General features: G+C 35.6%; 41 protein-coding genes (2 of these 41 running past the window's edge). 33 read left to right on the top strand and 8 right to left on the bottom strand.

Annotated features, from left to right (window positions below; genetic code table 11):
* From ICJ84_RS09115 to ICJ84_RS09090, 6 genes are all read left to right on the top strand, one after another.
* Positions 1–735: the 3' portion of a DnaJ C-terminal domain-containing protein gene (locus ICJ84_RS09115; RefSeq protein ID WP_188216087.1), read on the top strand. The gene continues 153 nt to the left of window position 1, outside the view; only the last 735 of its 888 coding nucleotides appear in the window; the start codon falls outside the window, past its left edge; the stop codon is at positions 733–735.
* Positions 735–1,031 carry a chaperone modulator CbpM gene (locus tag ICJ84_RS09110; protein WP_188216086.1) on the top strand — a complete coding sequence of 99 codons (297 nt, stop codon included), beginning with the start codon at positions 735–737 and terminating at the stop codon, positions 1,029–1,031. Before ICJ84_RS09115 ends, ICJ84_RS09110 begins: the two co-directional genes overlap by 1 nt.
* 30 nt (positions 1,032–1,061) lie before the next feature.
* Positions 1,062–1,649 carry a CDP-alcohol phosphatidyltransferase family protein gene (locus tag ICJ84_RS09105; RefSeq protein WP_188216085.1) on the top strand — a complete coding sequence of 196 codons (588 nt, stop codon included), beginning with the start codon at positions 1,062–1,064 and terminating at the stop codon, positions 1,647–1,649.
* A 16-nt stretch (positions 1,650–1,665) separates the two neighbouring features.
* Positions 1,666–2,886, top strand: a complete 1,221-nt coding sequence (locus tag ICJ84_RS09100) for a metallophosphoesterase (protein WP_188216084.1) — start codon at positions 1,666–1,668, stop codon at positions 2,884–2,886.
* A 138-nt stretch (positions 2,887–3,024) separates the two neighbouring features.
* The gene (locus ICJ84_RS09095) at positions 3,025–3,522 is read left to right on the top strand and encodes a nicotinate-nucleotide adenylyltransferase (RefSeq protein WP_188216083.1); all 498 of its coding nucleotides are present in this window, start codon (positions 3,025–3,027) and stop codon (positions 3,520–3,522) included.
* Between the two features lie 57 nt (positions 3,523–3,579).
* Positions 3,580–4,248 (top strand): BON domain-containing protein, encoded by a 669-nt coding sequence (locus ICJ84_RS09090; protein WP_188216082.1) that lies wholly within the window; start codon positions 3,580–3,582, stop codon positions 4,246–4,248.
* 48 nt (positions 4,249–4,296) lie between these two features.
* Here ICJ84_RS09090 and ICJ84_RS09085 read toward each other — a convergent pair whose 3' ends face one another.
* From ICJ84_RS09085 to ICJ84_RS09075, 3 genes are read right to left on the bottom strand one after another with little or no spacing between them, the layout of a single operon-like run.
* Positions 4,297–5,283, bottom strand: a complete 987-nt coding sequence (locus ICJ84_RS09085; protein ID WP_188216081.1) for an MlaD family protein — start codon at positions 5,281–5,283, stop codon at positions 4,297–4,299.
* A gap of 11 nt (positions 5,284–5,294) precedes the next feature.
* Positions 5,295–6,074 (bottom strand): ABC transporter ATP-binding protein, encoded by a 780-nt coding sequence (locus ICJ84_RS09080; RefSeq protein ID WP_188216080.1) that lies wholly within the window; start codon positions 6,072–6,074, stop codon positions 5,295–5,297.
* 3 nt (positions 6,075–6,077) lie between these two features.
* Positions 6,078–6,848, bottom strand: coding sequence for an MlaE family ABC transporter permease (locus ICJ84_RS09075; protein WP_188216079.1), 771 nt, complete (start codon positions 6,846–6,848; stop codon positions 6,078–6,080).
* A gap of 219 nt (positions 6,849–7,067) precedes the next feature.
* Between ICJ84_RS09075 and ICJ84_RS09070 the strand changes: the two genes are divergently transcribed.
* Positions 7,068–7,664, top strand: coding sequence for a hypothetical protein (locus ICJ84_RS09070; protein WP_188216078.1), 597 nt, complete (start codon positions 7,068–7,070; stop codon positions 7,662–7,664).
* Between the two features lie 80 nt (positions 7,665–7,744).
* Here ICJ84_RS09070 and ICJ84_RS09065 read toward each other — a convergent pair whose 3' ends face one another.
* Together ICJ84_RS09065 and ICJ84_RS09060 are read right to left on the bottom strand one after the other, a co-directional pair.
* On the bottom strand, positions 7,745–9,376 hold the full coding sequence (locus tag ICJ84_RS09065) for an ABC1 kinase family protein (RefSeq protein WP_188216077.1): 1,632 nt from the start codon (positions 9,374–9,376) through the stop codon (positions 7,745–7,747).
* A gap of 76 nt (positions 9,377–9,452) precedes the next feature.
* On the bottom strand, positions 9,453–9,821 hold the full coding sequence (locus ICJ84_RS09060; protein WP_188216076.1) for a hypothetical protein: 369 nt from the start codon (positions 9,819–9,821) through the stop codon (positions 9,453–9,455).
* Between the two features lie 200 nt (positions 9,822–10,021).
* Here ICJ84_RS09060 and ICJ84_RS09055 point away from each other — a divergent pair, with 200 nt between their 5' ends.
* Positions 10,022–10,429 carry a CBS domain-containing protein gene (locus ICJ84_RS09055; protein WP_188216075.1) on the top strand — a complete coding sequence of 136 codons (408 nt, stop codon included), beginning with the start codon at positions 10,022–10,024 and terminating at the stop codon, positions 10,427–10,429.
* 24 nt (positions 10,430–10,453) lie between these two features.
* Positions 10,454–11,359 (top strand): L,D-transpeptidase, encoded by a 906-nt coding sequence (locus ICJ84_RS09050; protein ID WP_188216074.1) that lies wholly within the window; start codon positions 10,454–10,456, stop codon positions 11,357–11,359.
* 46 nt (positions 11,360–11,405) lie between these two features.
* Here ICJ84_RS09050 and fucP read toward each other — a convergent pair whose 3' ends face one another.
* Positions 11,406–12,710 carry an L-fucose:H+ symporter permease gene (gene fucP, locus ICJ84_RS09045; protein ID WP_188216073.1) on the bottom strand — a complete coding sequence of 435 codons (1,305 nt, stop codon included), beginning with the start codon at positions 12,708–12,710 and terminating at the stop codon, positions 11,406–11,408.
* A gap of 243 nt (positions 12,711–12,953) precedes the next feature.
* Between fucP and ICJ84_RS09040 the strand changes: the two genes are divergently transcribed.
* Together ICJ84_RS09040 and nagB are read left to right on the top strand one after the other, a co-directional pair.
* Positions 12,954–15,041 carry an alpha-L-fucosidase gene (locus tag ICJ84_RS09040; protein ID WP_188216072.1) on the top strand — a complete coding sequence of 696 codons (2,088 nt, stop codon included), beginning with the start codon at positions 12,954–12,956 and terminating at the stop codon, positions 15,039–15,041.
* A gap of 122 nt (positions 15,042–15,163) precedes the next feature.
* Positions 15,164–17,095 (top strand): glucosamine-6-phosphate deaminase, encoded by a 1,932-nt coding sequence (gene nagB, locus ICJ84_RS09035; protein ID WP_188216071.1) that lies wholly within the window; start codon positions 15,164–15,166, stop codon positions 17,093–17,095.
* A 115-nt stretch (positions 17,096–17,210) separates the two neighbouring features.
* On the opposite strand, the gene ICJ84_RS09030 is transcribed toward nagB, so the two are convergent.
* Positions 17,211–17,924 (bottom strand): LytR/AlgR family response regulator transcription factor, encoded by a 714-nt coding sequence (locus ICJ84_RS09030; RefSeq protein WP_188216070.1) that lies wholly within the window; start codon positions 17,922–17,924, stop codon positions 17,211–17,213.
* 38 nt (positions 17,925–17,962) lie between these two features.
* Positions 17,963–19,021, bottom strand: coding sequence for a sensor histidine kinase (locus ICJ84_RS09025; protein ID WP_188216069.1), 1,059 nt, complete (start codon positions 19,019–19,021; stop codon positions 17,963–17,965).
* Positions 19,022–19,137: 116 nt separating this feature from the next.
* Between ICJ84_RS09025 and ICJ84_RS09020 the strand changes: the two genes are divergently transcribed.
* From ICJ84_RS09020 to ICJ84_RS08915, 22 genes are all read left to right on the top strand, one after another.
* Positions 19,138–21,381 carry a GH92 family glycosyl hydrolase gene (locus ICJ84_RS09020; protein ID WP_188216068.1) on the top strand — a complete coding sequence of 748 codons (2,244 nt, stop codon included), beginning with the start codon at positions 19,138–19,140 and terminating at the stop codon, positions 21,379–21,381.
* A gap of 4 nt (positions 21,382–21,385) precedes the next feature.
* Complete coding sequence (locus ICJ84_RS09015) at positions 21,386–23,260, top strand: sodium:solute symporter family protein (RefSeq protein ID WP_188216067.1); 1,875 nt, start codon at positions 21,386–21,388, stop codon at positions 23,258–23,260.
* 12 nt (positions 23,261–23,272) lie between these two features.
* The gene (locus ICJ84_RS09010) at positions 23,273–24,238 is read left to right on the top strand and encodes a glycoside hydrolase family 130 protein (protein ID WP_188216066.1); all 966 of its coding nucleotides are present in this window, start codon (positions 23,273–23,275) and stop codon (positions 24,236–24,238) included.
* A gap of 1 nt (position 24,239) precedes the next feature.
* On the top strand, positions 24,240–25,319 hold the full coding sequence (locus tag ICJ84_RS09005) for a carbohydrate-binding family 9-like protein (RefSeq protein WP_188216065.1): 1,080 nt from the start codon (positions 24,240–24,242) through the stop codon (positions 25,317–25,319).
* Between the two features lie 58 nt (positions 25,320–25,377).
* Entirely contained in the window at positions 25,378–26,547 is a 1,170-nt protein-coding gene (locus tag ICJ84_RS09000) for a glycoside hydrolase family 18 protein (protein ID WP_188216064.1), read from the top strand.
* 46 nt (positions 26,548–26,593) lie between these two features.
* Complete coding sequence (locus ICJ84_RS08995) at positions 26,594–27,709, top strand: family 10 glycosylhydrolase (RefSeq protein WP_188216063.1); 1,116 nt, start codon at positions 26,594–26,596, stop codon at positions 27,707–27,709.
* Positions 27,710–27,718: 9 nt separating this feature from the next.
* Positions 27,719–29,959, top strand: a complete 2,241-nt coding sequence (locus ICJ84_RS08990) for a GH92 family glycosyl hydrolase (protein WP_188216062.1) — start codon at positions 27,719–27,721, stop codon at positions 29,957–29,959.
* A 10-nt stretch (positions 29,960–29,969) separates the two neighbouring features.
* Complete coding sequence (locus tag ICJ84_RS08985) at positions 29,970–30,986, top strand: isoaspartyl peptidase/L-asparaginase family protein (RefSeq protein WP_188216061.1); 1,017 nt, start codon at positions 29,970–29,972, stop codon at positions 30,984–30,986.
* 19 nt (positions 30,987–31,005) lie between these two features.
* Positions 31,006–33,333 (top strand): glycoside hydrolase family 20 protein, encoded by a 2,328-nt coding sequence (locus ICJ84_RS08980; RefSeq protein WP_241748729.1) that lies wholly within the window; start codon positions 31,006–31,008, stop codon positions 33,331–33,333.
* Positions 33,334–33,360: 27 nt separating this feature from the next.
* The gene (locus ICJ84_RS08975; protein ID WP_188216060.1) at positions 33,361–34,689 is read left to right on the top strand and encodes an alpha-L-fucosidase; all 1,329 of its coding nucleotides are present in this window, start codon (positions 33,361–33,363) and stop codon (positions 34,687–34,689) included.
* 13 nt (positions 34,690–34,702) lie between these two features.
* Positions 34,703–37,054 (top strand): PSD1 and planctomycete cytochrome C domain-containing protein, encoded by a 2,352-nt coding sequence (locus ICJ84_RS08970; RefSeq protein WP_188216059.1) that lies wholly within the window; start codon positions 34,703–34,705, stop codon positions 37,052–37,054.
* A gap of 4 nt (positions 37,055–37,058) precedes the next feature.
* On the top strand, positions 37,059–38,516 hold the full coding sequence (locus tag ICJ84_RS08965) for a DUF1501 domain-containing protein (protein WP_188216058.1): 1,458 nt from the start codon (positions 37,059–37,061) through the stop codon (positions 38,514–38,516).
* 9 nt (positions 38,517–38,525) lie between these two features.
* Entirely contained in the window at positions 38,526–39,569 is a 1,044-nt protein-coding gene (locus ICJ84_RS08960; protein WP_188216057.1) for an NHL repeat-containing protein, read from the top strand.
* The gene (locus ICJ84_RS08955; RefSeq protein ID WP_188216056.1) at positions 39,566–40,354 is read left to right on the top strand and encodes a chitobiase/beta-hexosaminidase C-terminal domain-containing protein; all 789 of its coding nucleotides are present in this window, start codon (positions 39,566–39,568) and stop codon (positions 40,352–40,354) included. The genes ICJ84_RS08960 and ICJ84_RS08955 overlap by 4 nt, the downstream gene beginning before the upstream one ends.
* 5 nt (positions 40,355–40,359) lie before the next feature.
* Positions 40,360–42,495, top strand: coding sequence for a c-type cytochrome domain-containing protein (locus tag ICJ84_RS08950; protein ID WP_188216055.1), 2,136 nt, complete (start codon positions 40,360–40,362; stop codon positions 42,493–42,495).
* Positions 42,496–42,533: 38 nt separating this feature from the next.
* Entirely contained in the window at positions 42,534–44,864 is a 2,331-nt protein-coding gene (locus tag ICJ84_RS08945) for a GH92 family glycosyl hydrolase (protein WP_188216054.1), read from the top strand.
* Positions 44,865–44,969: 105 nt separating this feature from the next.
* Positions 44,970–46,448 (top strand): alpha-L-fucosidase, encoded by a 1,479-nt coding sequence (locus ICJ84_RS08940; protein ID WP_188216053.1) that lies wholly within the window; start codon positions 44,970–44,972, stop codon positions 46,446–46,448.
* Between the two features lie 236 nt (positions 46,449–46,684).
* A complete protein-coding gene (locus tag ICJ84_RS08935) occupies positions 46,685–49,108 on the top strand; it encodes a glycoside hydrolase family 3 N-terminal domain-containing protein (protein WP_188216052.1) in 2,424 nt (807 codons plus the stop codon).
* 11 nt (positions 49,109–49,119) lie between these two features.
* On the top strand, positions 49,120–51,381 hold the full coding sequence (locus ICJ84_RS08930; protein WP_188216051.1) for a GH92 family glycosyl hydrolase: 2,262 nt from the start codon (positions 49,120–49,122) through the stop codon (positions 51,379–51,381).
* 217 nt (positions 51,382–51,598) lie between these two features.
* The gene (locus ICJ84_RS08925) at positions 51,599–54,907 is read left to right on the top strand and encodes a SusC/RagA family TonB-linked outer membrane protein (protein ID WP_188216050.1); all 3,309 of its coding nucleotides are present in this window, start codon (positions 51,599–51,601) and stop codon (positions 54,905–54,907) included.
* Positions 54,908–54,944: 37 nt separating this feature from the next.
* On the top strand, positions 54,945–56,519 hold the full coding sequence (locus ICJ84_RS08920; RefSeq protein WP_188216049.1) for a SusD/RagB family nutrient-binding outer membrane lipoprotein: 1,575 nt from the start codon (positions 54,945–54,947) through the stop codon (positions 56,517–56,519).
* A gap of 541 nt (positions 56,520–57,060) precedes the next feature.
* Positions 57,061–57,671, top strand: the 5' end (the start) of a protein-coding gene (locus tag ICJ84_RS08915; protein WP_188216048.1) for a DUF748 domain-containing protein. Its footprint extends 1,507 nt past the window's final position; only the first 611 of its 2,118 coding nucleotides appear in the window; its start codon is at positions 57,061–57,063; its stop codon lies off the right edge, out of view.

Raw genomic sequence — 57,671 nt, 5'->3', positions numbered from 1 at the left:
GAGGCTAATGAAGTGCTGAGCGATGCTGATAATCGGAAAAAATACGATCAGTATGGCGAGCATTGGCAACATGCAGAGGAATACGAAAAAGCAAAACAGCAGGAGCAATACCATAGACAATACCAGGGTGATAGCGAACGCTATTCGGAAGAAGATTTTTCAGAGTTTTTTGAAAATATGTTTGGGGGAGCATCAGCAGGAAGTCATGGTAGGCAAGTAAAATTTAGGGGGCAGGATTTTAATGCCACATTACAACTCAATTTAAATGACGTTTACACCACGCATAAGCGCACCTTAACGGTAAACAATAAAAATATTAGAATTACTATTCCGGCAGGTGTAGAAAACGGACAAATTATAAAAATTAAAGGTCACGGTGGTCAAGGTATCAATGGTGGCCCCAATGGCGATTTATATATTCAGTTTGTTATTGAAAATCATTCTAAATTCAAAAGAGATAAAGATGATTTATATGTTACAGTAGACCTCGATTTGTATAAAGCCTTATTGGGGGGAGAGCTTATGGTAGATACCTTTAACGGTAAAGTGAAGCTGAATATTAAACCCGAGACACAAAGTGGAACAAAAGTGAAACTGAAAGGTAAAGGGTTTCCTAAATACAGAAAAGAAGGACAGTTTGGTGATTTGATTATTACGTATCAGATTAAATTACCAACCAAATTATCAGAAAAAGAAAAAGCATTATTAAACCAGTTACAAAACTTAAGAGCCTAATGGAAACAACCGATTTAATAGAGGTACACGTGGTTTGCAAACATTATAAAATTCCGGAAACGTTTATAAATACCCTAAAGGAATTTGAACTGATAGAATTAACAGTTCTGAAGAATGAATTTTTTATTCATAGAACAGAATTACAAAAGGTTGAAAAAATAGCGCGGTTGCATTATGATTTAGAAATAAACATGGAAGGAATCGATGCTATTTATAATTTATTAGAACAAGTCAATACCCTAAAAAAGGAAATTACCAATTTGAATAACAGATTGCGTTTATATGAAGATTTATAGAAGATAGAACCCTTATAAAAAAAAGAACCCATGCTCACTTTTAAAAACTTCAATATTGCTGATTGGCTGTCGTTTTACCGAATTGCAGCAGCTCCGTTTTTATTGGTGTTGATCGCATTGGATGTGCGCCAGATTTTTACCTGGTTATTATTGATAAGTTATTTAACCGATGCGCTGGATGGCTATTTGGCTCGAAAACTTCAAATTACCAGTCCCAGAGGCTCACAGCTAGATTCATTTGGAGATCAAATGACCTTAATTGTTGGACTGATTGGCTTGTTTTATTTTGAAACACGTTTTATCAAAACCAACTTAGTTATTATCCTTCTGGCTTTTATTCCGTATATCGCTCAAATGCTTATCGCGTATTTCAAATATGGTAAAGCAACGGCGTTTCATACTTATTTGGCTAAGCTTTCTGCCATACTTCAAAGCATATTCATTTTGTTTTCCTTGTTTTTTTATCCGGAAAGCATTTTGTTTTATGTTATGATTATTATCGGTGTTTTAGAAACGATTGAAGAAATAGCACTCATTTTTATGTATGATAACTGGGCCTCGGACGTCAAAGGCATATACTGGGCGTTAAGAGATAAACGCAGGCTGAAAACCGAATGATTTAAACCTAAAAGCTATGCGTAGCTATTCGTTATTCACCATATTGTTGTTGTGTCTGGCTATTTTATTGGTAGATGTATTGTCGTTCTACTGGCTTCAGAATATCACAACATTAATTACCTCTTCATTTTTAAAAAACAGTATTTTTATATTGTTCTGGTGTTTTACTATTGGTTTAGTAACTTCAATTATTATACTTAAAGTCACTTTAGATGATATCAACCCAAGACGAAAACAGCTTTTGGTGTCTAGACTTTATGGCCTTACGGTATTATCATTTATTCCTAAAATAGTATTCGTCATCATGATATCCGTTCTGTATTTCGGAAAGGTGATTTTAACAGAACAAGAGTCTTTAATTATGGTACCTATAGTAGGATTGTTATCCGGAATATTGCCATTTTTAGCTATCGTTTATGCCATTTTTAAGGCTGTGTATCATTTTAAAGTGTATAAACACAAGCTATACTTCAAGCAGTTGCCCGAGGCTTTTGCAGGACTCACCATTGTGCAGATTTCCGATTTGCATCTTGGTGGATTTAACAAACGCTACAAGGTGTTAGATAAGGCGGTTGTACTCATTAATAATTTACATCCCGATTATATTTTTTTTACTGGCGATTTGGTGAATAATTACGCCTGGGAACTTGTAGGTTGGGATACCATATTTAATAAATTACTGGCTAAACAAGGGAAGTATGCCGTTTTAGGAAATCACGATTATGGTGATTATTCAAAATGGAATTCAAAAGCTGAAAAGCAGGATAACGTTAATAAAATCAAGCAATTTTATAAAGATGTTGGTTTTAAATTGTTATGCAATACATCTGATATCATTCATAAAGATTATGAACAGCTTGCCATTGTAGGTGTGGAAAACTGGGGAGCACCTCCGTTTAAGCAATATGGAAATTTAGAGGAAGCCTTAAAAGCGTCAAGTCATATTCCTTTTAAGATATTATTGTCCCACGACCCCAGCCATTGGGAGCAGGAGGTCATCACTAAAACCAATATCGCCTTAACTTTATCTGGACATACACATGGTATGCAATTGGGATTAAAATACAAAAACAAGACCTGGAGTCCCATAAAATACAAATATAAACATTGGGCAGGATTGTACAGTAGTGGAGACCAATACCTTTATGTGAACAGGGGGTTGGGATGGATTGGTTTTCCGGGCAGATTAGGTATGCGTCCTGAAATCACCTATATCGAACTTCACTCAACTTTATAGCCTAATAAATCCTTTAATTCTTATGGTATAACATCTTTAAAATCAGTTTTAAAAAATCATTTAAAACTGATGAGCGTCATTTTACATTTAGGTTTATATGAATAGATTTAATTGTATTAATCCATAAAGATTAAAGTCATGAAAAATATTATTATTGGTTTGTTTATACTGGGATTAACCACCTCAATTTACGCCCAAGTCCCCATTCAATTACCAGAAGTTGTTATCGTGCATAACTACAAATATTTGGATGCTACGGGCTCAAGAGATTTAGCTATAGATGTTGAGAAATTAGAATTAAAAGTCAGCGATTTTAATGTTAAAGATTTAGACATTTATTCTGAAGATAACGAGTATTACGAAGTGTTTTTTATTATTCCGAAAGGAAAAATATTAGCCACTTACGATCATGAAAGTACCCTGTTAAGAACTGCCGAAAGATTCAAAAATATTGATTTACCTGAAGATGTAAAACAAGCTGTAGCTGAAAGATTTCCACAATGGAAGTTGTCTAAAAACGTATATCTGGTAAATTATTACGAGCCCGATAACATTAAAAAATTATACAAAATCACTTTAGAAAACGGAGATAAACACATTAGAGTAAAAATAGATGATCATGGTGATTTTATGTAAAAACAACCGTGGTTTTAAAATACGTTTGTTCATTTAAAAACTTAAAATATTATAATTATGAAAACAGATTCTCAAATAAAACAAGATGTGCTGGACGAATTAGCCTGGCAATCTAACATAGACGAAACTCAAATAGGGGTTATCGTTAAAAATGGCGTGGTAACGCTTAATGGCGTGGTTGATACTTATGCTAAAAAAATTGCTGCAGAGCGTGCTGCTAAAAGTGTGTTTGGTGTTAAGGCAGTTGCAGAAGATATTGAAGTTGATTTTAAAATGGGTCAGGGAAAATCGGACACCGACATAGCGACAGCAGTGGTTAACGTTTTAAAATGGAACGCTTCGCTTCCAGAAGATAAAATTCAGATAAAGGTTGAAAATGCCTGGGTATATTTAACTGGGGAAGTGGAATGGTCTTTTCAAAAAAATGCGGCTAAAATTGCTGTTGAAAATCTGCATGGTGTTAAAGGTGTTGTAAATAACATCGTTATTAAACAACGTGTTGAGCCGGTAGAAGTTAAAGACAGAATAACCAAGGCATTTGAAAGATCAGCTGACCTCGAAGCGAAAAATATTAAGATAGAGGTTGATGGAGGTGTGGTAACCCTAAGTGGAACCGTGCATTCTATTACAGAAAAAGAAGAGGCGCGTAGAGCAACGTTTTTTGCACCAGGTGTAACTAAGGTTATTAATAATTTGAAAGTTAAATTCTATCCAGAATACGCCTAAGTTTAATGAAAGCAACCAGAAGCATGATTTTATTTTAAGGTCATGCTTCTAGTTGCTTTGTTGCTCGGCTTTCTTCTGTTGGCGTTCTAATTTTCTAAAATAGCCTCTTGTTAGAAAATTATGTTTCAGAGCTTCCATATTCTGGTTAAAATTATCGGTGCCTTCATTAATGTTTTTTATAGACTGCTCCAGATTTTTCACAAATTCTTCATCATTAAAAAGATAATTAATTGCACCATTACTGGTTTTGTAGTCGGTAATGGTCTCGTTTAGGTTGTTAATAACGGCTTTAATATCTTCGGTAGAGGTTTCTAAATTGGTGAGTACGGCACTTACTTTCTGAGCTTCAACAGAATCACCAAGCAATTTACCAGCGACACTTTCATCAAAATTTACCGAATTTATAATGGAACTGAGCGCTTTCATACTGTTATTGGCTTCCAAACTCATAATGCGCAACTCATTAACGGTCTGCTTAAGGTTTGAGGCTACAAGTGTGTCGTTAATTAACATACCTAAAGTGCCTTTACTGCTTGAAATATCATTGGCTATATTTAGTAATTTAACTGTTAATAATGCAGCATTTTCATTAGTGACATTCAAGGTGTTCAGCATTTCACTGGTGCCGATTTTAGTATAGGTTTCTATCACATCTCCCGAAGAAATCATATCAGCATCACCTTTACCGGGAATGATATTTACAATCATATTTCCCACTAAACCATCGGTGCCTATGGTGGCTATGGCATCTTTTTTAATGTGTTGTACCATTTTTTCATCAATCGCCATATTGACGTTAATCGTGGAATCGTTTATCATGAAAATGGTTTTTACAGTACCTATATTAATGCCGGAATATCGCACGTTATTGCCTTGCATCAATCCGTTTACATTGGTGAAATTCGCACTAATGGTAAAGGTTTTTACAAACATATTTTGTCGGTTACCAATTAAATACACTGCGATAACAAACAGTAGTAAACCGAGGATAACGAAGATGCCCAGCCTTAGTTTTTCATTATTGGTCTTTCTCATGGCTTTAAAATTTATTTAAAGAATGCTTTTACATTTTTATCTGTAGAGGCTTTTAAAGCCTCAAAAGTACCTTCGGCATAATTAACACCGTCTACCAGAAGTATCATCCGTTCTGATACCACTCGAGCGCAATCCACATCATGTGTTATGATAAGTGATGATGTTTTATATTGCTGTTGTACCCGACGCATAAGTTCAATAATCTCTTTCGAGGTAATCGGGTCGAGTCCACTCGTAGGTTCATCGTATAAAATAATTTTTGGTTTTAATATTAATGCCCTTGCTAAAGCGACACGCCGCTGCATGCCTCCTGATAGTTCCGAAGGCATTAAATCTATGGTGTTCTCTAATCCCACACTTTTCAAAGCTTCTAAAACCAAGGGTTCGGTATCAGTAATGTTTCCAAATTTGTGTTTGTGGCGTCGTAGCGGAAACTCTAAATTTTCGCGTACCGTCATAGAGTCGTAAAGCGCACTTCCTTGAAACAGAAACCCTATTTCTGTTCGTAGTTTGTCTAAATCCATGCGATTAAGTGCATTAATATCCTGACCCATTACGGTAATACTGCCAGAATCTGGTAACATTAACCCTACAAGACATTTTACCATAACCGACTTTCCTGCGCCTGATTTACCCATAATCACCAGATTTTCGCCTTCAAATAGTTTTAGATTGAACCCGTTCAGAACCGCTTTATTTCCGAAGGATTTTTTTAAATTCTTTATTTCCAGAATAGGCGTTCTGGTACTTAGGTTAATTGTTGTGTCTGATATATTTAGAGGTTCATTCATAATTTAAATTTCAAAAAAGATATCGGTAATAAACACGGCTACAAAGTCAATGATGAAGAGTAGCATAGATGAAAATACAACGGCAGAATTGGCAGCCAAACCAACACCAACCGTGCCTTTTTCACAATAATAGCCTTTAAAGCATCCAACCAGTCCAATGGCAAAACCGAAAAAAAAGGTTTTAATCGTTGCAGGAATCAAATCTCCAAAAGCTAAGGCATCGAAGACTTTATTGAAATATAGCAGGAAGGAGACATCGCCTTTTAAATTTTCAATAATATAAGAGCCGTAGAGCGCAATGGTATCGCCTAAAATAACTAAAATGGGTAACATGAGGGTTGAGGCGAGTACTCGGGTGACCACCAGAAATTTAAAGGGATTCGTGCCTGAAACTTCCATGGCATCAATCTGCTCGGTTACTCGCATGGAGCCTAATTCGGCACCAATGCCAGAAGCTATGCGTCCTGCAAAGGTTAAAGCTATAATAACCGGACCGATTTCTCGAATAATGGAAATACTAACCATAGAAGGCATCCAGGATTCAGCTCCAAATTCTTCGAGGGTAGGTCGGGTTTGTAAGGTGATTACCAATCCAATAATAAAACCGGTAACACCAACTAATAATAACGAGCGATTTCCGATATTATAGCATTGTTTTAGTAACTCATTAAACTCAAACGGTTTGTTAAACAGTTCTTTAAAAAACCTTTTGGTGAAATAAGTGAGTTCACCAATTTCAAGGAAAAACGCTTTTATTTTATTTGGCTTTTGCATAACCCGTTTTTATATACTTAAAGTTATAATAGCATTAACAATTATAAAATGATTAAAATCATGTAGTTAATTTGATTAAGTTACTAAAATTAAGTGTAAAATAAATAGTACATGGTTTAAAATTAAATCTTTTGTGTTGGCTTTATCAAAACTGATATTCCTCATTGTATGCCTCTTCTTTTGTTTCGATATTTAATTAGGATAATAAATTACAAGATCATGAAAAACAAGGATATTCATTTTGTCGATAAGGTTATTGAAGCGCTTAGAAAATCGGCTACAGAACTTGAGGAATGTCAGGTACAGGCTGCTTTAGGAAAAGCAGAAGCTCAAGATAAATATGAAGCGGTTAAAAAGAAATTTAATCAGTTTATTCACGATAACGAATTCAGAATTCAGGATGTAAAAGGTAAAATAGAAGAATTACATACTAAATTCGATGAACTTCGGGTGCAATTGGCATTAGGGAAAGCCGAAACCAAAGATGCTTTTAAAAAACAAAAAAAGCAATTGCTTAGCATTATACACGAGATTGAAACGAAAATTAAAACCAATGAGACTTTAAATAGGATGTATGCTTTAACCCTTATTGAAATTGAGCAATTTAAAATTCAGCTGGAGATTTTAGAACAAAAATTTAATAGTAAAAAGCCAGAAGCCAAAACGGCGTTTGAGCAAGGTAAAAAAGAGTTCAATTCATTTATAGATAGGTTTAAAGGTAAATATGCAAAGAAGGAAGAAACCAAAATGGAGCATTTTCAAAACGAAATTTCAGAAGCCTTTAATCATTTTAAAAAGGCGTTTTCCATGTCTTAAACTATAATGGAATTTGAACAAACAAAGCACGACTAAAATCGTGCTTTGTTTGTTTTAAATAATTAATGTTTTTGATAAAGTTAATAGTCGTAATCACCTTTTTTTATGTTAGTTATCATTCCAAATCCTAATATAATAGCTAAAAGAAAACAGATAATACCCAAAACAGAAAGGCCATGATAGAGCGGAATAATTTTAAAGGCAATAAACAACGATGCACCAACAATTAACGCCAGCATAATAAAGGCTGTAATTAACTGTTTGGTTATTCTTTGAAGGGTGTGTACCACAGGATCAATTCCTTTATGGGTTATGTCTACTTTTATTTGACCAGAGTTTATTTTTCTAATGGCATTTTTTAAATCCATCGGAAAATCTTCCATATAATCGGCAAGTTCAACGACAGCATTTAGTACTTTTTTTCCCATTTTTATAGGGTTGTATTTTTTGGTTGCGCTGGCTTTTAAATAAGGCTTTACAATTTCAAATTGTTCTAAGTTAGGATCTAATTTTTCAATAACCCCTTCAATCGTAACCAAAGAACGCGCGAAGAGGAAGAAGTAGGTTGGGACTTTTAATCCGTGAGCTATAATAATATCTTTCAGTTCTAAGAGTACGGTGCTCATTTCGTTATCATGAATATCTCTGACATAATATTTTTCGACAAATTCATTAATATCAAATTCTAAATCTCTTTGGTTTAAAATAGGCGCATTATTAGAAAGCATTTGTAATGCTTTAATTATTTTTTTTACATCTTTATCGGTAATGGCTATAAATAATTTTCCGAAGATACTTATGTCTCTGGGTAGCATACTGCCCATCATGCCAAAGTCCAGATAACAAATATGATTATTAGGAAGGACTAGTAAATTACCAGGGTGCGGATCGGCGTGAAAGAAGCCATACTCAAAAATTTGTTTAAAGTAGCTGATACTTAAGCGTCGGGCAATGATTTTAGTGTCTATATTTTTAGATTTTAACTTGGCTATTCGGTCTATTTTAATACCAGATACGAATTCTAAAGCTAATACTTTAGAGGTTGTAAATTCCTGATATACTTTGGGCGCTTTGGCAAACTGTTCTAGAGAATGATCGCTTTTTAGATTATTATAGAAGCGTTGCACGTTGATGGATTCATGAATAAAATCGAGTTCTTTTAGAATAGATGCTTCAAAATTTTTAACCAGTCCAACGGGATCGAAACTTTTTAAAGAAGGAATTCTGTGCTCCAAAACCCTTGCTATTTTGTACATCACTTTAATGTCTTCAATAATTACATCGTAAATACCGGCACGCTGAATTTTTAAAGCAATACGCTGTCCGGAGTGTAAAGTTACTTTATGCACCTGCGCCATAGATGCCGATGCAAAAGGCGTAGGTTCAAACCAGGCAAACAGGTGTTCAACTGAATTTTTAAGTTCTGTTTCTACAACGCTTTTAGCGACGTTTTCATGCATAGGAGGGACGTTATCCTGTAGCTTTTCAAGCTCGAAGGTGAGTTCTAAAGGCACTAAATCGGGGCGATTACTTAAAATCTGACCAAATTTTACAAAAGTGGGGCCGAGTTCTTCGCATACCAAGCGCATTTTAGCCCATTTACTGTATTGAGCCACATGTTTTTTTGTACTGTTTGGAATGAATTTTTGAATGAAGGTATAATGTCTGTTTTCTTCCAGATATTGCACCAAATCTTCAAAACCATATTTCATCAAGACTTTTAGTATCTGATTATATCTGGAAAAGGATTTAATTCGTTTTACTATGTCAATTACAAACCCCATGGTGTTAAGCTTCCATTTTGTTAAGTCTGGCTTCTAGAAGTGCTATGGCTTGATCTAGCTTTTCAATCTTTTCGTTTAAAGCTTTAATTTCATCTAAATGCGCCACATTGATTTTTTTATAAAACTTAGCTACCAATTCTTCAATTTTGGCATCTAGTTTGTTTTTAAGTTCGTGAGTTTTCAAGAAGATTTTATCCATAAACTCCAATTCGTTGCCGTTTTCATCTAAAGCCGATTCTGCCATGACTTTGTTGATGTTGTCTTTTCCTTTTTCAGAATACTCATTTAACTTTTCTAAAAATTTAGTATCACGTGCCAAAACATAAATACTGGAACTTAAAGTGAGTAGTTCTATTATGGTTTTAGTTTTCATGTTTAATTGTTTTGTATCGTAATTTGAAGTATTTAATGGTTATTTCAATATGCTTTAAAAGCTTGTAAATGGCGATTATATATAGCTTGTCCCGATATTAAATGTATTAACAATTTCCCGTATTTAACATGATATATATCATGTTGAAATTGTGCTTAAAACGTTAATTTTAAGTGTTTGACGCATTAAATATTTACGCCATGAAAACCAATTCAATAGTATTAGTAATGACAAAAGATGTGGTTACGGTGTCACCTAATCAAGATCTTTTAGATGTGAAGCATATTTATGAAAAAGATAAATGGCATCATCATATTCCCGTGGTAGAGCATGATGAATTAGTTGGGATGGTAAGTTTGGTAGATTTCATGTACAACATCGTTGGTGCCGGAATAAATGACAATCATGAGGTGTACAAAAACCTTAAGGTTAAAGATATTATGACAGCAAAACCATTCTACTTAACCACCAGTGACAGTGTCGAAGATGTCGCCAAAGTATTATCTACAGAGTATTACCATGCAGTGCCTGTTTTAGAGGGTAATAAATTGGTGGGGATTGTTTCCACCGCCGATGTTATTAATTATTACTTAAAGAAAGCAGTGTAGTTCGGTAGGAAAAATGTTTGTGTTATGAATTTCTTTAAACGATGGCTTCGGTTTACTCTCATTTTTATTTTGGTAACTTCTGTATTTAGTCAGAAAAAGGATGATTTAAATGTTGTTGATAAGGTGAAGTCTTATCCAAAGGAAATTATATTAAATCATAACATTCTCGTTGAGGGTTATTTTCAATTTATAGATTCATTAGTTCTGAAGTATGATTCCATAACGCCTTATATATTAACCGAACATCTTTTGGTACGACATAACCCTTGGATTCTCGATACCTTACAAAACACCGATTATTATCGAATGAAAGCAAGAGATTCCTTCGTATATAATCAAAAAAAGATGATTGTTTTACCCCAAGGAAATACGATAAAGTTTCCCGATTCTAAAACTGCAGAAAGCCTCCAAAAAGTATTTAACAAAACAACCGTCGATATAAATATCCCTGAGTTTAAACTTCGAATTTATCAGGATTCCGTTAAGTTATTTGAGTGCCTTGTTCGTGTCGGGAGAAATGAGAAAAAATATCTTGAAATGTCTGGTCGTGAAGAAGATTTACGAACCAGAACAGGAGCTGGAATGATTGTTGGCTATAATAAAAATCCCAGATACGCCAATCCGGCTAATAATCACAATTACAAAGTGACAAGGCGAGATGATGACAAAGTGACTTTAGTACCACAAATTCCATTTATTGAAACAGAACTGAACGGGATACGTTACGGACAATTAATTCATCCAACTACCAATCCAGAGACTTTAGGTAAGGCGTATTCTAATGGCTGCATTGGCATCAAAGAAGCCGATGCTTGGGTAATTTATTATTATGCGCCTATAAAGACTAAAATAAATATCCGATATGATTTAAAGGTTATTGATGCGAATGGAGAAGTTAAAATTCTAAAAGATATTTATGGGTATCAGTGAAAAAAGCCCGATAATTTGTTATCGGGCTCTCTTAAATTTTGTTTTTTTATTCATGCTTTTTATACACGTGATTGCCATACCAGGCTATGAAGCAAAAGCAGATTAAAGGTAATGCGAATGAAAAGTTAATTTCTGAAACACCTAAAACGGTGGTATCGGCTACACCATGCCCGCCAAGGTCAATAATGTCTCCCTGAAGTTTAGGTAATAAAGCGCCGCCAACAATAGCCATAACTAATCCTGCAGAGCCTATTTTTGATTCTTCCTCAGTCAAATCTCCCAAAGCAATACCGTAAATGGTAGGGAACATTAAAGACATGAAAAAGGAAACCATGATTAGGAAATATAGCCCAATTACGCCATGGGTAACAATGGTCCCTAATACACAAACCATAGCACTTACGGCAAAAATCATGAGTAGTTTTCCGGAGCTGTAAAATCGCAGCATTACGGTACCAACAGCACGACCAATAGTAAATAAAATAAACGCTCCCATTTGATAAAAACCTGCAGTTACACTGTCTATGTTTGAACCTTCAGCATATTGGTAAATGTAAGTCCAGCACATAATTTGTGCTCCCACATATAAAATCTGAGCTAAAACCCCTAAAATATATTTTCTATTCTTAGCGAGAACAGCAAAGGTTTCACCTATTTTAGGTGTAGCGCCTTCATCTTTAGATTGTGGCATTTTGCTCACTAAAAACAGTACAAAAACACCAGTAATTACTAAACCTAGAACAACATAAGGGTTTCGAATCACCATTAAATCGGAAGTTTTGATCAGGACTTTAGAAGCTTCATCTAAAAGACTAAAATCCGTAATATCGTCCGATTGCAAATTCTTCAACACAAACTGCTGGGCGACAACTAAGCCCACAATCAATCCAACAGGATTAAATGCCTGAGCTAAATTTAATCGTTGAGTTGCGGTTTCTTTGGGTCCCATAGCAAGTGCATATGGGTTGGCTGCCGTTTCTAAAAACGCTAAACCAAAAGTTAAAATATATAAACCTAGACAGAAGAACCAGAATTTTTCGGTGATGGCAGCAGGATAAAATAATAATGCTCCGGTCGCATAAAGCGCTAATCCAATTAAAATCCCGACTTTATAAGAGTATTTTCTCATAAAAATAGCAGCAGGTAAGGCCATGCAAAAATAGCCCCCATAAAAAGCCATTTGTACCCAGGCGGCCTGGGAGTTTGACAATTCTAATACTTTTTTGAAAGCCTGAACCATAGGGTCGGTTACGGCATTAGCGAAACCCCATAAGGCAAAAAGGGAAGTAACCAACACAAAAGGAACTAACATATTCTTGGGTACAACCGGCACTTGTTTAATATCACTCATATCTAATTAATAATTTAGTTTTATAAAAATGAAAAGTAGCTTTTCGACTGCAATAATATGTATTTTTTCGACGATTGCAGGATTTGTTGAACTAAATGAACAATTTTATTTCTTCTAAATTAGATTTTAAATCATCTTTAGATAATATAATTTGTTATTTGTCGAAATAATAAAATGATAATACATTTACTTGTATAGATTTGTTAATAAACTTATTTGATTTATTTTTTAAAGGCTATTGTGATGAGAGTTAAAGAATTATTTGTTGCATATTTTTTTATTAGTGTACTTGGTTGTAAAGAAGTGGTTGCACCGCCTGAAAAGTTTGGGCTAACACCTTCAGAAAAGCAATTGAATTGGCACAATATGGAGTATTATGCCTTTGTTCATTTTTCTTTAAATACGTTTACAAATAAAGAATGGGGATACGGTGATGAATCTCCGGAATTATTCAATCCAACAGAATTGGATACTAGACAATGGGCTCGGGTAGTAAAAGAAGCTGGCATGAAGGGCATTATTTTAACCGCTAAACATCATGATGGGTTTTGCTTGTGGCCATCGCAATACACAGAGCGTTCAGTGAAAAATTCACCATGGAAAGATGGTAAAGGCGATGTGGTTAAGGAATTAGCTGAAGCCTGTAAAGAATATGGATTAAAATTAGGTATTTATTTATCCCCTTGGGATAGAAATCATCCCGGTTATGGAAAACCTGAATACATTACTTATTTTAGAAATCAACTGAAAGAATTATTAACGAATTATGGCGACGTATTTGAAATGTGGTTCGATGGTGCTAACGGGGGTGATGGCTATTATGGAGGTGCTAATGAAATTAGAAAAATTAATACGTTGGAGTATTACGATTGGGATGAAACTTATAAAATGATTTATAACATTTCTCCAAATACTTTGGTCTGGGGTATTGGTCCATCGGAAGCGCGATGGATTGGAAATGAGAGAGGAAGGGCTGGGAAAACCAATTGGTGTTTGCTGAGGCAGAAAGATGAATTGGCAGGTAAAGTGCATTACTCCGAATTTATGAATGGTCATGAAGATGGTGAAAAGTGGGTACCAGGTGAAGCCGATGTATCTATTCGTCCTGGGTGGTTTTATCATGAATCGGAAGATAGTAAAGTAAGACCGCTGAAGGAGATGGTTGATATTTATTATGAATCGATTGGAAGAAATGCGAACCTCTTGTTAAATCTTCCGGTAGATAAACGTGGTCTGGTGAATGAAAATGATATTGCGCGTTTGAAAGAACTAACGGCAGTAATTCAAGCCGATTTTAAAGATGAATTATTGATTAGTGCAAAAGTATCTGCAAATCATATTCGAGGAAATAGCAATGCTTATGGAGCAGAAAACCTCACTGATAACAATAAAGAAACCTATTGGGCTACCAATGACAGTATAAACACAGGCTCAGTATTATTTGAATTTGAAAAACCAACAACGCTTAACCGAATTGAATTACAGGAGTATATTGCTTTAGGGCAACGGGTAAAAGCATTTAATGTTGAAGCTTATGTAGACGAGCAATGGCAAACCATAGCAAATGAAACTACTATTGGGTATAAACGAATTTTAAGAACACCAAGAGTAACTACAAAAGCGCTGAGAATTAATTTTACTGACGCTAAATCAAGTTTGGTTATTTCTGCTATAAAAGCATATAATGCTCCAATACTTGTAGGGATGCCAAATATTCGTCGTAATAAAAATGGAGTTATAACTATGGAAGCTGAAAAAGGACATTTAATTTATTACACGACAGATGGTACTGAGCCAAACCAAAACAGTCAGTTGTTTAAAGATGCTATTAATCTACCTCAAGCGGTTACGATTAAAGCCTTGGCTTATAATCCTGAAGAGCATGTAAGTAGTAAAGTAAAAACTATAAATTACGGGAAATCTAAAGCTAAATGGAAGGTGATTTCTACTCATTCAGCTGAAAGTATTATAGATGGTGATAGAACAACAACGTGGACTTTTAGAGGTATTAACTCACAATTGCAACAGGAAATTATTGTAGACATGGGAGAACTTTCTCTTATTAACGGATTTTCCTACTTCCCAAAACAGACTGGACACAATTTATATTTAATTTCTAAATACGCTTTTTACACTAGCACAGATAAGATGCATTGGATTGAACAGTCTCAGGGCGAGTTTTCAAATATTGAAAATAACCCTGTAGAACAAATAAAAATGTTTGAAAAGGTTAATGCACGTTACCTGAAATTTATAATTAAGCAAGGTGTTAAAAACGAATCCGTCTTTTCAATTGCCGAACTGGATGTTATTGATGCTGCCGTAGATTAAACAATGCTGTTACATCTTTAAAATTAGTTCCTTTGGAGTAGTTCCAACGCTATTAGTCGAAATAATAAAATAAAAACCAGTTGAAATAGGTAATTTGGAGTGAGTAATCTATTTGGTTTTTTATGGTTAATACGGTAATAAACAAGGCTAAGGAATTAAGTTATAGAGAAGCAGGCAAATTTGAAGAGACACGTTTTGAGAAAATTCATAACGTTATTTTTGAATCATCATTAGAAGCTTCCGTTTTAGTAGCTCACGAAATAGCAAATCTAATTCGACGAAAAGAAGAATTAAATGAAGTTTGTGTTTTAGGCTTAGCGACAGGATCTTCACCGGTAAAGGTTTATGAGGAATTAGTGCGTATGCACCGAGAAGAAGGGTTGAGCTTTAAAAATGTGGTAACCTTTAATCTTGATGAATATTATCCTATAGATGTAGATAACATTCAAAGTTATTATTATTTCATGCATGATCATTTGTTTAATCATGTCGATATTTTACATGAAAATATAAATATCCCTGATGGAACGGTTAGCGATCAGGATTTGCACCAATATTGTATAGATTATGAAATGAAAATACAGTCTTATGGTGGTATCGATTTTCAATTGCTGGGTATCGGTAGAACAGGACATATTGGATTTAATGAACCTGGTTCTCATATTAATTCCGGAACCAGAGCAATTACATTAGATTACATTACTCGGGTGGATGCATCTCAAGCTTTTTTAGGTTTAAAAAATGTTCCCAGAAAAGCTATTACTATGGGTGTAGGAACGGTTAGAAAAGCCAAACGCATAATGTTGTTAGCTTGGGGAATAAATAAAGCAGATATCATTAAGCAGGCTATTGAAGGAGAAATGTCGTCGCAAGTTCCGGCTACTTACTTACAGGAACACGAGAACACAACCTTTGTTTTAGATGTTGAAGCTTCGTCAGAATTAACGAGAGTTAAGACGCCTTGGTTGGTGAAATCTTGTCGATGGGATGATGAATTAAAACGAAGAGCTGTTATATGGTTAAGTGAAATAACCAATAAACCGTTTTTAAAATTAACCGATAAAGATTATAACGATAATGGTATGTCCGGCATATTAAATGAAGAAGGTACTGCTTACGATTTAAACATAAAAATGTTTAATAAGATGCAACATACTATTACGGGGTGGCCTGGAGGAAAGCGTGATGTAGATGACAGTTGCCGGCCGGAACGATCTGAACCAGCTAAAAAGCGTGTGATTATTTTTAGTCCGCATCCTGATGACGATGTTATCTCTATGGGAGGAACCTTTGCGCGATTGGTAGAACAAGGGCATGAGGTTCATGTAGCTTATCAAACTTCAGGAAATATTGCCGTAAGTAATGAAGAGGCTTTGAAGTTTTTAGAAGTTTCTAAAGTTCTAAATTCTAATTCAACTGAAGTCGATGGTATTATTCATTTTTTAAAGCACAAATCCAAAAATGACATAGATACGCTCGAAGTTAGGAAATTAAAAACCAGTATCAGAAAAAGTGAATCTTTAGCAGCAACAAGATATGTAGGACTATCAGATGAAAATGTCCATTTTTTAGAGCTTCCGTTTTATGAAACAGGAACTGTAAAAAAAGGAAAACTCACAGAAATTGATATAGAAATCATGTGTAATTTAATAGAAGATATTAAGCCACATCAAATCTATGCAGCAGGCGATTTAGCAGATCCTCACGGAACTCATAAAGTGTGTTTAGATGTGTTGTTTGAAGCTTTGAAACTTTTGAAATTTAAAAGTTATATGAAGAATTGCTGGGTTTGGTTGTATCGCGGTGCATGGCACGAATGGGAACCTTATCAAATTGATATGGCCGTGCCGATGAGTCCAGATCAGGTACTTAAAAAGCGTCAGGCTATATTCTATCATCAGTCACAGAAAGATGGTGTTATGTTTCAGGGTGACGACAACAGAGAGTTTTGGGTTCGAGCGGAAGATCGAAACCGTGCAACAGCAAAAAAATATAAAGACCTTGGCCTGGCAGACTATGAGGCTATAGAAGCGTTTAAACGCTTCTATTTTTAAAAACTTAGAACGAACTCATATTAGTTTTTTATTGTTTAGTTTATGTTATTTGAGTTTGGTTAATAAGATGGTTGTTTCGAATTTAAAAGAAATAGCCATCTTTGTTTGTTATAAACTAAACTGAGGCATCTAATATCTTTTGCTTTACTTCATCAATGTACGAGCGCCCAATAACATACCGTAAACCTTCAATTTCAACACTATTACCTTCTACAGCATCAATTTTGTCAATAGCTACGGTATAAGATCTGTGAATTCTTATAAAATCGCCTGGAGGAAGCAAGTTGGTAAAGTCCTTTAAAGTGTAATGTACAATGTAAGAGCCTGAAAAAGTTTTAATTTTTAGATAGTCTTTTAAGCTCTCAATGATTAAAATTTCATTGAGAAATATTTTTTTCATTTTCTTTTTGTCAATCTTAATGAAAATGAAAGGAGTTTCTTTAGAAGTACTTGCAGGAATCCTATTATTGCTTTCCAATCGCTTGGTTATTTTATTCAAGGTTTTCATAAACCTTGGCATTTCAATAGGTTTAACCAAATAGTCAAGAACGTCTAATTCGTAAGTTTCTAAAGCGTATTCATCGTAAGCACTGGTAATAATAATTAATGGAGTTTTTTCTAAACTTTTAATAAAATTTATACCGTCAAGAACAGGCATATTTATATCTAAGAAAATAACATCAACATGGTTGTTTTTTAGAAAATTTAATCCATCAATGGCATTGTTAAATGTATTTACGATTTCGTAATTATCTATTTGTTCCAGATAATTTTTTATCACATTAACAGCTAATGGTTCATCATCAATAATCAGGCATTTAATTTTCATGGTATAGTTATGGTACTTGTTTAGTTTGTTTTAGACGTTTAAGTGACTTTTATTTTTAGTTTAACAACAAATTTGTTCTTTTTTTCCTTAATCGAAAGCTTATAATCATTTTTATTATAGCCTAATTCCAGTCTTTTTTTTGCGTTTACCAAACCAATTCCTCCGGCTTTTTTATTACGCTTTTGGTGTTCGTTCACCTGCGGTAGTGGATTGGTGACGGTAAAGTAAAGAAAATTTTCAACAATCTTAAAGTTGATATTTATTTTTACGCGACCAATATTCTTGTCAGCGCCGTGTTTAAAGGCGTTTTCTATAAAAGTGAGCAATAAAATGGGTGCGATTTCTTTGTCGTGAATGTCGCCGGATATGTACATGTTAACTTCCAAATTTTCATCATATCGAACACGTTCTAAATCAATATAATTTTGAATGTATAGAATTTCCTTTTCTAAAGTCTGACGGCGTTCTCGTGTTTCATAAAGTAAATAGCGCATCAACTCAGAAAGTTTTAAAATCATTTTTGGCGTTTTGTTCGATTTTTCAACCGATAAGGAATAGATGTTATTTAAAGTGTTAAAAAAGAAGTGAGGTGATACCTGTGTTTTTAAAAAACGGAGCTCGGTTTCTAATTGCGTTTTTTCTAGAAGCGCAACACGTTTGTGTTCTTGAAGATAATCCAGAGTGATTTTTATAGCGGTAACAAATGTGATTACATAAAGTTCTCCAATCATCATATCAACGGTATAGTTAAAATTTAATTGATCAATGGCTTCTGGACCTTCAGGCCATACATTATGGCTAACCAGCCAGTAAGTTAAATTATACTTTACCAATACCATTATAAATATAGCTCCTAAGACTGAAACAACATATAGTACATACTTTTTATTGTAAACCAGATAGGGCATAAGAATAAAAATATTCAGGTAACACAAAATCATATGGATAGGGAATCCGATAAGATTGGTTTTTAAAGAATATCCGTAATCATCAAAATAACTTCCCCATCGAAAGGTGTTAAATAAAAAATAAATTGACCAAAAAACAATATGGTAGAGTAATGGTATTTTAAATAGTTTGTTTTGATTTACGTCCATGTTGTAAAACAATTTTATTTTGTGGTGTTCAGGTCTTAAAATGTGTTATCCGTCTAAAATAATTTCAAAGTTTAGAAAAAACTAGAAACTTTAGACTTCAATATTAAAAATATTATATGAAAAACGTATCGGTAATTGTTTTATTAGTTGGGCTTTTTGTGAGCTGTGGGGACAATGTTACTAATAAAACCATGACTAACAAAATTTTAAGTGATAAAGTAGATCCTTTTATAGGAACAGGAGGACATGGGCATACATACCCTGGCGCAACAGTACCTTTTGGAATGTTGCAAGTGAGTCCAATTAATGGTATAAGTAAGTGGGACTGGTGTTCTGGATATCATTATTCTGACTCTATTGCTGTTGGATTTAGTCACTTGAGTTTAAGCGGGACAGGTATTGGCGATTTGGCCGATATTCTATTCATGCCAATAAACAAGGAGGTAGACTTATCGGCGTATCCAAAATCAAGAGACAGTATTACTTACAAATCAAAATATAGTCATTCTAACGAAACGTCGAAACCAGGATATTACCAATTGTTTTTAGAAGATCACGATGTTAATGTAGAACTTACTACGACAAAACACACGGCATATCATAAATACACCTTTAAGGCAGGTGACGAGCAGTCTGTCGTTATCGATTTAGGATTCACTTTAAATTGGGATAGAACAATTGAAACCATATTAACTGTTGAAGATGAATATACCATTTCTGGCTACCGTTACAGCAAAGGTTGGGCGCCAAATCAAAAAGTGTTTTTTGTAGCGAAATTTTCAAAACCAATCAACAATCAAAATGTATTTGCAGATGGTTTAAAAACGGAAGGAAATCATGCTGAGGGCGAAAAAGTAGCCATGCAATTATTTTTTGATGCTTCAGATTCTAACGAATTATTAGCGAAAGTAGCCTTGTCTTCAGTGAGTATTGAAAACGCTAAAGGGAATCTTAATGATGGTGGTTTTGAGTTTGAAACTATTAAATCTGAAGCTGATAAAACTTGGAATAAAGCTTTAAAAACCATTGAGGTTGAAAGTAAAGTAGATTCTTTAGAAACTATATTTTATACCGCTATGTATCATGCTCAGGTAGCACCCGTAACGTTTAGTGATACGAATGGTGAATTCAGAATGGAAAATGACAGTATTGCTACAGCTAAAGATTATACCGCGTATTCTACCTTATCCCTTTGGGATACGTTTAGAGCAGAACAACCACTACTGACGTTGATTGCACCGCAAAATGTTTCAGATATTATCAATTCCATGCTGGCGTATTATGAAACCAAAAAAATATTACCGGTGTGGACGCTTTATGCGAATGAAACGAATACCATGACGGGGTATCATTCTATTCCTGTAATTGTTGAAGCCTACTTAAAAGGTATTAGGGGTTTTGATGCGGAGAAGGCATTTGAAGCCATGAAAAACACCATGATGCAGGATGAACGTGGTTTAAAATACTATAAAGAATTTGGTTATATTCCTTATACTTCAATTGACGAATCGGTAACCATAACATTAGAATATGCTTACGATGACTGGTGTGTGGCGCAAATGGCTAAAGCATTAGGTAAAACTGAAGATTACGAATTTTTCATGAAACGTTCAAAAGCATTTGAATATGTGTTTGATAATGAAACTGGGTTTATGCGTGGGAAGTCTGAAGATGGAAAGTCTTGGAATGAACCTTTCGATCCTAAATATTCCAACCACAGAGTTCAAACCGATTATACTGAAGGGAATGCCTGGCAACACAGTTGGTTTGTGCCTCATGCAGTAAAAGAATTAGCAGAGTTACATGGCGGAGAAGATATTTTTACATCGCGTTTAGAACAATTATTTACCGAAAGTTCTGAGATTACAGGAACGCACACCTCTGCAGATATTTCGGGGTTAATTGGTCAGTATGCGCATGGAAATGAGCCAAGTCACCATATTGCTTATATGTTTAATCAGGCAAACAAACCTTGGAGAACACAGTATTGGGTGCGTCATATTTTAGATACCCAATACAACACCACACCAAATGGATTGAGTGGAAATGAAGATTGCGGACAAATGTCGGCGTGGTATGTGTTGAGTTCTATTGGGCTTTATCCAATGAATCCTGCTTCAGCTGAGTACGAAATTGGAAGTCCGATTTTCGATAAAACAACCTTGAATTTAGCGAATGAGAAAACATTCACAATTGAAGCGGAGAATGTTTCAGATAAAAATATTTACATACAATCGGCGACTTTAAATGGTGAGACTTTCAATCAAACATCGATAGCACATAAAACCATATTAGAAGGAGGAACACTTCATTTTGTAATGGGACCAAACCCTAATAAAGATTGGGGAATTAAAGAATAGTAGGATGGATATAATTGATATAGGTATTATTATTTCCTACGTTTTAATAACTGTAGGGGTAGGGGTTTGGATTTCAAAAAAGGCATCGCAAGGCTTAGATCATTATTTTCTTGGCGGAAAATCAATCAAATGGTATTATTTAGGCTTAAGTAATGGTTCCGGGATGTTTGACGTTTCGGGGACTGCCTGGATGGTTGGTATTTTGTTTTTGTATGGTATAAAAAGTTTCATGTTTATGTGGCTTTGGCCAATCTGGAATCAAATTTTTGTCATGATGTTTCTGGCGGTCTGGATTCGTCGTTCTAAAGTAATGACCGGTTCCGAATGGATTTTAACACGCTTCGGAAACGATCGCGCAGGAAAGGCTTCTCATATTATTGTGGCGATTTTTGCAATTGTTTCAGCGATTGGTTTTATTGCTTATTTTTTTGAAGGTGTCGGCAAGTTTTTAACCATTATTTTACCTTGGGATTTAACAGCACAAATTGGAGAATTGGTATTGTTTAATTCAGAACAATCATATGCACTAATTATAATTTTATTAACTACAATCTACACGATTAAAGGCGGGATGTTTTCCGTGGTAGCCACCGAAGTTTTACAGTATGTTATTATGGTTGTGGCTGGTGTTTTAGTGGCGGGTTATACGTTGATTATGTTTACAGACGTTCAAATCACTTCAGTTATTTCAGAGGAGTGGAAAAATATTTTCTTTGGATGGGAATTAGGTCCGCAATGGAGTGATAAGTATACGGCGTTCAATAATTTAATAGATTCCGAAGGCTATAAAATGTTTGGAGCTTTTATAGGCATGTCCTTGTTTAAAGGCTTTTTTGCCAGTATTGCGGGTCCGACACCGAGCTACGATTTGCAGCGTATTCTGTCTACTAAAAATGTAAAAGAGGCAGCTTATATGTCTGGGTTTACCAACTTAATTTTATTCATTCCACGATACTTATTAATTGGAGGTATTGTGGTGATTGCTCTTATTGTGTTAGCTCCTGAGATGAATAATTCGGCATTAACTGGTGGCGATCTTGAAGTAATTCTACCGAAAGTGATTAATTTTCATGTTCCCGTAGGAATTAAAGGGTTGTTATTAGCAGGCTTGTTGGCAGCCTTTATGTCTACGTTTTCAGCTTTCGTTAATGCTGGTCCGGCTTATATTGTAAACGATATTTATAAGAAATATTTTAAACCGGAGGCAGAAAGTAGTCATTACATAAAAGTGAGTCATTTGGCATCTTTAGTAATTGTGCTATTAGGTGTACTTATGGGATTTTTTGCCGATTCAATTAACTCATTAACCTTATGGATAACCAGTTCGTTATTCGGGGGTTATGTGGCGGCTAATTTCCTAAAATGGGTATGGTGGCGTTTCAATGGTTGGGGCTATTTCTGGGGCATGCTTGCAGGCCTTATTATTGCATCTTTTCAGTTTGTTTTAGATCAGAATAAAGTGAATTTCGATGTTAATGGTATCTGGTATCAATTATCAACCTTACCATCCATTTACTTATTTCCAATTATTTTTGGGTTTTCTTTACTAGGAAGTTTGTTAGGAACTTGGTTAACAAAACCTACGGACGAAGCTATTTTAAAGTCGTTTTACACCAATGTAAGACCATGGGGATGGTGGAAACCGGTTTATGAAAAATTAAAAGCAGAAGATCATACTGTTCAAAAGAACAATGACTTCTTGGGTGATATGCTAAACTGTGTTATTGGTATCATCTGGCAATCGAGCATGATTGTTTTACCAATTTATCTTTTAATAAGAGATTATCCGAAAACAATAATAGCTTTGGTGATATTTTTAGCAACAACATGGATTTTAAAATACACCTGGTTAAATAAAGTAAATAAAATAACAGATTAAATTATATAAAAAGTGGCAAATATACCTTGGCAAGACAGACCGGAGAATTGTAATGATGTAATGTGGAGATATTCACAAAACCCGATTATTGATCGTTACGCAATTCCATCATCAAACAGTATTTTTAATAGTGCTGTAGTTCCTTTTAAAGATGGTTTCGCTGGTGTGTTCAGATGTGATAATAAGGCGGTGCAGATGAATATTTTTGCAGGCTTTAGTAAAGATGGTATTAACTGGGATATTAATCACGAACCTATTGTGATGCAGGCTGGAAATACCGAAATGATCGATTCAGATTATAAATATGATCCGCGTGTGGTATTTATTGAAGATCGATACTGGATTACCTGGTGTAACGGGTATCATGGACCAACCATTGGAATCGCGTATACCTTCGATTTTGTTGAGTTTTTTCAATGTGAAAATGCCTTTTTGCCCTTCAATAGAAATGGCGTGCTATTTCCGAAGAAAATCAACGGAAAATACGCCATGTTAAGTCGTCCGAGTGATAATGGACATACGCCTTTTGGTGATATCTATATCAGTTACAGTCCCGATATGAAATACTGGGGCGAACACCGTTGTGTGATGAAAGTGGCACCGTTTCAGGATAGTGCTTGGCAGTGTACCAAAATAGGTGCAGGTCCCATACCGATTTTAACCGACGAAGGTTGGTTGATGCTCTATCATGGTGTAATTAATACCTGTAACGGATTCCGTTATGCTATGGGGGCAGCTATTTTAGATGAAAATCAGCCCGATAAAGTGAAATACAGAACCCAACCTTATTTGCTGGGCCCTGCCGAAATGTATGAGCTGGCAGGTGATGTACCTAATGTGGTGTTCCCGTGTGCTGCGTTACATGATTACGAAGAAGATAAATTAGCCGTCTATTACGGTGCGGCAGATACCGTTGTGGCTTTAGCCTTTGGTAAATTGAGTGAAGTGGTTGAATTCACTAAAAACAATAGTTTATAATTTGAAAGAACAAATAAGAATAAAGGTTTTATCTGCTGTTTTGGGTTGTTTAGGGGCATTAAGTTGCGCGCAGCCGAAGCAGGATATTGAACCTAGACAATATGTCGCTTATAAGACTTCAGAATCCATATCCATTGATGGAGTGGGTTCTGAGGCTTCTTGGAATAACGCAGAATGGACCAATTTGTTTATCGATATTGAAGGCGATAAAAGCCCAAAATACGATACCAAAGTTAAAATGCTTTGGGATGATCAGTATTATTACATTCTGGCAAAAATGGAAGAACCTCACGTTTGGGCCGATTTAAAACAGAGAGATACCATTATTTTTTACAATAACGATTTTGAAGTTTTCATTGATCCGGATAGTGATTCATACAATTATTATGAGTTGGAAATAAATGCCTTAAACACGGTTTGGGATTTGTTTTTAACAAAGCCGTATCGTGATAACCCAGTAATTTTAAATGATTGGGATATAAACGGATTAAAGTCCGCTGTAACAGTTCAGGGAACATTAAATAATCCGAAGGATACTGATCAAGGTTGGACCTTAGAAATTGCCATTCCGTTTGCTGCTTACAAGACCTCGTACTTTCATAAAAATGTACCGGTAGATAGTTTTTGGCGCGTTAATTTTTCGCGTGTTAACTGGCGGCATACTATAAATAACGGAAAATACAGCCGCAAAAAAGGTGAAGACGGCAAGTTTTTGCCAGAATACAATTGGGTATGGTCACCTATGGGCGTCATTAATATGCATGAGCCTGAAAAATGGGGCTATGTATATTTTTCGTCCCAAGAGATTGGTGGTAAAGATTCATTTACTATACCACAAGATGAAAAAATTAAATGGGCTATGTTTGGGTTATATCGTGCTCAAAAAAGTTATCACAATAAAAATAAAGTTTGGGCTTCAAAAATTTCTGACCTTGTCGATAAAGACCTTGTTGTTGATGGGATAGTTGTAAAGCCTGCTTTAGAGAGTCATTCAACAGGATATAATATTTCAGTAAAAAGTCCATTTTCAAATAAAACATTGATAATTAAAGAGAACGGAGAATTTTCAGAAATAAATTAAAAAATACAGCAGGGTTCTGATAAAATCAGACGTATCATTATAGACAAATACGTACTACATGTTACAATTTAGCTTAGTAAATACAAAAATTAAATTCTTAAATGTCGGAGTGTATCTTTTGATTTACTCTGTGTTTTTAGGATGTGAAAACAAGGTCGAAAAAGAAGAGAAGAACGCTATTCCGGTTGAAAATCTAAAGTTGATAGGTTATGTAGCAGGATACGAAGATTTCGACCCGGCTAAAGTTGAGGCCGCTAAACTCACACATATTAACTATGCCTTTGCTAATATTGTAGATGGTAAAGCAAAGTTTGAATTAGAGGTTGATTCTTCTAAAATAGCGAGTTTAACAGCACTCAAATCTAAAAATCCGGATTTAAAAGTATTGTACTCCGTTGGCGGCTGGGTGTGGTCTGATAAGTTTTCCCACATAGCAGCGACGGTATCTGCTAGAAATACCTTTGCTGAAAGTTGTGTAACTCTAATGAAAAAACATGGTTTTGATGGCGTAGATTTAGATTGGGAATATCCCGGACAGCGAGGCGAAGACAATGCCTTTCGTCCGGCAGATAAAGAAAATTTTACCTTGCTGCTAAAAGCGATTCGTGAACTTTTGGAAATTGAAGGAAAAAGAGATAATACACATTATTTATTATCTATTGCCAGTGGAGCAGACCAGTCCTATATCGATCACACCGATTTAGGGAAAGCACAGGAATATTTAGATTTTATTAATGTAATGTGTTACGATTTTTATCATGGATGGTTTTATCAAACGGGTCATCACGCCAATATATATCCTTCAGATGGTGAAAAATTTGATGGCAATAGCGGTCAGCAAGCAATAAAAAGACATTTAGAAGCAGGCGTACCTGCGAATAAACTGGTCATGGGAGTTCCATTTTATGGCAGAATGTGGGAAAAAGTGAATCCTGAAAACAATGGGTTGTACCAATCAGCGATGTCTACAGGAATGATTGTTCCTTACTGGGATATTATTGATAAAATGGCATCAGGAGACTACAAAGAGTTTTATGACGAATCTGCAAAAGCCTCGTATTTATGGAATGTAAAAGATAGCATTTTCATTTCATGGGAAACACCCAAAGATATTGATACTAAAGTTCAATTCATAAAGAAAAACGGACTTGGAGGCGCTATGTTTTGGGAATATAGTTTAGATAAAGATCAGGAATTATTAAATACACTGTTTAAGAAGATGAAATAGCATTGTAAGTTCAGAAGCACATAAAACACAACAGAAACAACAACTTATGAATACAAAATATTTACTGATAGCAGCTTTGGTTTTACTTTTTATTTCCTGTGGACAGCAAAAAAAAGATAAAAATCTATCTGAAGTTACCCCTTCAGAATCTGCAAAAGAAGCTTTTGAATTTGGTGTTTGGACGACAGCAAACGAGGAAAAGTCTGATGAAGAATACCTACAGGAGTTCGGAAAATACAGTAATGCCGGTATAGATGAAGTATTAATCAACACCGGAACCGATCCCAAACTATTATCACGATTAGTGCCACTAGCCAAAGAAAAAGGGTTGAGGGTTCACGCATGGATTATGGCTATGAACCGTCCTGGAGATACTATTGCTTTAAAACACCCAGAATGGTATCAGGTAAGTAAAGAAGGGAAATCATGTTTTGATACGCGTCCGTATGTAGGGTATTATCAGTGGTTATGCCCAACCAGAAAAGAATCTCGTAATCATGTCTTAGGATTAGTTGAAGATTTGGCAAAAGTTGAAGGAATAGAAAGTGTGCATTTAGATTATATTCGTTTTCCTGATATCTTTTTACCAATAGGTCTACTGCCTAAATACAATTTGGTTCAGGATGAAGAATTACCTGAATACGATTTTTGTTATTGTGATGTTTGTATTCGTGAATTTGAAAAAATACACCATAAAAACCCTCTGGAAAGTAAAAATACAGCAATTGATATGGAGTGGAAAAACTTTAGATTAAACGCTATAAAATCGGTGGTAGATGATGCTTATAAAATTGTTCACGATAACAATAAAATATTAACGGCAGCTGTATTTCCTTATCCTGAAATGGCAGACCATATGGTGCGTCAGAGATGGGATAAATGGGATATTGATGAAGTTTATCCAATGATTTATCATGGGTTTTACAACGAAGAAGTAGACTGGATTGGATATGCGACTAAGCAAGGTGTAACCGATACTGAAAGCGAAGGGATTTCATTGAACACAGGAATTTACATCCCCGATTTTAAAACCACTGAAGATTTAAAGCAAGCTATAATATATGCTAAAGAAAACGGAGCAAAAGGGGTTTCATTCTTCGATGGTAATGCGATTTCAGACGAGTTTTTTGAAACTATAAAAACGACAAAAGCTAATTTATAATCATACAAAATGAAGTTTGAAGTTTACATATTTTCAGTTTGTGCAATGCTTTTAGTGACTTGCAAACACTCTGATGATGTAATTCATAAAAAACTCACTCAGTATGTGAACCCGTTCATAGGTACAGATGGTCCTGGTAATACGTATCCAGGAGCCACTGTGCCTTTTGGCATGGTACAATTAAGTCCTGATATAGGCATACCTGGCTGGGACAGAATTGCTGGCTATTTTTATCAGGATTCTATTATTTCCGGCTTTTCACACACGCATTTATCAGGAACAGGGGCAGGAGATTTGTGTGATATTTTAGTAATGCCTACCAATAGCCGTTTTAAAAATAGAATAGAGGCAAATAATTACAAACCGTATTCAAGTTATAATCATGAGCAGGAATCGGCTGCACCAGGATATTATCATGTCGATTTATTAGATTATGGAATCAAGGCAGAGTTAACAGTTACTCAAAGAACAGGAATTCATAAATATATTTTTCCTAAAGATACATTGTCGCAAATTCATATCGATTTGGGGTATGCTCTTAATTGGGATGCACCTACAGATACCTATATAAAAGTTTTAAACGATAGTACACTTCAAGGCTATCGAAAATCTACAGGATGGGCTAAAGATCAGCGAGTTTATTTTGAAATTCAGGTGTCTAAACCGTTCCCGTCCTATCAGTTATTTTCAAACGATTCTTTAGTTGAAAGAGAGGCTTTAGGAAAGAATACAAAAATCATTCTGAATTATAACACTGAGGAGAATGATAACATCATTTTAAAAACAGGATTATCAACAGCAAGTCTAGATGGTGCTCATAAATCTTTGGAGAACGAAGCGCCTCATTTCAATTTTGAGGATTATAAAAATCAAGCCGAAGCCGTTTGGGAACAACAATTCGAAAAAATTGAAGTATTCACTACCGATGAAACAAAGAAACATATTTTTTACACGATGCTCTATCAATCTATGTTGGCGCCAACTTTATTAAGTGATTATAATAACGAATACAAAGGTGCTAATGATAGTGTTATGACAACCTCAGGATTTAATCGTTACGATACTTTTTCGTTGTGGGACACCTATCGCGCGGCACATCCGTTGTATACCATTATACATCCGGATAGAGTATCAGATATGATAAATTCATTGTTAGCGCATTATAAAGAGACAGGATTACTACCTGTTTGGTCGATGCAGGGTAATGAAACCAATATGATGATTGGTAATCATGCCATTCCAGTTATTGTTGATGCGTATTTTAAGAAGGTAGAAGGATTTGATGTTGAGTTGGCTTATGAGGCGTGCAGAACAAGTTCTATAGCCAATACTCGTCAGTTAGATTTGTATAAAAATTTAGGATTTATTCCTATAGATGAACATCACGAAAACTGGTCGGTTTCCAAAACCTTGGAATATGCATACAACGATTGGTGCGTTGCTCAGTTTGCGAAAGCATTGTATAAAACAGATGATTATGAGTATTTCTTGAATCGTTCTGAAAACTGGAGGAATTTATATGATACTAAAAGTACCTTTTTTCGACCCAAAACAAAAAACGGTCGTTTTATAGAAAACTTTATTCCTAAAGAATACACCCCTTATTATTGCGAAAGTAATGCATGGCAATACATGTGGTCAGTACCCCAAAACATTGAAGATTTAATTAAAGAAGTTGGTAGAGAGCAATTTGAAAAAAAATTGGATTCAATGTTTAGTTTTCATCCGTTGTCTACCGACAAATTACCTATTTTTAGCACAGGTATGATAGGGCAATACGCCCACGGTAATGAACCAAGTCATCATGTTGGATACTTGTATAATTACATTGGTAGGCCTGATAAAACACAAGAAATTATTAGAGAAATTCTAGAAACGCAATATAAAAATACCCCGAACGGACATTGTGGAAATGAGGATTGCGGACAAATGTCCTCATGGTATGTGTTTAGTTCACTTGGGTTTTATCCGGTAAATCCCGCGCAAGGTATTTATGCATTCGGTTCACCAATGTTTGATAAGGTGATCATTCACCTAGAATCGGGGAAAAAATTTATGATTGAAGCAGAAAACAATTCTTCTGAAAATAAATACATTCAATATGTAACTCTAAATGATCAGAAACTTTCAGGAAGTTATATAAAACATAAGGAAATTATGAACGGAGGGACCTTACGATTCGTCATGGGACCAAAACCAAATAAAAATCAAACATATACCATGGCTTTATCGTCTCAGGTATATCAATAACACAAAGAATATGGGAGATAGAAGACATTTTATTAAAAATGCAGCATTAGGAACCTTGGGGGTTAGTACGCTTTTAAGCTGTAAAAGGGAAACAAAATCTGTGGTTTCTACTGCCGTTTCTGGCGATAAGAAAGGAACTAAACCTTTAATTATTTCCACTTGGAATCATGGTTTACCAGCCAATGAAGAAGCGTGGAATCAGCTTAAAGCAGGAAAATCTGGGTTAGATGCTATTGTTGCAGGTGTCGGTATTCCCGAAGCCGATCCAAAGGTGAGAAGTGTAGGGTATGGTGGTTATCCTGACCGTGAAGGGAAAGTGACTTTAGATGCCTGCATCATGGACTCTAACAGCGATTGTGGTGCAGTATCATTTTTGCAAAATATAAAACACCCGATTGCTGTAGCTCAGAAGGTGTTGGAAAATACACCTCATGTAATGCTAACAGGATCTGGAGCATTACAGTTTGCTAAAGAACAAGGATTCAAAGAAGAAAATTTATTAACAGAAGCTTCTGAAAAAGACTGGAAAAACTGGTTGGAAAAATCGAAATATCAACCGGTAATCAATATTGAAAATCATGATACGATTAGCATGTTGGTCATTGATGAAAACGGAGATATAACAGGAGGTTGTACCACCAGTGGAGCTGCTTGGAAAATGCATGGTCGCGTGGGAGATTCTCCTATTATCGGTGCAGGTTTATTTTTAGATAACGAAGTAGGAGCGGCAGCAGCGACTGGACTTGGTGAAGCGGTGATTAGAACGGCAGGGAGTGCTATGGTTGTTGAACTTATGCGTCAGGGCAAATCCCCTGATGAAGCCTGTAAAGAGATTGTTGAGCGCATCTATAATAAGCATAAAAACCATAAAGATATGGAGTATTTACAAGTAGGTTTTATAGCTGTAAATAAGACAGGTGAATATGGTGGCTATAGTTTAAGATCTGGCTTTAATTACGCGGTTTACGATGAGGAAAATGGTAACCGTATGGAAGACTCAAAATTTAAAATGACCTGGGATAATTAAGAAAAACATATTAATAAACATGATTAAACTCAGTTATTCAAAAACATTGCTTTTAGGATTAGGTTTAATGTTGGCTTCATGTCAATCTAAACCAGTAAAGTTTACAGAAGCAGATATTCAAATCATCCCGAAACCTTTAGCTTTGCAGGTGAATCAGGGTGGATTTCAATTCAACAGTAACACCCAGTTTGTTGTTGAAGATGAAAGTCAGAAAGCAGCTTTAGAGGACTTAATTAATAAATTCAAAACCGCTGCGGGATTTACTTCTGAAATTGTAAATGAAACGCCTTCAAAAAATTATGTTCAATTCGTAACAGATGCTAACCTGAAACAGGAAGCTTATAATTTAGAAGTTAATTCAAATGGAATAACTATTAAATCTAACGGAACGGCGGGGTTTGTTTACGGGGTAGAAACATTAAGACAGTTATTGCCAACTTCAATCGAAAGCAACACTATAGCTAATAATGAAGAATGGGTAATCCCAAATGTGTCAATAAAAGACGAGCCACGTTTTAAATACAGAGGATTAATGCTGGATTTATCTCGTCATTTTTTCGATAGTGAGTATATCAAGCAAACCATTGATCGTTTGGCGATGCACAAGATGAATGTCCTGCATTTGCACTTGGTTGATGATCAGGGGTGGAGAATAGAAATAAAACAATACCCGAAATTGACTGAAATCGGAGCTTGGCGTGTAGATCAGGAAGATAAATTCTGGCACAACCGAGATAAAAATCCACATGGTGTTAAAGGAACTTACGGCGGTTTTCTAACCCAGGAAGAATTAAAAGACATAGTGGCTTACGCAGCTTCTAAAAACATCGAGGTGATTCCTGAAATTGAAATGCCGGCTCACGTATCGAGTGCTATTGCGTCTTACCCGGAATTAGCGTGTTTTAATCAGGAAATTGGCGTGCCTTCTGGTGGACTTTGGCCAATCACAGACATTTATTGCGCAGGAAAGGATAGTACGTTTGAATTTTTAGAAAATGTCTTGGATGAAGTGATGACCATTTTCCCTTCAAAATACATTCATATTGGCGGTGATGAAGCCACTAAAACCAATTGGAAAATTTGTCCACACTGTAAGAAACGTGTTAAAGAAGAAGGTTTAAAGGATGTTGATGAATTACAAAGCTATTTCGTAAAACGTATGGAGAAATACATTAACTCCAAAGGAAAACAATTAATTGGGTGGGATGAAATTATTGAAGGCGGTTTAGCCCCCGAAGCTACGGTTATGAGTTGGCGAGGTGTTAAACCTGGTATAGAAGCGGCTAAGCAAGGGCACGATGTCATTATGACTCCAACATCTCATTGTTATTTTGATTATTATCAAGGGCCACAGGAATATGAACCAACAGCTTTTACTGCTTATACACCATTAAGTAAAGTCTATCAGTTTGATCCTATTGCAGATGAAATGACACCAGAGGATGCAAAACATGTGTTAGGAGGTCAGGCCAATTTATGGGCAGAATATTTACCAACAAACGATCAATCAGAGTACATGATTTTTCCAAGATTGGCTGCGATGTCCGAAGCATTATGGAGTCCTAAAGACTCTCGTAATTGGGAAGATTTTTCGCGCCGACTGGAAATGATGTTTGAGCGTTACGAAGATTTAGATATCAACTATGCGAAAAGTGCTTATATTTTAAGACCTGCATATTCTTTTGATTCAATCAATAAAGCCGTTAATTTATCCCTTAAAAATGAATTCCCAAATCCGGATATTCGCTATGTATTAGGTGATGTGGATTTGAATCAACACGCGCAAAAATATACCGGTACCTTCCAGGTTAAAGAAACTACAATTTTAAAAGCATCTTTATTTAAAGATGAAAAACCTGTAGGGATGACATATGTAGATACCATTAAGTTTCATAAAGCCTTAGGTAAGCTAGTAACGTATAATACAGAATATAGCAGTGCTTACAAGGGCACTGGTGCAGCTACCTTAGATAATGCATTACGAGGTTCGCAAAATTTCCATGACGGACAATGGCAAGGGTGGTTAACCGATATGGAAGTGGTTATCGATTTAGAGAATCAAACAGATATTAGTAATGTCGCTGTGGGTACTTTAGAGAGTCAGAAGGCAGGTATTTATTTTCCAGTTGCCGTTGAAGTATCTGTATCTAATGATGGAAAAACATTTGAAAAAATAGGAGAAGTTACAAGGCCATATGCTCAAGCTTCTAAAGTAACTAAAAAAGATTTTGTCGTAGAATTCTCTGAACAATCGGCAAGATTCGTGAAAGTGAAAGCAATAGCACTGGAAAAGAATCCAAGAGGTGGCGGTGTTTGGTTATTTGTTGATGAAATACTTGTAAACTAATTATAGATTTTAAACGATAAACATAAAATGAAAAAACGTTATATAGCTTTGGCCTTACTGATGTCTTTAATCAGTTTTCAAACTAGAGCACAGGAATCAGTGCAAAGCAAGGAAGAACGCATGGCTTGGTTTAAAGATGCTAAACTGGGTATATTTATTCATTGGGGTATTTATGCTGTAAACGGCATTGACGAATCCTGGTCATTTCATAACGGATATATCTCTTATGAGGATTATATGAAACAATTAAACGGGTTTACGGCAAAAAAATACGATCCTGAATATTGGGCCAAGCTTATTAAAAAAAGTGGTGCAAAATATACGGTAATTACTACGAAGCATCACGATGGTGTGGCGCTTTGGAATACCAAACAAGGTGATCTAAATGTAGTGGATAAAACACCAGCCAAGCGTGATTTAATTACGCCGTTTGCTAAAGCGGTTCGAGAGGAAGGTTTGAAACTGGGCTTATATTATTCACTTTTAGATTGGTCTTACCCAGATTACCCGAACTTTTTAAGAAATCAAAAACGTTATGAGGAAGATGAAAAACGTTGGGATAAATTCAATAAATTTAATTTTGGTCAGTTAAAAGAATTAACTGCTTACAATCCAGATTTATACTGGTTTGATGGTGACTGGGAACAAAAGGCTGAAAAATGGAAAGCTAAAGAAATTCGTGAGCTTTTATTTAAGGAAACGCCAACAACCATCATAAATTCAAGATTACAAGGCTATGGCGACTATGCTACACCAGAACAAGGTGTACCTGTTAATAAACCAAAAGATAAGTATTGGGAATTATGTATGACCATGAATAACTCATGGGGATATCAGCCAAACGATACGAAATACAAAAGTCTAAATCAAGTCATTCGCATTTTTGTAGATTGTATTAGTATGGGAGGAAACTTGCTGTTAGACATCGGTCCTAAAGCTGATGGAACGATTCCGGAAGAGCAGGTAGATATTTTAAAAGGTCTTGGGAAATGGACTAACAAACATGCTGCCGCTATTTACGGTACGCGTGCAGGAATTCCTTTTGGCCATTTTAATGGGTATACGGCCTTATCGAAAGATAAAACTATTTTATACCTATATGTAGATAACAAACCAAACGGACCTTTGTTAATTAAAGGACTTAAAAATAAAGTTAACCGTGCCTGGGTAGTTGGTAACGGAACCAAATTAAAAACCGATGTCGTTGGGAAATTATACTGGAGCAAAGTTCCTGGTTTACTATATATTGATTTACCAGAGCATGTTCAGGATGAAAACGTAACGGTTATTGCACTTCAGTTAGATGGTGAGGTTGATTTATATAGTGAAGCTGGTCAGGTGATAGAAAGCAATTAAAAAGAATTAAAAAATGAGAAAGCGAGACAATAAAAAAAGGTGGTTATTAATTGGATATTTTATAATACCCTTCATCATTGTTTTGCTTTTTAAATATGTCGTATTTAAGTCGAATGACACCTATCAGGATATAAGAGATGAGTCTTTGTCCAAGGATAAGCATCATTCGAAAAATCAATTAAAACTTCCGGACACGGTAGATTTTATTTTTCATGTAAAACCAATTTTATCAGACCGTTGTTATTTGTGTCATGGACCCGATGAAGGAACCAGAGAAGGAGGTTTAAGACTGGATACCAAGGAAGGTGCCTTTGCTGCTATTGGTGAACATTTAGATAAATACGCTATTGTTCCAGGAGATACGAAATCCAGTCTGCTCTTAAGTCGAATTCACAGTATGAATCCGGAACAACTCATGCCTCCCGTTGACTCCAATTTGAGACTATCTGAATATGAAAAACAACTGCTAACGAAATGGATAGAACAAGGTGCTGTTTGGAAAGATCACTGGGCGTTTGTTCTACCAAAGAAAAAATCAATACCAAGTATAGTAAATCCGGAATGGGCATCAAATGAAATTGACTTTTTCATAGCCAAACGCCTGGAACGTGAAGGATTGAAACCATCTCAACCTGCTTCAAAAGAAAAATTAATAAGAAAATTATATTTCGACTTAACTGGTTTACCTCCCTCTATTGAAGACATTGATGCCTTTTTAAATGATACAGATGCCAATGCTTACGAGAAAGTTGTAGATAAGGTTTTAGCCTCACTAGCTTATGGCGAACGAATGGCGACTAATTGGCTAGATGTAGCGAGATATGCCGATACTCACGGTTACCAGGATGATATGCCTCGTATAATGTGGCCTTGGCGCGATTGGGTAATCAGTGCCTTCAATAGAAATATTCCATACGATGATTTTATAAAATGGCAGTTGGCAGGTGATTTACTGCCGGACAGCAATTTGGAGCAGGTTTTAGCGACAGGTTTTAATAGAAACCATAAAATAACTCAGGAAGGAGGGGTTATAGATGAAGAGTATCGTGTTGAGTATGTAAAAGACCGAACAAATACTACAGCCAAAGCACTTTTAGGATTAACGCTGGAGTGCGCGCAATGTCACGACCATAAATACGATCCGATTTCACAAAATGAATATTACGGATTTTACGCATTTTTCAATAAACTGGATGAAAAAGGACGTATTGATTATAACGAATTTCCAAAGCCAAATATAAAAATTACGTCACAGGAAGTGGAAGACGTTTTGTCCTTTGTGAAACTTCCAGATTCAATTAAAGAGGTAAATCTAATGGTAATGAAGGATGATGCACCGGAAAGGAAAACCTATCTTTTAAAACGCGGTCAATATGACGCTCCCGGAGATGAAGTTCCATTACGAACTCCAGAAGTGGTTTTAAAATTTTCAGATTCATTACCTAAAAACAGATTAGGACTGGCAGAATGGCTGTTTAGTAAAGAAAATGCCTTAACAGCAAGAGTGGCAGTAAACCGTATGTGGCAGCAAATTTTTGGTGTTGGTATTGTTTCTACCTCCGACGACTTTGGAAATCAAGGTTCTTTACCTTCACATCCCGATTTATTAGATTGGCTTGCAGTAAGCTTCAGAGAAGAAGGTTGGGACATGAAGCGCATGTATAAACGTATGGTGATGTCTAGTACCTATAAACAAACGTCGAAGGCAACCCCCAAATTACTTGAAGCAGACCCGAATAATATGCTTTTAGCGCGCAGTTCCAGAGATAAACTTTCTGCGGAAATGATTCGTGATAATGCGTTAGCTGTAAGCGGACTTTTAGTCAAGAAGATAGGAGGTCCAAGTGTAAAACCTTATCAGCCACCAGGTTTGTGGGCAGAAACCACCTCCGGGCAGGGATTAACAAAATACATTCCTGATACGGGAGAAGGCTTACACCGACGCAGTTTATATACTTTCTGGAAGCGTACTTTACCTCCACCATCTATGTTAACTTTTGATGCACCAACCCGCGATTTTTGTGAAGTTAAGCGACAAAAAACAAGTACGCCATTACAGGCGCTGGTTATGCTTAACGATCCGCAGATTATGGAGGCCTCAAAGTATTTAGCGACGCATATTCTGGAAGAAGGGCATAATTCAGATAAAGACAATATAAAAGTTATTTTCAGAAAGATAACCTCGCGTTTTCCGGATCAAAGTGAAGTTGAAGATTTACTTGAATATTTAAATTTCACGAAAGAAAATTATGAACCAACTAACAGCGAAACAGCACAAAAGGAAGGATTTTCTAAAGAGGTTTATGCGTACACCATTTTAACGAGTTTAATTTTTAACTTAGACGAAGCTGTTATAAAAGGATAAGACCATGGAAGAACTATCTAAACATTTTTTAAATAATAACAGAAGACATTTCATAAAGAAATTAGGGTTAGGAATTGGTGGCTTGGCAGCTGCTTCATTAATCGATCCGTTTAGTTCTGTTTCAGCAGGCACAATGGCCGATGATTTAACCTTAAAACTGCCTCATTTTGCGCCAAAAGCTAAACGCGTTATTTATTTGTTTCAAAGTGGAGGTCCTTCACAGCTGGAATTGTTCGACTACAAACCGCTATTGGATAAATTAAGAGGACAGGATTTACCAGATTCTGTTAGAAACGGACAGCGACTAACAGGAATGACTTCAGGTCAGGATAGTTTTCCTTTAGTGGGTAGTAAATTTAAATTTGATCAGTATGGTGAATCGCGTGCCTGGGTAAGTAATTTAATGCCGTATACGGCAAAAGTTGTGGATGAATTATGTTTTATAAAATCCATGTATACTGAAGCCATTAATCACGACCCGGCAATTACCTTTTTTCAGACCGGATCTCAACAATCCGGACGTCCGAGCATGGGTTCTTGGATGAGTTATGGTTTAGGAAGTTTAAACGAAAATTTACCAACGTTTACTGTGCTTTTATCTAGAGGTACTGGAAGACCTAATGGTCAACCTTTATATTCTAGACTTTGGGGTAACGGCTTTTTAAGTTCATTACATCAGGGTGTTCAATTCCGTGCTGGAAAGGATCCGGTTCTATACCTTAAAGATCCAGAGGGAATGTCGCGATTAGAACGTCGCAAAATGCTGGATTATCTCAGTGAGTTAAATCATATTCAGGAAGCCGAGTTTGGTGACCCTGAAATCAATAGCAGAATAGCTCAGTATGAAATGGCTTACCGTATGCAGACGTCTGTTCCTGATACTATGAATATTGAAGATGAACCAGAACACATTATTCAAATGTACGGAACCGATGCCCTTACTCCGGGAACTTATGCTGCTAACTGCTTGCTGGCAAGACGATTGGTAGAGCGTGATGTGCGGTTTGTGCAATTATATCATATGGGCTGGGATCAACACAATAATTTACCTACCCAAATTGAGAAGCAGGCAAAAGATGTCGACCAGGCTACAGGTGCACTCATCATGGATTTAAAACAACGTGGTTTACTGGAAGATACCTTAGTAGTCTGGGGAGGCGAATTCGGCAGAACAAATTACAGTCAGGGTGTATTAACCGAATCCAATTATGGTCGCGACCACCATCCAAAATGTTTTACCATGTTTATGGCCGGTGGAGGCGTTAAACCCGGCTTCACTTATGGAGAAACCGATGATTTCGGGTATAATATTGTTAAAGATCCGGTGCATGTGCACGATTTACAGGCTACCATTATGCATCTTATGGGGGTTGATCATACAAAATTCACTTATAAGCATCAGGGGCGTCGTTTCAGACTTACAGATGTGTCAGGACATGTAGTTAACGATTTAATAGCATAATTATCAGACATGAGTCGCAGATCCTTTTTAAAACAATCGTCATTAGTATCATTAGGAATTTTAACCAGTCCTCTATATAGTAGTGCTTTTTCATTCAATAGAAGTAAAGATGTTATTGTGGGACATAATTCTCATAGATATAAGGTAGATATGAACTGGGGGAATTTAAACCCTTCAGTAACCCCTGTTAAAGATTGTCATGAGATGATTCAGGATTCTAAAGGCAGAATTTTGCTTCTAACAAATCACACGAAAAACAACGTTATTATTTATGATAAATCGGGGAAATTCATTTCCAGTTGGGGCACCGAATTTCCCGGAGGTCACGGATTAACTTTAGTTAAAGAAAACGGGGAGGATTTTCTTTTAATTACCGATTATGAGCGGCATCAGATTGTAAAAACAACCGTTGACGGCAAGAAGGTTTTTGAAATTGATTTTCCTTCTGAAACTGGGAAATATAATAACAAAGAAGAGTTTAAACCTACGGAAACAACGGTTTTACCTAATGGCGATTTCTATGTGGCTGATGGTTATGGAAATCAGTATATCATGCATTACAATCATAAAGGAGAACTTCAGAATGTTTTTGGAGGAAAAGGTAAAGAAAATGGCCAGTTTTTAAATGCGCATGGTATATGTTATGATGGCAGGGATAAAAATAATCCATCGTTATTAATTTCCGCGAGATCGATGAATATTTTAAAACGTTTTGATTTAAGCGGGAGTTACATAGAATCTATTCCTGTTCCCGGGGCATTAATTTGCAGACCGGTAATTCACGATAAAGATATTTATTTTGCAGTTTTAAAATCGAAAAATGCTCCAAATAACGATTCCGGATTTTTATTAATTATGAATGAAAATAATGAGGTAGTTTCATGTCCAGGAGCAACGGCACCTTCATATAATAATGGAAACTTAGACGAATTGTATCAAACGGTGAGACTATTTCAGCACCCGCATGATGTTTGCATTGATGATGATGAAAATATGTATGTAGCGCAATGGAATTCTGGAAATACGTATCCTGTAAAATTAACGCGCATATGAGGTTAGTTTTAACTGTGATTTGCTTGATGTTAATGAATTGTGCAACAAAGCAATCGGGACACTATTTGCAGTCTAATCAGTTACGATTGGTGAAACCACGGGTGGAAACTAATAGTAGTTTAATCGATTCATTTGTTACCATTACAGCGGATTTAAAATTGGAAAATGTTTCTATTTACTATACTTCGAATGGGGAAGAACCCAGCGAATCTTCCGCGAAGTATGAGCGGCCTTTCAAAGCCTATAAACCGGAGATTTATAAATTTAAAGCCTTTCATCCGGATTGGAAATCAAGTGAAGTTGCAGAGCTTAAACTTTATAAAAAAGGGGTAAAGCCCGATCATATTATTTGGCATTCTAAAGCCAGCGATAAATATAAAGGAAAGGGAGACAATACATTAATTAACCAGTCTAAAGCCAATCTGAATTATGATGATCCCCAATGGGTTGGATTTATTTCTGAAGCATCGGCAACCCTGAAATTTAAAAATAAGCCCTTTTTAAGGACCATGACAATAAGTTTTTTAAACGATGCTTCATCATGGATATTTCCTCCTGAGCAAATAACCGTTGAAATAAATGGTGATATAGCAACTAAAAAAACAATTGTTTTAAATGAAATAAAAGATTCAAAAACTAGTGCGATAGAAACGATTGTAATTTCTTTGGGTACTGATACAGAATCTTTAAAAATAGATATAAAAAATGTTCAATCCATGCCGGAATGGCATGAGGGCAAAGGCTCCAAAGCCTGGTTATTCATGGACGAATGGATGTTTAATTAAAAGGTATGAAGCAAGAAGTTTTGAGACATAGAAAAACCATGATTCTTATGATGTTTCTGATATTCATAAGCGAATACGCCAGTGCTTTAAATGGAAAAGATGTACCGCGATTTGTATTGGCCTTAGGGCGTTTTCATCCGTTAATTTTGCATTTACCTATTGGTGCATTATTGTTGACGTTTTTTCTTGATGTGTCGGGAAGAATTCGGAAAAATCACCCAAAGCAAACTATAAAATGTGCCCTAGGATTTTCAGCATTATTTTCAATAGTTGCCTGCGTTTTTGGTTATTTTTTATCACTCGAAGATGGGTATTCAGGAACAACACTTGAAATTCATTTCTGGACAGGTATATCAACGGCAGTCTTAATCTCAATTTTGTTTCTCATTTCAGATAAGGAACATACCACATTAAAACGATTAGTGTTTCCACTATTTCTTTTAACAATTACGACAATGAGTGTTGCAGGGCATTTTGGTAGTGTGTTAACTCATGGAGACGATTTTATTACGGAATATATTAAGAAACCTGAACATGAACAAATAATAGTAAATATTGATAGTCTTAATATGTACGACAACGTAGTACTTAAGGTTTTTGAAGATAAATGTATTCAGTGTCATAATGAAACCAAAAGAAAAGGAGGTTTGTCTTTAATCTCAAAACAAGATATCTTGAACGGAGGAGATTCTGGGACTACTATTAAATTGGGATTATCGGAAGAAAGTTTGCTTTATAAGCATACCATACTTCCTATTTCAGATGAAAACCATATGCCTCCGGAGGGTAAACCGCAGTTGTCGAGAGATGAGTTATGGCTTATAAAATATTGGCTGGATTATAGTGATAAGGTAGACCAAAAAGTTGTTTCCCTGGCTAAAAACGACACCTTAAATCGATTATTAAAAAACTATCTGGTTTTTGAAGAAAAACATATTGCAGAAGCGTCTTTGGAAGATTTTCAAAAGGCAGAAGATCATGGATTTACAATTAGAAAATTAGTTCCTTCCAAAGCTGAGCTTTGGGTGAAATTCAATAAAGACACGATTTCAAAAGAGGATATTAAGTCTCTGGCTGGATTAAGAGAACAAATTACAGAATTGGATTTAAGTGTTTCATCTTTAACAGATGACATGACTGGTGGTTTAAAGAAGCTTGAGAATATGGAGAAACTGGAATTAAAGCACACACAGATTACCGATAAAACATTAAATCATCTGAAAGATTTGAATCATTTAAAAGTTTTAAATCTTGTTGGGTCGAATGGCTTTTCGGTTAATGGATTAAAAAGTTTATTGTCTGTCTTAAAACTGGAACATGTTTATGTCTGGAATACAGAGATTGACCAGTCTTTAGCCGATAGCTTAAGTCTTGAATTTCAGGTAAATATTAATGCCGGTACGTTTGGATATGCTGCCATGGCACAGTTAGGCATCCCGAAATTAATTGCCAGCAAAGATGTGTTTACCGATACGTTACATGTGGCTATAGATACTAAAGTAAAAAATACCCACATATTTTACACTTTGAATCAGGATGAGCCGGACAGCACTGCAATTGGATATAATCAGCCTGTGGTATTGGATTCAAGTGTTACATTTTCATATAAAGCTTATAAAAAGGGTTGGTTACCAAGTGATATAGCTAACAAATCATTTTATAAGGTAAATTATCAGGTTGCCGACTTTAGTCTGGTTGACCAACCCGATGAAAAGTATCCGGGTGCTAATAAATTGTTCGATTTTGAACTGGGGACTTTTAATTTTAAAGATGAAAAATGGGCAGGTTTTCTAGGGAAGGATGTTAACGCAACTGTTGATTTGGGTACCAGAGCCAGATTACATAGGGTATCGGTGAATTGTTTGGCGTTACCGCGAGACTGGATTATATTTCCAACTGAAATTTCAGTTTACGCCTCAGATAATAAAACATCTGGTTTCCGAAGCCTTGGAACAAAGCAAATACATGAAGAACTTACATACGACAATGATGTTCTGATAAAAAATTTCAGTATAGATATACCTGAAACCGAAGCACGTTATTTTAAAGTCATTGTGAAAAACCCCAAAGTTCTACCAAAATGGCATGAAGGTGCAGGAAACGCACCATGGAATTTCGTTAGTGAAATTATGTTTTGGTAAACCAGTAGACAACTAATAAGACGAATTAAGATTACGATATGATTAAATTAAAGTTAAAATATTTTGCTCTATCCATAGTTTTTCTTGGACTTTCCTGTAAAAATGAAGTGGAACATATTATAACCACAACTCCTTCACCACAGGATTTGGTAGATTTGGTAAATCCATTAATGGGAACGGACTCCGATTATAGTTTATCTAACGGAAATACTTATCCCGCCATAGCCACACCTTGGGCGATGAATTTCTGGACACCACAAACCGCTAAAATGGGTGATGGGTGGACTTATGCCTATGATGCCAAGAAAATACGTGGCATTAAACAAACCCATCAGCCAAGCCCTTGGATTAACGATTATGCGGCGTTTTCTATAATGGCAGTAACGGGCGATTTAAGATTTCAGGAAGAGGAACGAGCCTCTTGGTTTTCGCATAAAGCGGAAACAGTAAAACCGTACTATTATTCGGTGTATTTGGCAGATTATGATGTAAAAGCTGAAGTGGCACCTACTGAACGAGCAGCACATTTTAAATTTACATTTCCCGAAGCAGAACTGTCGTATATTTTATTGGACGCCTTTTTTAAGGGGTCGATGGTGAAGATTATTCCAGAAGAACGCAAAATTATTGGGTATTGCCGAAATAACAGTGGCGGAGTTCCTGAGAATTTTCATAATTATTTTGTTGTCAAATTTGATACCGATTTTGAGGTTACAAATACCTGGGCAGATAACTGGACTTTACAGGAAGGGAGCACATCCAGCGAAGGTAATCATGTTGGTGCAATTATAGGATTTAAAACAAAACGTGGTGATGTCGTTCATGTAAAAGTGGCATCCTCTTTTATAAGTCCAGAACAAGCCGAATTAAACCTGGATAGAGAGATAGGTTTGGATTCTTTTGAAAAAACTAAAGAAAAAGCAAAACAGGCTTGGAATAAGGAGTTAAACAGAATCGAAATAGAAGATGATAACATCGATCATATTCGAACATTTTATTCCTGTTTATACCGTGTTTTGCTGTTTCCAAGAAAGTTTTATGAATTCAATGAAGCTAATGATATTGTGCATTACAGTCCCTATAATGGAAAAGTGTTGCCGGGATATATGTTTACCGATAACGGATTTTGGGATACCTTTAGAGCTGTTTTTCCTTTTTTTAATATGATGTATCCGGAGTTGAATAGTCACATTATGGAAGGTCTTGCAAATACCTATAAAGAATCGGGGTGGTTACCGGAATGGGCTAGCCCCGGGCATCGCGATTGTATGATTGGCTCTAATTCAGCACCAATAATTGTAGATGCCTTTCTTAAAGGGAATGTAAAAGATAAGGATGTTGATGTGCTGTTTGAGGCGATTTTGAAAAATGCCAGTGTTGAAGAAGGACGACCGGTGAATTCTGTGGGACGAGCTGGATTAGACTATTATAATACCCTGGGATATGTGCCTTATAATGTTGATATCAAAGAAAACGTCGCGCGAACTCTGGAATATGCGTATGCAGATTTTACAATTTCTGAAATGGCTAAAAAACTGGATAAAGAGGCTGTCTCTGAAAAATTTGAAAAGCAGTCTTTAAATTACAAGTATGTATTTGATCCTTCAACAGGTTTAATGCGTGGTAAAAATGAAGATGGTTCGTTTCAATCACCATTTAATCCTCTAAAATGGGGGGACGCTTTTACTGAAGGCAATAGTTTGCATTACACTTGGTCGGTTTTTCATGATGTACAAGGCTTAATTAATTTAATGGGTGGAAATGAAGCCTTTATTTCAAAATTAGATAATGTTTTTACCATGCCGCCAAAATTTGACGACTCCTATTATGGGCAAACAATTCATGAAATTAGAGAAATGCAAGTTGTGAATATGGGGAATTATGCTCATGGTAATCAGCCAATTCAGCACATGATTTACTTGTACAATTATGCCGGAGTGCCTTATAAGACACAAGAACATATTCGTGAGGTTTTAACAAAATTATATTCTGCTACACCAGATGGTTATTGTGGAGATGAGGATAACGGACAAACCTCGGCTTGGTATGTATTCAGTTCATTAGGGTTTTATCCGTTAACACCAGGAGTCAATCAGTATGTAATGGGAAGTCCGTTATTTAAAAAGGCAACGCTGCATTTAGAAAACGGAAACACCTTTGAAATACATTCAGAAAACAATTCTAAAGAAAACGTTTATATTCAGTCAGTAAATCTTAATAAGGCTGTTTATAATAATACCTTTTTGAATTTTGAAACCATCCAGAACGGAGGGGTCTTAGAATTCAATCTTACAAACAAAGCAAATAAAGAGTGGGGTAGTAAAACAGAAAACACACCCTATTCACTAAATAAATCAATTGAAAACTAATTAAAGTATGAAATGCTCATTAATAATTTGTTGCAAACAACAATAATAATAATAATATAAAGGGCATTCCATCTAACCTTTTAAAAACAATAAATAACAAAAACTATGAAAAAGACGCTTATTGCCATTACAGCATTGCTTTCCTTGCAATCGTTTTCGCAGGCCATTTATGAAGATGAACGCTATGTACCCGAAACTGATCCTTTGGTGTTAGAAAAGTTGGACCAATGGCAGGATCTAAAGTTCGGTTTACTAATGCACTGGGGAACCTATAGTCAATGGGGAATTGTAGAATCGTGGTCACTATCGCCAGAGGAATACGGATGGTGTGAACGTAAAAAAGGAAGTAATCCTGATGATTATTTCGCTTATAAAAAAGAATACGAAGCGCTTCAAACCACATTTAACCCGGTAAAGTTCGATCCGGATAAATGGGCCAAAGCCGCAAAAAACGCAGGGATGAAATACGTGGTATTCACAACAAAACATCATGATGGGTTCAGTATGTTCGATTCTAAATATACAGACTATAAAATTACATCGCCTAAAACACCATTCTCATCAAATCCTAAAGCAAATATTACTAAAGAAATCTTTAATTCATTTAGAAATGAAGGACTTTGGGCTGGGGCATATTTTTCAAAACCAGACTGGAATGTAGATAGTTACTGGTGGCCAAAATACCCTCCAAAAGATAGAAACGTAAACTATTCACCATTAGAAAATCCTGAAAAATGGCAGGAGTATGTCGATTTTACGCATAATCAAATTATGGAATTGTTAACGGATTACGGTAAAATTGATATTCTATGGTTAGATGGAGGCTGGGTGGCTAAAACACCGAAAGCTGAAATTACAGAATGGTATAAACACACGCTTGATAATGCTGAAGACGGGTATTTAAAACACCGTATTATCAATCAGGATATTAAAATGGATGAGTTAGTGGTTAAAGCACGTAAACAACAACCAGGTTTAATTGTGGTGGATCGTGCTGTTCACGGAAAAAATCAAAACTATTTAACACCTGAAAATCGCGTACCAGAGAAAACTTTACCGTATCCTTGGGAATCTTGTATCATTGCGGGAGGCGGTTGGTCTTATACGCCAAATGCAAAATACATGAGCCCGCGTGAAGGTATTCACACGCTTATTGATGTAGTTGCTAAAGGGGGGAATTTATTGTTAAACATCGCTCCAAGTCCTGAAGGAGAATGGCAACAAGGAGCATACGATTTGTTACAGGCTTACGGCGATTGGATGGATGTAAATAGCACAGCTATTTACGCAACAAAACCTATTGCGCCATATAAAGAAAATAACATTTGTATGACACAGAATGAAAAAGGAAATGTGTTTTTATTCTATATGGCCGAAGAAAATGAAGATAAAATTCCTGCTGAAGTTATAGTGAAATCAATCACGCCTAAAAAAGGAGCTAAAATGACCATGCTTGGATCAAAAACCCGTCTGAAATGGGAGAAGCAAGCTGAAGGTTTTAAAGTAATTATTCCTGAAAATTTAAGAAATAGCTTACCTTCAAAATATGCCTGGACATTAAAAATTGATGCTGTAAATCAATAATTCTTAGGTCTGTAAAATGGATAGGTGCTTTCTTAATTTTTAATTATGTAAGTACCTATTTTTTATTTAGTTATATATTGAAATTTGATTTTTAACTTTAATAGGCATAAAATCGAATAACGAACTTAAAAAGAAGAACTTCCTTTTGAAATGCCTATTGGCAATTAGTTTCAAACTAACTGATAGGCTTATAAAGGCATTCCATCTGATAATTAAAAGTAACAAAATAGTAACGGATGAAATTAAAACAGTTAATTCCAATATTAACGATAAGCATAGTGTCTTTTAATACTGTGTCTGCTCAGGAATTTATTTCAAAGAAAAAGAAAGCTAAAATATATCACGATACTTGGATTGATTTCAATAAAAACAAGAAAAAGGATATTTACGAAGATTCAAATCAACCTCTTGACACTAGAATTAACAATTTGATAAGTCAGATGTCTTTAGACGAGAAAACCTGTCAAATGGCTACGTTATATGGCTTTGGTCGCGTTCTTAAAGATGAATTACCTGGTGAAGATTGGAATAATCGCGTTTATAAAGATGGTATTGGCAATATCGATGAGCATTTAAACGGCTTGGCATATCATAAAAGTGCTGAAACCCAATATTCATGGCCTCCATCTAATCATGCGAAAGCCATAAATGAGGTTCAGCGTTTTTTTGTTGAAGATACACGTTTAGGTATTCCGGTAGATTTTACAAATGAAGGTATTCGTGGATTGTGTCACGATGGAGCAACGAGTTTCCCGGCGCAAATTGGTATTGGAAGTACCTGGGATAAAGACTTGGTTTCAGAAATTGGAGCGATTACAGGAAAAGAAGCCCGAGTTTTAGGATATACCAATGTATATTCCCCGATTTTAGATTTAGCAAGAGATCCAAGATGGGGTAGAACGGTGGAGTGTTATGGCGAAGATCCGTATCTGGTATCTCAGTTAGGTGTAGAAATGGTGAAAGCTTTACAGGTTCAAAATGTGGTATCTACAGCAAAACATTTTGCGGTTTATAGTGCTCCAAAAGGCGGACGAGACGGCGATGCAAGAACCGATCCGCACATAACAGAGCGCGAAATGCATGAGATTTATCTGGAGCCTTTCCGCACGGTAGTTCAGGAAGGTGGTTTAAAAGGAATCATGTCGTCCTACAACGATTATAATGGTATTCCCGTTACAGGAAGTCATTATTTTTTAACCGAAGTATTGAGAGATCAGTGGGGATTTAAAGGTTATGTCGTTTCAGACAGTTGGGCTGTAGGTGGTTTAAAAGGACGTCACCATATCGCTGAAGATTTCAAAGAAACGGTCTATTTATCGGTTATGGCTGGACTGAATGTTAGAACCAATTTTTCACCAGCCGAAGATTTTATTTTGCCCTTAAGAGAATTAGTAAACGAAGGCAGAATTCCTGTAGAAACCATTAATGCCCGTGTTAGAGATGTTTTAAGAGTTAAATTTGAATTAGGTTTATTCGATAGTCCTTATGTAAATAATTTAAAAGTGGCTGATGAAATAGTTCACAATCAGGAAAGTGAACATATTGCGTTAAAAGCATCACGAAAGTCTTTGGTGTTATTGAAGAATTCAGAAAATCTGTTACCAATTAAAGTTGATGCATTTAAAAATATTTTAGTTACAGGTCCTAATGCTAAAGCCATTAATCATTCTATTAGTCGCTATGGGCCTTCCAACGTAAAGGTTCAATCGGTTTTCGATGGTATTAAAAATTTTGTAGGCAACCAGGCTCAGGTAGAATTTGCTCAAGGTTGTGACTTTTATGATACAAACTGGCCTAAAAGTGAATTATATAGTATTACTCCAGATGAAGTGCAGCAAAAATATATAAATGAAGCAGTTAGTAAAGCTAAGGAATCCAATTTAATTATCGTTGCTGTGGGCGACAATGAAGATACGGTTGGGGAGTCTAAATCGAGAACATCATTAGATTTGCCAGGAAATCAACTGGATTTAATAAAAGCACTTTATGAGACAGGAAAACCTATTGTGGTGGTTTTAATTAACGGTCGCCCCTTAAGTATTAACTGGGTCGATGATCACATTTCATCTGTAATCGAAGCATGGTTTCCCGGAGAATACGGTGGCCAAGCAGTTGCTGAAGCTATCTTCGGAGCTTATAATCCTGGCGGAAAATTATCAGTAACATTCCCGAGAACCGTAGGACAAATTCCGTTTAACTTCCCTTATAAAAGAAGTTCTCAAAAAGGACAAGGCAAAACCGATATTGGACAAACTAGAATTAATACAGCATTATATCCATTTGGATACGGATTAAGCTACACAACCTTCGAGTACAGTGATTTAAAAATTACTCCGGAATCTGCTTCAAACGATGTTGAAACCATCACAGTGTCTTTCAAACTAAAAAACACAGGAGATTATGAAGGTGATGAAGTGCCGCAATTGTATATTCAGGATGAATTTGCCTCGGTAGTTACTTATACTAAAGTGCTTAGAGGTTTTGAACGTGTAACATTGAAACCCGGACAAGAAAAAGAAGTAACAATGACACTTCAGTCAAGGGATTTATCGTTATTGAACAAGGATATGAAACGTGTTGTTGAGCCTGGGATATTTAAAGTTTTTATCGGGTCTTCTTCAGAAGATGATCGTTTAACCGGGCAAATAATTATTAAATAAAAATTTGTGATATGAAATTAGTTACTAAAATACCTTCCACCGTAAATCAACTTAAAAAGGCATTTGTTTTAGGGTTATGTGGTTTTGTATTCCATAATGTACAGGGGCAAGATCAACCTGTTGATTATGTCAATCCCTTTATAGGAACTTCAAATTACGGAGCAACTTATCCGGGACCTATTGCACCACGAGGAATGGCAAGTGTAAGTCCGTTTAATGTAGCCGGACCTCAAAACCCCTTAGAGAAAGATAGTCAGTGGCTGTCAAATCCATATGTTCATGAAAACACATTTTTAACCGGGTTTTCACATGTTAATTTAAGTGGGGTTGGATGTCCGGATTTAGGGGTGTTATTGCTAATGCCAACAACGGGAGAATTAAAGACAAATCATTTAGATTACGGAACAACTTATAAAAATGAAGTAGCTAAAGCCGGCTATTACAGTATTGAATTAGATAAATACAATACCAAAGTGGAATTAACAGCTTCCGAGCATGTTGGGGTTAGTAGAATTTCATTTCCTAAAGGAGAATCTAATTTGTTACTAAATCTTGGCCTAGGACTTACAAACGAACAAGGAGCCATGGTTAAAATTGTCTCTCCAACCGAAATTGAAGGCATGCGGACTGTAGGTTCATTTTGTTATAATAGTCCGGAAGATGCTTATCCGGTGTATTTTGTAGCTAAATTTTCTAAACCCGCAGAAAACTTCGGTGTTTGGAATACCCCATCAAAATACAATGGTGTAGAAGCGCAATGGATGGGCTATAACGGAAAGACCCGTGTTATGGAGAATGCTACAAAAACGGTTGCTGGGGATAGTATTGGAACGTATTTTTCTTATACATTCAACAAACCTGAAAACGTAGAAGTGAAAATTGGGGTGTCGTATGTGAGTATTGAAAATGCCAGAGAAAATTTAGAAAAAGAGACGCAAGGGAAATCATTTGAAGATATTTATCAGGAGACCTATAACAAATGGAATACGTTATTATCTAGAATACAAGTTGAAGGAGGGTCTCACGATGACAAAACTATTTTTTATACCGCTCTTTATCATACATTGATTCATCCAAATATGCTTAACGATGCAAACGGTGAGTATCCTGAAATTAAAACAGGTAAAATAGGAAAAACGGATGGAACCAGGTACACCGTGTTTTCATTATGGGATACCTATAGGAATTTACATCAGCTAATGTCTCTGGTTTATCCGGAACAACAAGCAGATATGGTGAACAGTATGATCGATATGTATGACGAAAATGGCTGGCTGCCAAAATGGGAATTAAATTCAACAGAAACCTTTACCATGGTTGGCGACCCGGCAAGTATTGTTATTACCGACACCTATTTGAAAGGTATTAAAAACTTTAATGTAGAGAAAGCCTATGAGGCCATGCTGAAAAGTGCCGATCAAATAGAAGGTAACCCATTGCGTCCGGCGTTGAACGATTATATAGAAAAAGGCTATCTAACAACAGATAGTAAAGGTCCGGTTTCAACAACACAGGAATACAATATTGCCGATTATGCTATTGCATTAATGGCAAAAGCTCTGGATAAAAAAGACGACTACAAGCGTTTCTATAACCGTTCATTATCATACAGAAAATTATTTGATAAGGAATGGAATCTGCTAAGACCGCGAAACACTGACGGGAGTTGGTACGAGCCGTTCGATCCGGATGCTGGTGCTAATTTTACAGAAAATGTAGGATTTATAGAAGGGAACGCATGGCAATATGCTTTTATGGAACCTCACGATATAAAAGGTTTAAAAAAGCTCATGGGAGGAGATAAGCCATTTACCGCTCAGCTTCAAAAGGTTTTTGATGCCGATAAGTTTGATATGGCTAACGAACCCGATATTGTTTATCCTTATTTATTCAACTATGTAAAAGGAGAGGAGTACCGCAGTCAGAAGTTAGTTAAGGAATTGGTTAGAAAACATTTTAAAAATGCTCCTGATGGCTTACCTGGTAATGACGATACAGGTACAATGTCGGCATGGTTGGTATATTCTATGATGGGGTTTTATCCAATTGTTCCGGGAGAGGCGATGTATACTATTACGACCCCTATGTTTGATAAAATAACGATTCAGTTTAATGAAAAGTATTACAATAAAAAAGAACTGACTATCGAACGTATTAAAAACAACAATGGCAATGTTAAAGAAATATTAATCAACAAAAAAAAGCATAATAATTTTTTCATCAGCCATGACGAATTAAGTAACGCAGAAAGTATAAAAATCATCCAAAAATAGTATAATACTTAGAGTTACAAGTGTATTTGCGCCTTTTTAAAAAGCTTATAAATAGTGGGTTTTATTACTATTTGTAAGCTTTTTTCTATTATAAATTAGTAATTATTTAATTTGTTTTCCATTCACTGCTTCAACTTTGTTATTGGTCGAAAAAAAGTGATATATCAAGTTAAATAATTGTTAATTTAATTCTTATTAACTCAAAACTAAAAAATTTATGAACCAAAAATTATTTAAACTACTGTTTGTATTTTGTTTCTTCGGTGTATTGTATGCCGGCGCGCAAACTACAGTTTCAGGGGTTGTTTCCGATGTTAACAGCGGTATTCCTCTTCCTGGGGCTAACGTTGTTGTTAAGGGAACATCAAAAGGAGTTGCTACAGATTTTGATGGACGTTATGTTATCGAAATTTCTGGTGATGAAATCTTGGTGTTTTCAAGCATTGGTTACACAACCAAAGAAATTTCTGTAGCAGGACAAACAACAATCAATGTGCAGTTAACTGAAAGCACAGAAAGCTTAGAAGAAGTAGTGGTAACTTCTTTTGGTATAACCAAAGAGAAACGAGCTATTGGTTATGCAACATCAACAGTTGAAGCCGAAGAACTAACAAAAACAGGAACACCTAACTTTGCTACTGCTTTATATGGTAAGGCACCTGGAGTTCAAATAGCTGCGACTACGGGAGGGTCTACTTCTGGAGTTAATATGCAAATTCGTGGTATTGGGTCCATTTTTGGTAATACCCAACCGTTGTTTGTGGTTGATGGTGTGCCTATTCGTAATGGAGAAAATGATAACTCGAGTTATTGGAGTGATCAACGTATTCAGGGTAATGGTATTCTAGATATTAACCCGGAAGACATTGAAAACATCTCAATACTTAAAGGAGCTTCGGCTGCGGCAACCTATGGTAACGAGGCTTTAAATGGTGTGGTTTTAATTACTACTAAAAGTGGTAAAGGTATGAAAAAAGGATTAGGAGTATCTGTAAATTCTACTTATACAGTTGATCAGGCGGCTTATTTTCCGCGTTTTCAAAATGTGAGAGGACCAGGTTATCCTACATACTTTAATGATGCTGGTCAAGATGAAGATGGCTGGTTGTATAGAGATGGTCAAAGGACTCCTATCGCTACTAACGTGAATTTTGGACCAAAGTTTGATGGACAACCAACTTTAGCTTGGACAGGCGAAGTCATTCCTTATAGAGCTCAAAAAGGAGTAGAGGGGCTATATCAAGACGCACACAATTTCATCAATAATATTGCTATTGTTAATGCTACTGATAAATCAAACATGCGTTTTTCTTATACGCGTCAGGATAATGAAGGGTTAAGTAGAAATGCTGAAAACGATAAAAATATTTTTAATTTAAACGCTAGCTTTAATTGGAATGATGATTTAAAAACAGATGTTTTGGTAAATTATATCAATGCAAAAGTATTAAACAGACCTTATAAAATTGACCGTCTTACTAATAACTTTGGAGGTATGATGACGCGATTTGATAGTGGTGAATGGTATTTTGATAGAGCACAAACGAGCTTAGGGTATCGTTTTGTAACCGGAGATAACCCAAGTTTAACACCAGATGAAAATTTAAGAATACCTGGATATAGAGGAGATGTATTAGATTACGCTTGGCGTGTTAATAATTACCAGTTTGAAGAGAATAGCGATCGTGTTATTGCCAGTTTAACACAACACTGGAACATAACCGATGAGTTAACTTTAAGAGGTAGGATGTCTACCGATTTTACAGCTTTCAACATGGAAGACAAGAGACCAAGTGTAAGACCTTTATCTCTTGGTGGTCCGGGTGGTAGTTTGTACAGGGTCCAAAACAGAATCGACAAACTAGTTTATGGAGATTTGTTTTTAACCTATAATAAAGACCTTACTGAAGATTTAGGTATGACTTTAATGGCAGGATATAGTGGTACTAAATCTATGTCTACAATGACTCAAAGCCAAACAAATGGGGGGTTAAGTGTTGAAAATTGGTTTTCGCTTAATGCTTCTGCAAATACACCTACGGCAGCAGCCGATAAGTTAGCTTATACTAAAGATGCTTTTATAGGTACCGCTAATTTTAGTTATAAAAACTACTTATTTTTAGAAGGAACGATTCGTCGCGACCGAACGTCTACAATGAATCCTAATGATAATGCATTCTTTTATCCTTCTGTGAATTCAGGTTTTGTTTTTTCAGATGCTTTCGAAATGCCAGACTTTATAAATTATGGTAAACTACGTGCATCTTGGGGTAAAGTGGGTAATTTCCCGCCAGCTTATCAAGCTAATATAGCTTATCAACAAAATCCTCTGGGAGATCAAGGAAATGGAACGGTAATTTATACTTCATTACCTCTAAATCAAGGGAATGAAGCTATAAAATCGGAAACACAACGTGATGTGGAGTTCGGTTTAGAATTTAAAATGTTTACGGGACGTATTAACTTAGATATGACCTATTATGACTCTAGATTAGAAGATCAAATTATACCATTAACGTTACCTAATTCTACAGGAGCTACTTCAGTATTAACTAATATTGGTACCATGCGTAATAAAGGTTTTGAATTAGCTATTAATACAACCCCTATAGCAGGTAAAGATTTCACATGGGATTCAGGGGTTAACTTTGCATTCAATAGAAATACTGTTGAGTCTTTAGCGCCAGGTTTAGATGAATTTGTGCATGCTAACTATGATGGTAGTGCTGCTAAATTAGTGTCTCAGCCAGGGGAGCCTGCAGGTGTATTTTACACACACCCTGTGGCAACGGATGCAAATGGAAACAAAATTGTTGATCCTAATGGATTGTATAAAGTAGATGCAGATGAATGGATAAAAGTAGGATCTGCACAACCTAAAGTTGTAGGTGGTTTTACTAATTTCTTTAGTTACAAAAACTTTTCTTTAAGTGCTTTAATAGATTTTAGAGTAGGTGGTTATGTAATGCCAACAGCTTTAAATTGGATGATTAGTCGTGGTTTAACTGAAGAAAGTTTGAAGTATATGGATGCAGAACACGGTGGTCTTTCATGGTATGAAAATGCAGCTGGAGATAGATTTCTTGTTGATCAAGGTACAGCTTCAGGTCCTAACGGGGAACGTGTTTATGACAATGGTATAGTGTTAGATGGAGTTAAAGCCGACGGTACAGAGAATGATTATATCACATCGAATCCTGAATATTATAATACAGTTTATAATTGGGGAGGACCTCAGTATAGTCCTAACACTCGTTATGAATTATATATTAAGGAGAATACATATTTCAAAATGCGTGAATTATCTTTAGCATACCAGTTACCTTCTACTATAGTTAAGAAAATTGGTTTTCAAGAGTTGCAGTTGTCTGCCTTTGGAAGAAACTTATTCTATTTCTACAGAAATATTAAAGATATGGATGCAGAACAGCTAACAGCTGGCTCTAGATGGTTCCAGAACGTAAACACTGCAGGTATGAACCCATCTAGTAGAACCTTTGGTTTAAGTTTAAGAGCTAAACTTTAAAATGATGAGGAAAATGAATAATTTTAAAAGATATAACATGAAAAAACATATTTTCATAGCATTAGTAGCACTTGGACTAATTAGTACCGGGTGTTCAGAAGCAGAGATTAGCGATAATTACAGTGACCCTAATTTAATTGGAGAAACAACTGTTCCTAAGCAGTTTACAGGGATGTTGTTTGCCAACGCTAATTATGTGTTACCTAACTACGGAAATTATTTTATAATAGCTAGACCAACATTATTACCTTGGACTCAGGCTGCTGGTTGGTTAAATAGTCTAGGGCAATACAAGGTTGGTGCGGCAACTGTAGATGAACAATGGAATCAGTATTATAGTATGCTTGCACAGTATAGAGAACTGCAAAAAGTTTATAATGCATCATCCGCAGAAGATCAAAAGGCCAATAAAATTTTCATGCAGGCTGCAACCATATATTTATATGATCACACGCAGGATATGGTGGATTTATTTGGATATATTCCGTTCTCTGAAGCAGGAAAATTAAGTACTAATGGAGGTGATTATATTGCTTCTTTACCTGCGTACGATTCGTCAACAGATTTATACGCAATGATGTTAGATGATTTAAAAATAATTGCAGATGAATTAAATAGCACAACATTAGATGCTTTAACAGCAACCATTTTTACAAATCAAGATTACGTTAATCATGGAGATTTAACTTTGTGGAAAAAATATTGTAATTCATTAAGACTACGTTTGTTAAATCGTGTTTCGGGTACTTCTCAGTTTTCATCTCGAGCAGATTCAGAGATAGGAACTATTTTAGGAAGTAGTACTTATCCTGTTGTTGATTCTAATAATCAGAATATTCAAATTGAAGTAGTAAATGTAGACTCTCCTATTAATTCCAGAGGCTTTGATCAGGGTTTTGGTAGTGATGGGTGGTATACTAACTTTGCGGGTAAATTAATGGTAGATCATATGAGCGCCAATAATGATCCTAGACAAAGAGTATATTTTGAAGAGATTGTAGGTGGAGGTTATGCAGGAATAGATCCTATGGCTAACCCAACAACTCAACAGACTCAAGCTGATAACGGAGCGGTTAGTTTATTTAGTAGATCGACATTCAACTTAAATCAATTTTTCCCAGGTCAAATTATTGATGCTGCCGAAGTAAACTTTTTAAAGGCAGAGTATTATTTAAGAAATAGTAATGATGCGATGGCAAAAGCAGCTTATGAAATGGGGATTGCTCAATCTATTGAATGGTACTATTGGGTAAGATCTATTACAAATAATAATATTTCAGGTGAAGTCACGCCTTTAGGAGCGACTGAAGTAGCCGATTATATTGCAGGTGCAGGTATTGCTTGGGCTGGAACGGCCGATGATAAACTGGAGCTGATTGCTACTCAAAAATGGATTCATTATGGTGTTATTAATTTACGTGAGAGCTGGGCAGAACAGCGTCGTTTAGATTTACCTGAATTAACGTTTATGGTAGATAACTCAGACGTTCAGTCATTGCCTCCTGTAAGATGGATTTATCCAGATAAGGAAAGAGCTCTGAACACAGAGAATTTCTCAGCAGTATCATCTATGGATAATATGACAACCAGAATTTTCTGGGATGCCAATTAAGTTCGATTTATAAGTGTTTAAAAAAGGCCTTTCATTTGTTTGAAAGGCCTTTTTGTTTTTAGGAATTAAAAGAAGTATTGGTGAGTCTAAGCTTTATCTTATGATACAGAATTATTCCATCTTTGATACAATAGCTTTTTATAATTAATATACTTGTTATTATAATTATTTCTAATCATGAAAATAGGCAACAGAAATTTAGGGTAAATTTCCTACACTCTGAGAATGGCGTATTTGAAAATTTACGGACAATGACGCGGAATATTAAAAATACGAGAACCTCATAAATATACTATTTTAAATAGAAATAAATGATTTTTAAATAGACTTGAAATAGATATTACTTATAATATATTATCTGAATGACGTTTATACAATCCATAATTAAAAATTATAGTTTCATGAACAATATAAATCGATAGTTGTCATCAGGTATGTCTATTAATATTATTAAAATGGGCTCATATCATTACCTTTGTAAAAAAAATTAACGTCTGTTCAAATTAATAATCCCGTCGATAGATTTAACGGAATCATTGCTATGACTATAGAAAATAAAACATCTAAATTTTTAGGTATTACGATACGAAAACCCATAAAAAGCCTGTTAATCATTAGCCTAAGTGCATTACTGCTAGTGGTTATACTTTTGGCTGTATCTCCATCAATAGTTCGAAACCAGCTAGAAAAACATGGCAAAGAATGGGTTGGTAGAAAATTAAAAATAAACGATTTATCGGTTAATTATTTTACATCCACCATTACCCTAACAGGAACAACAATGTTTGAAGCAAACGATAAAGACCAGTTTGTGTCTTTAGACAGTTTAATTCTCGATGTAGACCCTTTAGAGTATTTTTCGTCATCAATCGTTGTGGAGCAATTATACATTAAAAATCTTCAGTTAAATATTTCTCATAAGGATTCCATTTTCAATGTCGATGATTTAATTGCCTTTTATAGTTCTGAAGATCAAAATGATACCATAGTTGAAAAACAGGAAGATGCCTATCTTTTTAGTCTGTCAGATTTCAGATTGAACGGCGGAACTTTAAACTATAGCGATCAATCTCACGATGTGACACAAACTTTAAATAATCTGTCTTTTTATTTACCGCATGTAGAATGGGGAAGAGGCTCCAGTAAATTGGA

The organism is Aestuariibaculum suncheonense (genome assembly GCF_014596935.1).
Taxonomy (GTDB): Bacteria; Bacteroidota; Bacteroidia; order Flavobacteriales; family Flavobacteriaceae; genus Aestuariibaculum; species Aestuariibaculum suncheonense.
Note: the sequence above shows the minus strand (reverse complement) of the source record. Positions and strands in the feature narration are given on the sequence as shown.

Coding starts and splice junctions, on each gene's coding strand:
- ICJ84_RS09110 (WP_188216086.1), top strand. CDS start 735: ATGGAAACAACCGATTTAATAGAGGTACACGTGGTTTGCAAACATTAT.
- ICJ84_RS09105 (WP_188216085.1), top strand. CDS start 1,062: ATGCTCACTTTTAAAAACTTCAATATTGCTGATTGGCTGTCGTTTTAC.
- ICJ84_RS09100 (WP_188216084.1), top strand. CDS start 1,666: ATGCGTAGCTATTCGTTATTCACCATATTGTTGTTGTGTCTGGCTATT.
- ICJ84_RS09095 (WP_188216083.1), top strand. CDS start 3,025: ATGAAAAATATTATTATTGGTTTGTTTATACTGGGATTAACCACCTCA.
- ICJ84_RS09090 (WP_188216082.1), top strand. CDS start 3,580: ATGAAAACAGATTCTCAAATAAAACAAGATGTGCTGGACGAATTAGCC.
- ICJ84_RS09085 (WP_188216081.1), bottom strand. CDS start 5,283: ATGAGAAAGACCAATAATGAAAAACTAAGGCTGGGCATCTTCGTTATC.
- ICJ84_RS09080 (WP_188216080.1), bottom strand. CDS start 6,074: ATGAATGAACCTCTAAATATATCAGACACAACAATTAACCTAAGTACC.
- ICJ84_RS09075 (WP_188216079.1), bottom strand. CDS start 6,848: ATGCAAAAGCCAAATAAAATAAAAGCGTTTTTCCTTGAAATTGGTGAA.
- ICJ84_RS09070 (WP_188216078.1), top strand. CDS start 7,068: ATGAAAAACAAGGATATTCATTTTGTCGATAAGGTTATTGAAGCGCTT.
- ICJ84_RS09065 (WP_188216077.1), bottom strand. CDS start 9,376: ATGAAATATGGTTTTGAAGATTTGGTGCAATATCTGGAAGAAAACAGA.
- ICJ84_RS09060 (WP_188216076.1), bottom strand. CDS start 9,821: ATGAAAACTAAAACCATAATAGAACTACTCACTTTAAGTTCCAGTATT.
- ICJ84_RS09055 (WP_188216075.1), top strand. CDS start 10,022: ATGAAAACCAATTCAATAGTATTAGTAATGACAAAAGATGTGGTTACG.
- ICJ84_RS09050 (WP_188216074.1), top strand. CDS start 10,454: ATGAATTTCTTTAAACGATGGCTTCGGTTTACTCTCATTTTTATTTTG.
- fucP (WP_188216073.1), bottom strand. CDS start 12,710: ATGAGTGATATTAAACAAGTGCCGGTTGTACCCAAGAATATGTTAGTT.
- ICJ84_RS09040 (WP_188216072.1), top strand. CDS start 12,954: ATGAGAGTTAAAGAATTATTTGTTGCATATTTTTTTATTAGTGTACTT.
- nagB (WP_188216071.1), top strand. CDS start 15,164: ATGGTTAATACGGTAATAAACAAGGCTAAGGAATTAAGTTATAGAGAA.
- ICJ84_RS09030 (WP_188216070.1), bottom strand. CDS start 17,924: ATGAAAATTAAATGCCTGATTATTGATGATGAACCATTAGCTGTTAAT.
- ICJ84_RS09025 (WP_188216069.1), bottom strand. CDS start 19,021: ATGGACGTAAATCAAAACAAACTATTTAAAATACCATTACTCTACCAT.
- ICJ84_RS09020 (WP_188216068.1), top strand. CDS start 19,138: ATGAAAAACGTATCGGTAATTGTTTTATTAGTTGGGCTTTTTGTGAGC.
- ICJ84_RS09015 (WP_188216067.1), top strand. CDS start 21,386: ATGGATATAATTGATATAGGTATTATTATTTCCTACGTTTTAATAACT.
- ICJ84_RS09000 (WP_188216064.1), top strand. CDS start 25,378: ATGTTACAATTTAGCTTAGTAAATACAAAAATTAAATTCTTAAATGTC.
- ICJ84_RS08995 (WP_188216063.1), top strand. CDS start 26,594: ATGAATACAAAATATTTACTGATAGCAGCTTTGGTTTTACTTTTTATT.
- ICJ84_RS08990 (WP_188216062.1), top strand. CDS start 27,719: ATGAAGTTTGAAGTTTACATATTTTCAGTTTGTGCAATGCTTTTAGTG.
- ICJ84_RS08985 (WP_188216061.1), top strand. CDS start 29,970: ATGGGAGATAGAAGACATTTTATTAAAAATGCAGCATTAGGAACCTTG.
- ICJ84_RS08980 (WP_241748729.1), top strand. CDS start 31,006: ATGATTAAACTCAGTTATTCAAAAACATTGCTTTTAGGATTAGGTTTA.
- ICJ84_RS08975 (WP_188216060.1), top strand. CDS start 33,361: ATGAAAAAACGTTATATAGCTTTGGCCTTACTGATGTCTTTAATCAGT.
- ICJ84_RS08970 (WP_188216059.1), top strand. CDS start 34,703: ATGAGAAAGCGAGACAATAAAAAAAGGTGGTTATTAATTGGATATTTT.
- ICJ84_RS08965 (WP_188216058.1), top strand. CDS start 37,059: ATGGAAGAACTATCTAAACATTTTTTAAATAATAACAGAAGACATTTC.
- ICJ84_RS08960 (WP_188216057.1), top strand. CDS start 38,526: ATGAGTCGCAGATCCTTTTTAAAACAATCGTCATTAGTATCATTAGGA.
- ICJ84_RS08955 (WP_188216056.1), top strand. CDS start 39,566: ATGAGGTTAGTTTTAACTGTGATTTGCTTGATGTTAATGAATTGTGCA.
- ICJ84_RS08950 (WP_188216055.1), top strand. CDS start 40,360: ATGAAGCAAGAAGTTTTGAGACATAGAAAAACCATGATTCTTATGATG.
- ICJ84_RS08945 (WP_188216054.1), top strand. CDS start 42,534: ATGATTAAATTAAAGTTAAAATATTTTGCTCTATCCATAGTTTTTCTT.
- ICJ84_RS08940 (WP_188216053.1), top strand. CDS start 44,970: ATGAAAAAGACGCTTATTGCCATTACAGCATTGCTTTCCTTGCAATCG.
- ICJ84_RS08935 (WP_188216052.1), top strand. CDS start 46,685: ATGAAATTAAAACAGTTAATTCCAATATTAACGATAAGCATAGTGTCT.
- ICJ84_RS08930 (WP_188216051.1), top strand. CDS start 49,120: ATGAAATTAGTTACTAAAATACCTTCCACCGTAAATCAACTTAAAAAG.
- ICJ84_RS08925 (WP_188216050.1), top strand. CDS start 51,599: ATGAACCAAAAATTATTTAAACTACTGTTTGTATTTTGTTTCTTCGGT.
- ICJ84_RS08920 (WP_188216049.1), top strand. CDS start 54,945: ATGAAAAAACATATTTTCATAGCATTAGTAGCACTTGGACTAATTAGT.